The organism is Actinokineospora spheciospongiae, assembly GCF_003182415.1.
In the GTDB taxonomy this organism is placed as follows: Bacteria; Actinomycetota; Actinomycetes; order Mycobacteriales; family Pseudonocardiaceae; genus Actinokineospora; species Actinokineospora spheciospongiae.
Map to the genome: position 1 here is coordinate 458424 of NZ_QHCP01000005.1, position 55900 is coordinate 514323.

Annotated in this window: 58 protein-coding genes (2 of these 58 only partly in view); 40 read left to right on the forward strand and 18 right to left on the reverse strand. The window is 73.1% G+C overall.

All coding sequences use genetic code 11. From position 1 onward, the window contains the following. The 4 genes from hisD to DFQ13_RS33880 all read left to right on the forward strand — a co-directional run. Positions 1-207, forward strand: partial view of a histidinol dehydrogenase gene (gene hisD, locus DFQ13_RS16265; RefSeq protein WP_035286666.1) — the 3' portion only. The gene continues 1116 nt to the left of window position 1, outside the view; only the last 207 of its 1323 coding nucleotides appear in the window; its start codon lies off the left edge, out of view; it ends in the stop codon at positions 205-207. Then, entirely contained in the window at positions 204-1304 is a 1101-nt protein-coding gene (locus DFQ13_RS16270) for a histidinol-phosphate transaminase (RefSeq protein ID WP_110080385.1), read from the forward strand. The genes hisD and DFQ13_RS16270 overlap by 4 nt, the downstream gene beginning before the upstream one ends. Continuing rightward, positions 1304-1906: an imidazoleglycerol-phosphate dehydratase HisB gene (gene hisB / locus DFQ13_RS16275; RefSeq protein ID WP_110080386.1), complete on the forward strand. Its 603-nt coding sequence runs from the start codon at positions 1304-1306 to the stop codon at positions 1904-1906. The genes DFQ13_RS16270 and hisB overlap by 1 nt, the downstream gene beginning before the upstream one ends. A 571-nt stretch (positions 1907-2477) precedes the next feature. Next, positions 2478-2639 (forward strand): hypothetical protein, encoded by a 162-nt coding sequence (locus DFQ13_RS33880; RefSeq protein WP_181400002.1) that lies wholly within the window; start codon positions 2478-2480, stop codon positions 2637-2639. A gap of 10 nt (positions 2640-2649) precedes the next feature. Here DFQ13_RS33880 and soxR read toward each other — a convergent pair whose 3' ends face one another. Beyond that, a complete protein-coding gene (gene soxR / locus DFQ13_RS16280; RefSeq protein WP_035283411.1) occupies positions 2650-3114 on the reverse strand; it encodes a redox-sensitive transcriptional activator SoxR in 465 nt (154 codons plus the stop codon). A gap of 10 nt (positions 3115-3124) precedes the next feature. Beyond that, positions 3125-3667: an RNA 2'-phosphotransferase gene (locus DFQ13_RS16285; RefSeq protein ID WP_035283413.1), complete on the reverse strand. Its 543-nt coding sequence runs from the start codon at positions 3665-3667 to the stop codon at positions 3125-3127. 89 nt (positions 3668-3756) lie between these two features. Between DFQ13_RS16285 and DFQ13_RS16290 the strand changes: the two genes are divergently transcribed. Together DFQ13_RS16290 and DFQ13_RS16295 are read left to right on the forward strand one after the other, a co-directional pair. After that, a complete protein-coding gene (locus tag DFQ13_RS16290) occupies positions 3757-4416 on the forward strand; it encodes a thiamine pyrophosphate-dependent enzyme (RefSeq protein WP_035283415.1) in 660 nt (219 codons plus the stop codon). Between the two features lies 1 nt (position 4417). Continuing rightward, positions 4418-5356, forward strand: a complete 939-nt coding sequence (locus DFQ13_RS16295; RefSeq protein ID WP_219994473.1) for a transketolase family protein — start codon at positions 4418-4420, stop codon at positions 5354-5356. Here the strand turns inward: DFQ13_RS16295 and DFQ13_RS16300 are convergent. After that, the gene (locus tag DFQ13_RS16300) at positions 5353-5637 is read right to left on the reverse strand and encodes a hypothetical protein (protein WP_146241247.1); all 285 of its coding nucleotides are present in this window, start codon (positions 5635-5637) and stop codon (positions 5353-5355) included. The two genes, DFQ13_RS16295 and DFQ13_RS16300, sit on opposite strands and share 4 nt — an antisense overlap. 142 nt (positions 5638-5779) lie before the next feature. Here DFQ13_RS16300 and hisH point away from each other — a divergent pair, with 142 nt between their 5' ends. Together hisH and priA are read left to right on the forward strand one after the other, a co-directional pair. After that, entirely contained in the window at positions 5780-6412 is a 633-nt protein-coding gene (gene hisH, locus DFQ13_RS16305; RefSeq protein WP_035283418.1) for an imidazole glycerol phosphate synthase subunit HisH, read from the forward strand. Between the two features lie 44 nt (positions 6413-6456). Beyond that, positions 6457-7188 (forward strand): bifunctional 1-(5-phosphoribosyl)-5-((5-phosphoribosylamino)methylideneamino)imidazole-4-carboxamide isomerase/phosphoribosylanthranilate isomerase PriA, encoded by a 732-nt coding sequence (gene priA, locus DFQ13_RS16310; protein ID WP_110080387.1) that lies wholly within the window; start codon positions 6457-6459, stop codon positions 7186-7188. 13 nt (positions 7189-7201) lie between these two features. Here the strand turns inward: priA and DFQ13_RS16315 are convergent, their stop codons facing one another. Then, positions 7202-7579: a PPOX class F420-dependent oxidoreductase gene (locus tag DFQ13_RS16315; RefSeq protein ID WP_035283420.1), complete on the reverse strand. Its 378-nt coding sequence runs from the start codon at positions 7577-7579 to the stop codon at positions 7202-7204. A gap of 133 nt (positions 7580-7712) precedes the next feature. Here DFQ13_RS16315 and DFQ13_RS16320 point away from each other — a divergent pair, with 133 nt between their 5' ends. After that, a complete protein-coding gene (locus DFQ13_RS16320; RefSeq protein WP_181400003.1) occupies positions 7713-9353 on the forward strand; it encodes an alkaline phosphatase D family protein in 1641 nt (546 codons plus the stop codon). Positions 9354-9403: 50 nt separating this feature from the next. Here DFQ13_RS16320 and DFQ13_RS16325 read toward each other — a convergent pair whose 3' ends face one another. After that, positions 9404-9979: a S1 family peptidase gene (locus DFQ13_RS16325; protein ID WP_110080388.1), complete on the reverse strand. Its 576-nt coding sequence runs from the start codon at positions 9977-9979 to the stop codon at positions 9404-9406. A gap of 445 nt (positions 9980-10424) precedes the next feature. On the opposite strand from DFQ13_RS16325, the gene DFQ13_RS16330 reads away from it, so the two are divergent. The 4 genes from DFQ13_RS16330 to hisI all read left to right on the forward strand — a co-directional run bounded on the left by DFQ13_RS16330 (position 10425) and on the right by hisI (position 12541). Beyond that, entirely contained in the window at positions 10425-10955 is a 531-nt protein-coding gene (locus DFQ13_RS16330) for a hypothetical protein (RefSeq protein WP_110080389.1), read from the forward strand. A gap of 97 nt (positions 10956-11052) precedes the next feature. Further along, positions 11053-11826 carry an imidazole glycerol phosphate synthase subunit HisF gene (hisF, locus tag DFQ13_RS16335; RefSeq protein ID WP_035283423.1) on the forward strand — a complete coding sequence of 258 codons (774 nt, stop codon included), beginning with the start codon at positions 11053-11055 and terminating at the stop codon, positions 11824-11826. Continuing rightward, on the forward strand, positions 11823-12188 hold the full coding sequence (locus tag DFQ13_RS33135; RefSeq protein WP_146241248.1) for a hypothetical protein: 366 nt from the start codon (positions 11823-11825) through the stop codon (positions 12186-12188). Before hisF ends, DFQ13_RS33135 begins: the two co-directional genes overlap by 4 nt. Further along, positions 12185-12541: a phosphoribosyl-AMP cyclohydrolase gene (gene hisI, locus DFQ13_RS16340; RefSeq protein WP_035283425.1), complete on the forward strand. Its 357-nt coding sequence runs from the start codon at positions 12185-12187 to the stop codon at positions 12539-12541. The genes DFQ13_RS33135 and hisI overlap by 4 nt, the downstream gene beginning before the upstream one ends. A 548-nt stretch (positions 12542-13089) precedes the next feature. Here the strand turns inward: hisI and DFQ13_RS16345 are convergent. Next, positions 13090-13716, reverse strand: coding sequence for a TetR/AcrR family transcriptional regulator (locus DFQ13_RS16345; RefSeq protein ID WP_035278245.1), 627 nt, complete (start codon positions 13714-13716; stop codon positions 13090-13092). A gap of 95 nt (positions 13717-13811) precedes the next feature. On the opposite strand from DFQ13_RS16345, the gene DFQ13_RS16350 reads away from it, so the two are divergent. From DFQ13_RS16350 to lgt, 6 genes are all read left to right on the forward strand, one after another. Then, a complete protein-coding gene (locus DFQ13_RS16350) occupies positions 13812-15362 on the forward strand; it encodes an anthranilate synthase component I (protein ID WP_084175236.1) in 1551 nt (516 codons plus the stop codon). Then, a complete protein-coding gene (locus DFQ13_RS16355; protein WP_110080390.1) occupies positions 15359-15892 on the forward strand; it encodes a Trp biosynthesis-associated membrane protein in 534 nt (177 codons plus the stop codon). Before DFQ13_RS16350 ends, DFQ13_RS16355 begins: the two co-directional genes overlap by 4 nt. Before the next feature lie 115 nt (positions 15893-16007). Further along, complete coding sequence (gene trpC, locus DFQ13_RS16360; protein WP_035278247.1) at positions 16008-16817, forward strand: indole-3-glycerol phosphate synthase TrpC; 810 nt, start codon at positions 16008-16010, stop codon at positions 16815-16817. Between the two features lie 149 nt (positions 16818-16966). Then, a complete protein-coding gene (trpB, locus tag DFQ13_RS16365; protein WP_035278254.1) occupies positions 16967-18202 on the forward strand; it encodes a tryptophan synthase subunit beta in 1236 nt (411 codons plus the stop codon). Continuing rightward, entirely contained in the window at positions 18202-18996 is a 795-nt protein-coding gene (gene trpA / locus DFQ13_RS16370; protein ID WP_110080391.1) for a tryptophan synthase subunit alpha, read from the forward strand. Before trpB ends, trpA begins: the two co-directional genes overlap by 1 nt. Before the next feature lie 29 nt (positions 18997-19025). Continuing rightward, complete coding sequence (gene lgt, locus DFQ13_RS16375) at positions 19026-20135, forward strand: prolipoprotein diacylglyceryl transferase (RefSeq protein ID WP_110080392.1); 1110 nt, start codon at positions 19026-19028, stop codon at positions 20133-20135. Positions 20136-20311: 176 nt separating this feature from the next. Here the strand turns inward: lgt and DFQ13_RS16380 are convergent, their stop codons facing one another. From DFQ13_RS16380 to DFQ13_RS16410, 6 genes are all read right to left on the reverse strand, one after another. Then, positions 20312-20974 carry a DUF6801 domain-containing protein gene (locus DFQ13_RS16380; RefSeq protein WP_146241249.1) on the reverse strand — a complete coding sequence of 221 codons (663 nt, stop codon included), beginning with the start codon at positions 20972-20974 and terminating at the stop codon, positions 20312-20314. A gap of 133 nt (positions 20975-21107) precedes the next feature. Continuing rightward, on the reverse strand, positions 21108-22235 hold the full coding sequence (locus DFQ13_RS16385) for a hypothetical protein (protein ID WP_146241250.1): 1128 nt from the start codon (positions 22233-22235) through the stop codon (positions 21108-21110). Between the two features lie 29 nt (positions 22236-22264). Continuing rightward, entirely contained in the window at positions 22265-23401 is a 1137-nt protein-coding gene (locus tag DFQ13_RS16395) for a DUF6801 domain-containing protein (protein WP_110080396.1), read from the reverse strand. 154 nt (positions 23402-23555) lie between these two features. Next, positions 23556-24341 carry an ABC transporter ATP-binding protein gene (locus tag DFQ13_RS16400; RefSeq protein WP_110080397.1) on the reverse strand — a complete coding sequence of 262 codons (786 nt, stop codon included), beginning with the start codon at positions 24339-24341 and terminating at the stop codon, positions 23556-23558. Further along, a complete protein-coding gene (locus DFQ13_RS16405; protein WP_233438440.1) occupies positions 24338-25363 on the reverse strand; it encodes a FecCD family ABC transporter permease in 1026 nt (341 codons plus the stop codon). Before DFQ13_RS16405 ends, DFQ13_RS16400 begins: the two co-directional genes overlap by 4 nt. A gap of 4 nt (positions 25364-25367) precedes the next feature. Further along, a complete protein-coding gene (locus DFQ13_RS16410; protein ID WP_325050936.1) occupies positions 25368-26291 on the reverse strand; it encodes an ABC transporter substrate-binding protein in 924 nt (307 codons plus the stop codon). 302 nt (positions 26292-26593) lie between these two features. Between DFQ13_RS16410 and gltB the strand changes: the two genes are divergently transcribed. From gltB to tesB, 6 genes are all read left to right on the forward strand, one after another. Then, positions 26594-31168 (forward strand): glutamate synthase large subunit, encoded by a 4575-nt coding sequence (gltB, locus tag DFQ13_RS16415; protein ID WP_110080399.1) that lies wholly within the window; start codon positions 26594-26596, stop codon positions 31166-31168. A gap of 80 nt (positions 31169-31248) precedes the next feature. After that, on the forward strand, positions 31249-32769 hold the full coding sequence (locus DFQ13_RS16420) for a glutamate synthase subunit beta (RefSeq protein WP_110080400.1): 1521 nt from the start codon (positions 31249-31251) through the stop codon (positions 32767-32769). A gap of 69 nt (positions 32770-32838) precedes the next feature. Then, the gene (locus DFQ13_RS16425; RefSeq protein ID WP_110080401.1) at positions 32839-33621 is read left to right on the forward strand and encodes an aminotransferase class IV; all 783 of its coding nucleotides are present in this window, start codon (positions 32839-32841) and stop codon (positions 33619-33621) included. Beyond that, positions 33618-34286 (forward strand): DUF2461 domain-containing protein, encoded by a 669-nt coding sequence (locus DFQ13_RS16430; RefSeq protein ID WP_110080402.1) that lies wholly within the window; start codon positions 33618-33620, stop codon positions 34284-34286. The genes DFQ13_RS16425 and DFQ13_RS16430 overlap by 4 nt, the downstream gene beginning before the upstream one ends. Positions 34287-34407: 121 nt before the next feature. Beyond that, entirely contained in the window at positions 34408-35832 is a 1425-nt protein-coding gene (gene pyk, locus DFQ13_RS16435; RefSeq protein WP_035283362.1) for a pyruvate kinase, read from the forward strand. Between the two features lie 31 nt (positions 35833-35863). Next, entirely contained in the window at positions 35864-36799 is a 936-nt protein-coding gene (gene tesB, locus DFQ13_RS16440; protein WP_110080403.1) for an acyl-CoA thioesterase II, read from the forward strand. Positions 36800-37037: 238 nt separating this feature from the next. On the opposite strand, the gene DFQ13_RS16445 is transcribed toward tesB, so the two are convergent. Beyond that, positions 37038-37355 (reverse strand): hypothetical protein, encoded by a 318-nt coding sequence (locus DFQ13_RS16445; RefSeq protein WP_063935954.1) that lies wholly within the window; start codon positions 37353-37355, stop codon positions 37038-37040. A 312-nt stretch (positions 37356-37667) separates the two neighbouring features. Between DFQ13_RS16445 and DFQ13_RS16450 the strand changes: the two genes are divergently transcribed. Continuing rightward, on the forward strand, positions 37668-38525 hold the full coding sequence (locus DFQ13_RS16450) for a helix-turn-helix domain-containing protein (RefSeq protein ID WP_035283367.1): 858 nt from the start codon (positions 37668-37670) through the stop codon (positions 38523-38525). A 19-nt stretch (positions 38526-38544) separates the two neighbouring features. Continuing rightward, positions 38545-38751 carry a DUF397 domain-containing protein gene (locus DFQ13_RS16455; RefSeq protein ID WP_052021239.1) on the forward strand — a complete coding sequence of 69 codons (207 nt, stop codon included), beginning with the start codon at positions 38545-38547 and terminating at the stop codon, positions 38749-38751. A 296-nt stretch (positions 38752-39047) separates the two neighbouring features. Here DFQ13_RS16455 and DFQ13_RS16460 read toward each other — a convergent pair whose 3' ends face one another. Both DFQ13_RS16460 and DFQ13_RS16465 read right to left on the reverse strand, forming a co-directional pair. Continuing rightward, positions 39048-40631 carry a succinic semialdehyde dehydrogenase gene (locus DFQ13_RS16460; protein WP_035283358.1) on the reverse strand — a complete coding sequence of 528 codons (1584 nt, stop codon included), beginning with the start codon at positions 40629-40631 and terminating at the stop codon, positions 39048-39050. A gap of 136 nt (positions 40632-40767) precedes the next feature. After that, positions 40768-41853, reverse strand: a complete 1086-nt coding sequence (locus tag DFQ13_RS16465) for a GNAT family N-acetyltransferase (protein ID WP_110080404.1) — start codon at positions 41851-41853, stop codon at positions 40768-40770. A gap of 156 nt (positions 41854-42009) precedes the next feature. Between DFQ13_RS16465 and DFQ13_RS35625 the strand changes: the two genes are divergently transcribed. The 7 genes from DFQ13_RS35625 to DFQ13_RS16500 all read left to right on the forward strand — a co-directional run bounded on the left by DFQ13_RS35625 (position 42010) and on the right by DFQ13_RS16500 (position 46928). Beyond that, positions 42010-42138: a hypothetical protein gene (locus DFQ13_RS35625; RefSeq protein WP_267897660.1), complete on the forward strand. Its 129-nt coding sequence runs from the start codon at positions 42010-42012 to the stop codon at positions 42136-42138. Positions 42139-42220: 82 nt separating this feature from the next. After that, the gene (locus DFQ13_RS16475; RefSeq protein ID WP_110080405.1) at positions 42221-42520 is read left to right on the forward strand and encodes a hypothetical protein; all 300 of its coding nucleotides are present in this window, start codon (positions 42221-42223) and stop codon (positions 42518-42520) included. Continuing rightward, on the forward strand, positions 42517-43440 hold the full coding sequence (locus DFQ13_RS16480; RefSeq protein ID WP_110080406.1) for an FAD:protein FMN transferase: 924 nt from the start codon (positions 42517-42519) through the stop codon (positions 43438-43440). Before DFQ13_RS16475 ends, DFQ13_RS16480 begins: the two co-directional genes overlap by 4 nt. Before the next feature lie 145 nt (positions 43441-43585). After that, a complete protein-coding gene (locus tag DFQ13_RS16485; protein WP_110080407.1) occupies positions 43586-44131 on the forward strand; it encodes a ferric reductase-like transmembrane domain-containing protein in 546 nt (181 codons plus the stop codon). Next, positions 44128-45237, forward strand: a complete 1110-nt coding sequence (locus DFQ13_RS16490) for an NADH-ubiquinone oxidoreductase-F iron-sulfur binding region domain-containing protein (RefSeq protein WP_110080408.1) — start codon at positions 44128-44130, stop codon at positions 45235-45237. Before DFQ13_RS16485 ends, DFQ13_RS16490 begins: the two co-directional genes overlap by 4 nt. Beyond that, complete coding sequence (locus DFQ13_RS16495; protein WP_035286776.1) at positions 45234-45437, forward strand: ferredoxin; 204 nt, start codon at positions 45234-45236, stop codon at positions 45435-45437. Before DFQ13_RS16490 ends, DFQ13_RS16495 begins: the two co-directional genes overlap by 4 nt. Before the next feature lie 264 nt (positions 45438-45701). Next, positions 45702-46928 (forward strand): lipase family protein, encoded by a 1227-nt coding sequence (locus tag DFQ13_RS16500; RefSeq protein WP_110080409.1) that lies wholly within the window; start codon positions 45702-45704, stop codon positions 46926-46928. A gap of 61 nt (positions 46929-46989) precedes the next feature. On the opposite strand, the gene DFQ13_RS16505 is transcribed toward DFQ13_RS16500, so the two are convergent. From DFQ13_RS16505 to DFQ13_RS16515, 3 genes are all read right to left on the reverse strand, one after another. Beyond that, positions 46990-48438 (reverse strand): hypothetical protein, encoded by a 1449-nt coding sequence (locus DFQ13_RS16505; protein WP_110080410.1) that lies wholly within the window; start codon positions 48436-48438, stop codon positions 46990-46992. Positions 48439-48717: 279 nt separating this feature from the next. Further along, the gene (locus DFQ13_RS16510) at positions 48718-49608 is read right to left on the reverse strand and encodes a DMT family transporter (protein ID WP_035284463.1); all 891 of its coding nucleotides are present in this window, start codon (positions 49606-49608) and stop codon (positions 48718-48720) included. Positions 49609-50247: 639 nt separating this feature from the next. Next, entirely contained in the window at positions 50248-50856 is a 609-nt protein-coding gene (locus tag DFQ13_RS16515) for a TetR/AcrR family transcriptional regulator (protein WP_035288574.1), read from the reverse strand. Between the two features lie 149 nt (positions 50857-51005). On the opposite strand from DFQ13_RS16515, the gene DFQ13_RS16520 reads away from it, so the two are divergent. From DFQ13_RS16520 to DFQ13_RS16545, 6 genes are all read left to right on the forward strand, one after another. Further along, positions 51006-52127 (forward strand): acyl-CoA dehydrogenase family protein, encoded by a 1122-nt coding sequence (locus DFQ13_RS16520; protein WP_200873497.1) that lies wholly within the window; start codon positions 51006-51008, stop codon positions 52125-52127. Between the two features lie 43 nt (positions 52128-52170). Next, entirely contained in the window at positions 52171-53307 is a 1137-nt protein-coding gene (locus tag DFQ13_RS16525; protein WP_035288577.1) for a CaiB/BaiF CoA transferase family protein, read from the forward strand. 444 nt (positions 53308-53751) lie between these two features. Next, entirely contained in the window at positions 53752-53913 is a 162-nt protein-coding gene (locus DFQ13_RS16530; protein WP_181400006.1) for a hypothetical protein, read from the forward strand. 290 nt (positions 53914-54203) lie between these two features. Then, positions 54204-54695 (forward strand): hypothetical protein, encoded by a 492-nt coding sequence (locus tag DFQ13_RS16535; protein ID WP_035288579.1) that lies wholly within the window; start codon positions 54204-54206, stop codon positions 54693-54695. Positions 54696-54862: 167 nt separating this feature from the next. Continuing rightward, the gene (locus DFQ13_RS16540) at positions 54863-55741 is read left to right on the forward strand and encodes a lytic transglycosylase domain-containing protein (RefSeq protein WP_407643172.1); all 879 of its coding nucleotides are present in this window, start codon (positions 54863-54865) and stop codon (positions 55739-55741) included. Positions 55742-55785: 44 nt separating this feature from the next. After that, a protein-coding gene (locus tag DFQ13_RS16545) for a hypothetical protein (RefSeq protein ID WP_181400007.1) crosses the window boundary here: on the forward strand, positions 55786-55900 show its 5' end (the start). 230 nt of this gene lie beyond the right edge of the window; 115 of the gene's 345 nt are visible here — the first part of the coding sequence; its start codon is at positions 55786-55788; its stop codon lies beyond the right edge, outside the window.

Here is a 55900-nt window from a genome sequence, read left to right on the forward strand (position 1 = left end):
GGCTCCAACCACGTGCTGCCCACCGGCGGCTGCGCCCGGCACTCCTCGGGGCTGTCGGTGCAGACGTTCCTGCGCGGCATCCACGTCGTCGACTACAGCGAGGACGCGCTGCGCGAGGTGTCCGGGCACGTCGTCGCCCTCGCCGAGGCCGAGGACCTGCCCGCGCACGGCCAGGCCGTCACCGCCCGCTTCCGGGACGGGGCGTGACCGCCCCCGGCTCCCGCGCGGAGCTGTCCGACCTGCCGCTGCGCGCGGACCTGCGCGGCCGGTCCCCGTACGGGGCGCCGCAGCTCGACGTGCCGTACCAGCTCAACACCAACGAGAACCCGTACCCGCCGCCGCCGGAGCTGGTCGCCGACATCACCGCGGCCACCGCCGAGGTCGCCGCGACCCTGCACCGCTACCCGGACCGCGACGCGGTCGGCCTGCGCACCGACCTCGCCGCCTACCTGTCCTCGGCCACCGGGCTCGAGCTGTCCACGGCGAACCTGTGGGCCGCCAACGGGTCCAACGAAATCCTCCAGCAGGTACTCCAGGCCTTCGGCGGCCCGGGGCGCTCCGCGCTGGGCTTCGAGCCGTCGTACTCGATGCACCCGATCATCGCCGCGGGCACCCGCACCGAGTGGGCCCCCACCCCGCGCCGCGCCGACTTCTCCCTCGACGTGGCCGCCGCGGTGGCGGTGCTCGCCGAGCGCGCGCCGGACGTGGTCTTCGTGACCAGCCCGAACAACCCCACCGGCCAGTCCATCCCGCTGACAGACCTGCGCGCGCTGGTCGAGGCCGCCCCGGGCGTCGTCGTGGTCGACGAGGCGTACGCGGAGTTCTCCCCGCAAGACAGCGCGGTGCACCTGATCGAGGAATTCCCCACCCGGGTGATCGTCAGCCGCACCATGAGCAAGGCGTTCGCGTTCGCGGGCGGGCGGCTGGGCTACCTCGCCGCCGCCCCGGCCGTGGTCGACGCCCTGCTGCTGGTCCGCCTGCCCTACCACCTGTCGTCGCTGACGCAGGCCGCCGCCCGCGCGGCGCTGCGGCACGCCGAGGGCACGCTCGCCTCGGTGCACCGGCTCGCCGCCGAACGCGACCGCGTGGCGCACGCCCTGCGCGGCCTCGGCGCCCAGGTCGTCCCCAGCGACGCCAACTTCATCCTCTTCGGACACTTCGACGACCCGGCCGCCGCCTGGCAGTCCTACTTGGACCGGGGCGTCCTGGTCCGGGACGTCGGCATCCCCGGGCACCTGCGGGTCACCGTGGGCACCCCGGAGGAGAACGACGCCTTCCTGTCCGCCAGCAAGGAGATCGTGTGATGACCAACCGCATCGGCCGCGTCGAGCGCAGCACCCGCGAGTCCTCCGTGCTCGTCGAGATCGACCTCGACGGCTCGGGCAAGGTGGAGGTCAGCACCGGCGTCCCCTTCTTCGACCACATGCTCACCGCCTTCGGCACCCACGGCTCCTTCGACCTCACGGTCCGCGCCACCGGCGACATCGAGATCGACGCCCACCACACGGTCGAGGACACCGCCATCGTCCTGGGCCAAGCCCTCCGCGAGGCCCTGGACGACAAGAAGGGCATCCGCCGCTTCGGCGACTGCTGGATTCCGATGGACGAAACCCTCGCCCACGCCGCCGTCGACGTCTCCGGCAGGCCCTACTGCGTGCACACGGGCGAACCGGAGGTCATGGTCGGCTTCACGGTCGGCGGCAACTACCCCACGGTCCTCAACCGCCACGTCTTCGAGTCCATCGCCTTCCACGCCCAGGTCGCCCTGCACCTGCGCGTCGTGCACGGCCGGGACCCGCACCACATCACCGAGGCCGAGTACAAGGCCTTCGCCAGGGCCCTGCGCGCCGCCACCGAACCGGACCCCCGGGTCGGCGGCATCCCGTCGACCAAGGGCGTGCTCTAGGGCCTGTCCTGCCGAGCCCGGGACCTTGGTTGGGATGCCCGGGTGGTTGTGCTCTGTTTTCAAAGCCCGGGGTTTTGGTGGGTGTGCCTGGGTGGGTGCGCTCAGCTTTCGAGCGCCGGGTTTTTTTGCGGGTGTGCCCGGCTGGGTGGATGTGTTTGGCCGGGGCCCCTATGGCGATCATGTGCTCCAGTGTGACCGGGTGGGGCTGAGAAGATGCCCCACCGCCCAGGCAGGCTGTCACATGATCGCCACCCCCGGCCAAACACATCCACCCACCCGGGCAGTTGGCTCGCCGGGCCGGCGGTTTTCAGGGTGGTCGGCTGGGCCGCTGCGCCGGTGGGGTTCGCGGTGGCTGGTGGCCGGGTCGGCGATTGGCGGGGTGGTCGGCTGGGCAAGTACATCCACCCATTCGGGCCTTCGCGTAGCCGGGGTGCCGGTTCTCGGGGGGCTGGTATCCACCCACCCACCTGGGCAGTGGCTCGCCGGGCCGGGGGTTTGGGGTGGTCAGCCTGCTCTGAGGACATGCTCTAGGGTTCGACCCGCCACCCGGATCGAGAGCGGAGCGCGCACAGTGCCCAAGGAAGTCGTGGTCATCGCCCTGATCGCCCTCGCGGGCATCCTCGTCGGTGGTGTCTACTCCACGTACAAGACCGCCAAGGTCGCCGCCGTCGTCCTGGGCCTGCTCGCCCTGGTCGCGGCGGGCGGCGCCGTCGCCTGGTACGTCTCCGGCTGATCCGGGCGGGTCAGCCGATCCCGCCCTCGGTGCGCGCCTTCAACTTCGGTGCCCCGGGGCCGAACTGGGCCAGCCGGTCGTCGGTGTTCGCCAGCAGGCAGGACTTCAACGACAGGCACCCGCACCCGATGCAGGTGTCGAGGTTGTCGCGCAGTCGTTGCAGCGAGTCGATCCGGGCGTTCAGCTCGCCGCGCCAGGTCTTCGACAGCCGGTGCCAGTCCGACTTGGTCGGGGTGCGCTGGTCGGGGAGGGTGGCCAGGGCGTCGCGGATCTCCTCCAGGCTCAGGCCCACCCGCTGCGCCGTGCGGATGAACGCCAGCCGCCGCAGGACCGCCCGGGGGTAGCGCCGCTGGTTGCCCGCGGTGCGCACCGAGTGGATCAGCCTGCGTTCCTCGTAGAAGCGCAGCGCGGTGTGCGGCACGCCACTGCGGTCGGCGACCTCGCCGATGGTCAGCACGTCGGGGAGCTTGGACACCCTCCCGAGACTACCCGCGACCTCCAGGTAGGTCGAAGTACCGCGGCGGCACCCCGGCGGTGAGCCACACCCCGTTCTCGCTGCGGTGGAACACGTGCCCGTCGGCGGCCATCACCGCGGCGCGCACCACCAGCACCACCGGCCTGCCGCGCCGCGCCCCGACCGCCAGGGCCGTGTCCTCGGTCGCCGACAGGTGCACGTGCTGTCGGTTCATCGGCCGCAGCCCCTCGGCGGCGATCGCGCCCAGGGCCGCCGCGACCGTGCCGTGGTAGAGCACCGCGGGCGGGTCGAGCGGGGGCAGGCCGAGGTCGACCGGCACGCTGTGGCCCTGGCTGGCGCGGATGCGGGTGCCGGTCCCGTCGAAGGCGAAGCGGCGCTTGTTGTTGCGCGCCACCACCTCCTCCAGCTCCGCCCGGTCCAGGCCCAGCGCGGCCAGCACGTCGGCGACGGGGACCCAGCCCGCCCCGTCCAGGGTCAGCCCGGCGCTCGCCGGGTCGTGCCGGAGCACCTTCGACAGCCGCTTGGACCGCCGGATCATCTGCTTGTCGTCCATCTCGACACCGAGTGCACCACACCGGCGGCATTCCGCGCGACGGAGTTGACTGTTGACCTCCAGCGCACTGGAGGTCGCACAGTCGTCCCATGAACACCTACGCGGAACTGCCCGCCCTCTACGACCGCCTGATCGGCGACGAGAAGCACCACCTCGCCGCCACCTCGACCCTCGACGTGCTGTGGGTCCTGTACGACCGGGTCCTGCGCGTCGACCCGGCCCACCCCGACGCCCCCGACCGCGACCGCTTCCTGCTGTCCAAGGGGCACGGCCCGATGGCCTACTACGCCATCCTGGCGGCCAAGGGCTTCTTCGAGAAGTCCACACTGGACAACTGGCTCGACTTCGGCTCGATCCTGGGGTACCACCCCGACCGCACGCTGGTCCCGGGCGTGGAGATCGGCTCCGGTTCGCTCGGCCACGGCCTGCCGATCGCCCTGGGCCAGGCGATCGGGCTGTCCGGGCCGCGGGTGTTCGTGCTGCTCGGCGACGGTGAGCTGGACGAGGGCAGCAACCACGAGGCCATCGCGGTGGCGGGCCGCCGCGGGCAGGCGAACCTGACCGCGGTGGTGGTCGACAACGCCAGCGCCACCCACGGCTGGCCCGGCGGCATCGCCGCCCGCTTCGCCGTCGAGGGCTGGGTGACCGCCACCGCCGACGGCCGCGACCACGACGCGCTGGAGCGCGCCCTCACCACCGACCACCCCGACGCGCCGCTGGCCGTCGTCGCCGAGATCAGGGAGAACTGACATGACCACCCAGACCCACCAGACCACCCAGACCCAGCGGGCCACTGGGATGCGCGAAGCCTTCGTCCACACCCTCGCCGACGCCCTCGACCGGGACGACCGGGTGGCCCTGGTCCTCGCCGCCATCTCCGCCGACCGGTTCACCGACCAGTTGCGCCGCCACCCGGACCGGGTCGTCGACGTCGGCATCCGAGAACAGGCGATGATCGGCGTGGCGGCCGGGCTCGCCCTCACCGGCCACCGGACCGTGGTCCACTCCTACGCGCCGTTCCTCGTCGAGCGCCCCTACGAGCAGATCAAGCTCGGCCTCGGCCACCAGGGCGTCGGCGCCATCCTGGTCAGCATCGGCGCCTCCCACGACGACCCGGCCACCGGCCGCACCCACCAGGCCCCCGCCGACGTCACCCTGCTCGACGCCCTCCCCGGCTGGACCATCCACGTCCCCGGCCACGGCGACGAGGTCGCCCCGCTGCTGACCGCCGCCCTCGCCACCGACGACCGGGTCTACCTGCGCCTGTCGACCAGGCAGAACACCACCCCGATGCCAGCGGCACCGGGGTTCACCCCACTGCGCCACGGCGGCCTGGGCGTGGTCGTGGCGGTCGGCCCGGTCCTCGACCAGGTGCTCGCGGCCACCGAGGGCCTGGACGTGACGGTGCTCTACACCAACACGATCCGCCCCTTCGACCGCACCGGCCTGCGCGCAGCGGTGGACTCGTCGGCCCCCGCCGTGGTCGTGGTGGAGCCCTACCTGCGCGACACCTCCGCCGCCGAGGTCGCCACCACCCTGCGCGACCTGCCGCACCGCCAACTCAACCTCGGCACCCGCCGCGACAGTGAGTTGCGCGCCTACGGCACACCGGAACAACACGACGCGGTGCACGGCCTCGACGCGGCGGGCATCGCCGTGAGCGTGCGCGATTTCCTGCGGGTGGGTTAGACGTGCAGGACCCGGCGGCGGGCAGGCTCCTCGGCGGTGAGCGCCAGGGCCTCCCGCGCCGTGGTCGGCATCGGCTCCGGCTCGTCCACCGGCTCACCCCCGGCCCGCGCGGAAAGCACCGCCAGCGCCAACCCCACCCACAGCAGGGCGAGCGGAACAGGCCAGAACACGTCCTCGCTGGCCGCGAGGTACCCGTTGACCACCGCGGCCAGTGCGAGCGCCGCGGCGATGATCCAGCGGGAGGTCCCACCACCGTGGGTCCGGGTCAGCGAAGTCCGCACGTCTTCCTCCACCATCACACGACCAGCCCCGACAGCTTTCAGGTGAGTACCCAGGTCAGCGGCACTTTTATCGAGGCGGGCATCACAGTTCGATAACGGAGGGTTTGGCGCGCGCATCCGCGCGGGCGACTAGGCTGGAGGGGTGGCACGAGTCGTCGTACTGGACTACGGATCAGGCAACCTTCGCTCCGCCGAACGCGCCCTGCGCCGCGTCGGCGCCGACGTGGAGGTCACCGGTGACTTCACCGCGGCGGTCGAGTGCGACGCCCTGGTCGTCCCCGGCGTCGGCGCGTACGCCGCCTGCATGGAGGGCCTGCGCGCGGTCCGCGGCGACCGGATCATCGGCCGCAGGCTGGCCGGTGGGCGCCCGGTGCTGGGGATCTGCGTTGGCATGCAGGTCCTGTTCGACCGGGGCATCGAGCACGGCGTGGAGACCGACGGCTGCGCGGAGTGGCCGGGCACGGTGGACCGGTTGCGGGCGGAGGTCGTGCCGCACATGGGGTGGAACACCGTGCGGGCACCGGAGAAGTCGGTCCTGTTCGCGGGCCTCGACCCCGACGCCCGCTTCTACTTCGTGCACTCCTACGCAGCCCGCACCTGGGAGCTGAACCCCGAGCCCCCGATGATCCCGCCCCTGGTCACCTGGGCCGACCACGGCGGCCCGTTCGTGGCCGCCGCCGAGAACGGCCCCCTGGCGGCCACCCAGTTCCACCCGGAGAAGTCCGGCGACGCGGGCGCCCAACTGCTGGAGAACTGGCTCAGCGCCTCGGTGTGACCCGGGCGGGCGACCGAGTGGAGGTGGCCGGCTAGGCTGCCCGGGTGAGCTTCTACCTCCTCCCGGCCGTCGACGTCGTGGACGGCAAGGCCGTCCGCCTGACCCAGGGCGAGGCGGGCACCGAAACCGCCTACGGCACCCCGCGCGACGCCGCCCACGCCTGGCAGGCCGACGGCGCCGAGTGGATTCACCTCGTCGACCTCGACGCCGCCTTCGGCCGGGGCGACAACCGCGCCCTCACCGCCGAGGTCGTCGGCAGCCTCGACGTCAAGGTCGAACTCTCCGGCGGCATCCGCGACGACGCCACCCTGGCGGCGGCACTGGCCACCGGCTGCGCCCGGGTCAACCTCGGCACCGCCGCCCTGGAGAACCCCGAGTGGTGCGCCCGGGTCCTCGCCGAGCACGGCGACCGCATCGCCATCGGCCTCGACGTCCGCCTCACCGACGGCGAGTACCGCGTCGCCACCCGGGGCTGGACCACCGACGGCGGCTCCCTCTGGGACACCCTCGACCGCCTCGACCGCGACGGCTGCACCCGCTACGTCGTCACCGACGTCAGCAAGGACGGCACCCTCACCGGCCCCAACGTCACCCTCCTGCGCGAGTTCGCCGCCCGCACCGAGTCCCCGGTCGTCGCCTCCGGCGGCGTCTCCAGCCTCGACGACCTCCGCACCCTGTCCGCCCTCGCCGAGGAGGGCATCGAGGCCGCGATCGTGGGCAAGGCCCTCTACAACGGCAACTTCACCCTGCCCGAGGCCCTCGCCGCAGTCCGCTAGAACCTGCTGCGGCCTAATCCAAGGTCACGGCGATGGCGGCGGAGCCGTCGGCGCCGCGGCGCAGGCGGCTGCCGATCATGGTGATCCAGCCGACCAGGCCGTACTTCTTGCGGATCTTCGCCAGGCTGTCCCCGGCCTCACCCTTCGGCAGGATGCGGGCGGTTCCCGGGTACACGGGACCGGACGGGACGCCGCGGATGTCGCAGGCGGCGACCTCGACCCTGGGGTTGTTCCGGATTCGCTTCACCTTGCCCGCCACCGCGGCGGTCCAGAAGACCAGCCGGTCGCCGTCGCGGAGAATCCAGACGGGGGTGCCGACCGCGCTGCCGTCGCGCTTGAAGGTGCGGACGAGCAGGTACTTGCCGTCGCCGAGTTCGGACAGGGGCTCCATGGGGCGGACCCTAGAGCATGTTCCCGGAGCCCGCCCCCGCCGCGTGGCGGGACCGACCGGCCGGGAACGTTCACCGTGAATTCCGCCGAACAGGGGGTGTGACATCTTGCCTGGCGGTGTAACCCTGAGAGGCGTGACCACCACGCCGTTCGACCGCCGCGCGTTCCTCAAGTCCTCCGCCGTGGCCGGTGGGACGCTGCTCGTCCCGGCCGCGCTGGCCGGGGCGGCCACCGCCGCTGCCGCCGCCCCGCCGCAGTTCGCCCACGGCGTCGCCTCCGGTGACCCGCTCCCGGACGACGTCCTGATCTGGACCCGGGTCACCCCGACCCCTGAGGCGGCCCCCGGGTCCGGGGCGGGGCCCGAGGTGGACGTGCGCTGGGAGGTGGCCACCGACGCCGCGTTCGCGTCCGTGGTGCGCTCGGGCAGCGCGCGCACCGGGCCCGCCGCCGACCACACGGTCAAGGTCGCCGTCGGCGGGCTCAGCCCGGCGACCGCCTACTTCTACCGCTTCTCCCTCGACGGCACGACCTCCGAGGTGGGGCGCACCCGCACCGCCCCGGCGACCGACGCCGCCGTGTCGAAGCTGCGCCTGGGCCTGGTGTCGTGCTCCAACTGGCAGGCGGGCTACTTCTCCGCCTACCGCCACCTCGCCGCCCGCACCGACCTGGACGGCGTCCTGCACGCCGGTGACTACCTCTACGAGTACCGGGCGGGCAGCTACACCGCGCGCGGTGTGACCATCCGCCCGCACTCCCCGGCGAACGAGATCACCACCCTGGCCGACTACCGGCAGCGGCACGCCCAGTACAAGACCGACCCGGACCTTCGCGCGCTGCACCTGGCCCAGCCCTGGTTCATCACCTGGGACGACCACGAGTACGCCAACGACACCTGGTCCGGCGGCGCGGAGAACCACCAGCCGGAGGAGGGGGACTGGAACGCCCGCAAGGCCGCCGCCCGGCAGGCGTACTTCGAGTGGATGCCGGTCCGCCAGGGACCCGGCGGGGAGATCTACCGCCGCTTCCGCTGGGGCAGGCTGGCCGAGCTGTCCATGTTGGACCTGCGCAGCTACCGCTCGCAGCAGACCACCCCCTCCTCAGGTGACCCCGGGGCCCCCGACCGCACCATCACCGGCGACGCCCAGATGGCCTGGCTCAAGTCCGGGCTGTCGGGCACCGACGCCCAGTGGAAGCTGGTCGGCAACTCGGTGATGATCACCCCGATCTCGGTGGGCAACCTCGAAGCCCGCTTCCTGGAGGCGGTCGGCGAACTCATCGGCCTGCCCGTCGGCGGTGTGGCGGCCAACTCCGACGCCTGGGACGGCTACACCGCCGACCGGCAGGAACTGCTCGGCCACCTCAAGGACAACCGCGTCAAGAACACCGTCTTCCTCACCGGCGACATCCACTCCTCCTGGGGCGCGGACGTGCCGCTCGACCGGTCGAGCTACTGGTGGAACGGCAACAGCGCGGCCGTCGAGTTCGTCACGACCTCGGTCACCAGCGACAACATCGACGACATCCTCAAGGTCGACCCGCGCACGGTCTCCGTGCTCGCCGAATCCGCGTTACGCGTCGGGAACCCGCACCTGAAGTACGTCGAACTCGACAGCCACGGCTACTCGGTGGTCGACGTCGACCCGCAGCGCGTGCAGGTGGACTGGTTCCACCTCTCCGACCGCACCAGCCCGACCGCCACGGCGCGGCACGCCAAGTCCCTGGCCACGGTCAGCGGTTCGCAGAAGGTCACCTCGGCCTCCGGCCCGGTCGCCTAGCGCGGCGGCGGTCCCGGTCCGCGTGCCTGCGGGCCGGGGCGCCACCCGGGTCAGCCCACGTAGAGGGCCAGCCCGTTCTGCGACAGCACCTGGTTGATCGGCACGTAGTAGGAGGTCCCGCCGACGGTGCAGTTGCCCGAGCCCGCGAGCAGCACGCCCACCGCCTGCGTCCCGGCGAGCACCGGGCTGCCCGCGTCGCCGAACTCGAAGCAGGTGTTCGTGCGGGTGAGGCCGGTGATCGCGCCGCCGGGGAAGTTCACCGTCTGGTTGACCGCCTGCACGGTGCCGCAGCGGTAGCCGCTCGTGGGGCTGCTGGTGCACACCGACGAGCCGATGGCGGGCGACCGCGTGCCGGTGACCGTGACCAGGCGGGAGCCGACGCGCACCTGCGCGGTCGGGGTGGAGCCCGGCGGCGGGACCGCCGCCGTCACCGGCTGCGCGGACCCGGTGCAGGCGCCGAGCACGATGACGCGGTGCGCGTTCGCGGGGGTCTTGGCGTTGAACGCCACCCGGCAGGGCACGCCGTTCACCAGGACCGTGTCGCCGCCGACGATCGCGGCGGTGGGGGCCGCCGCCGCGACCGGGGCGCCCAGGACGACCATCAGCAGCGCGATGAGTACCCGCATGGGGTCCGCCTTCCCTTTCCGCTCAGGGTAAACGGACAAAAACCCCGGCGACAGCGGCTGATCGGGCGTCGGTCCGGCTGCCCGGCGGTGCGGCACCGGGGCACCTGCCATGTCCACACAGGATCGAGCGGGTCGCCGCGCCTGCTCGACGGCGACCGGGTCGGCGTGTTCCCCGGTCGCCGCACCCGCACTGACCTGCGCACCCGCGATCGCGCGGCCCCACCGCGGGCGCCCGGGCGGGAACCGATGGCCGATTCGCGCGGGATGACGAACGTCACGTCCCGCTGCCCGCGCCGACCCCGGGCACGATCCCCAGGCAGGCGACAACAGCAGCGGGATCGGCCAGGTGCCCGACCCCCCTACCGGTGAGTTTTCCCCCGTCGGGACCTGTCGGGCACCAACGCGGGTCGCTAGCGTGGCGGCGTCCGCAGAAGGTGGAGGTCCCATGCCGCCCGCTCAGCCGCTGTCCCGACTGCTCGCCGACCTGACCGGCGACCGCCAGGCGCTGCGCGGTGAGCGCGGACCGGTCCTGGTCGTCGGCACCCTCCGCCGCGGCGTCGCGCTGTGGGAGTCCGCCATCGCCGACTTCGACGCGGGCGCCGACGCCGCCGTGCTCATCGACTCCGTCGAGCGCGCGCTGACCCCGGACGGGGAACTCGCCGCCGAGATCGCCCGCTCCCGCGACGTGTTCGAGCACGGCGTCCCGCTGCCGGTGGACCGCTTCCTGCTCACCGTCGCCCCGGAACTCGACGCCCTCGTCGAGCGCAGCCGGACGGTGGTGGGGGCGCTGCGCAAGGCCGTCGCCCTGGAGCGCCGCTCGCGCAGCCGCTGGCGCGGCACCGGCAACCGGGCCACCGCCCTGGTGGACCGCGACCTGGTGATGGAGGACGTGCGGGTGCGGGTGCGCGGGCTGCTGGAGCAGACCACCGCGCTGATCGACGCCCTGGACCGCTTCCTGGCCCGCTCCAGCTTCTAGACCGGGTTCAGGAGGCCCGGGTTCGCGGTGCCCGCGCCACGCCCGTGGCCCGTGGTCGTCGGCGATCGGGTGACCCCGACCCCGTAGGCTCGCGGGCATGCCAGTAGCTGTCCGGGTCATCCCCTGCCTCGACGTCGACGCCGGTCGGGTGGTCAAGGGGGTCAACTTCACCGACCTGGTGGACGCGGGGGACCCGGTGGCGCTGGCCGCCGCCTACGACGCCGAGGGCGCCGACGAGCTGACCTTCCTCGACGTCACCGCCTCCTCCGGCGACCGCGAGACCACCTACGACGTGGTCCGCCGCACCGCCGAGCAGGTGTTCATCCCGCTCACCGTGGGCGGCGGCGTGCGCGAGGTCGCCGACATCGACCGGCTGCTGCGCGCCGGGGCGGACAAGGTGAGCATCAACACCGCCGCCATCGCCCGCCCCGACTTCCTCCGCGAGGCCTCGCACCGCTACGGCGCCCAGTGCATCGTGCTGTCCGTGGACGCCCGCCGCGTCCCCGGGGGCGCGGAGCCGACCGCCTCCGGCTTCGAGGTGACCACCCACGGCGGCAGGCGCGGCACCGGCATCGACGCGGTCGAGTGGGCCGAGCGCGGCCAGGAACTGGGTGTCGGCGAGATCCTGCTCAACTCCATGGACGCCGACGGCACCAAGGCCGGGTTCGACCTGCCGCTGATCGAAATGGTCCGGGCCAGGGTGGACGTCCCGCTCATCGCCAGCGGCGGCGCGGGCGCCCTGGAGCACTTCGCCCCGGCGGTCGAGCGCGGCGCCGACGCGGTGCTGGCCGCCAGCGTCTTCCACTTCGGCCAACTGCGCATCGGCGAGGTCAAGGACACCCTGCGCGGCGCGGGGGTCGTGGTCCGGTGACGACCGCCCGCCCGCTGGAGGTCAGGCTGGCACTGGGCATCCTCGCCGGGGCCGCCGCCCTGTTCGTCGCCATTGCCCTGGTCCGCCTCGGCGAGGACCCGGGGGCCGTGCGGTTCCCGATCGTCCTGGGCGTGCTCGGGCTCCTGGTCGTGGCCACGCTGTGGCTGCGGTGGCGGGCCGCCCGCGCCGTCGCCCTGGGCTACGCCACCGTCGCCGTCCTGGTGCACGTGCTGATCGCCCTCGGCGACCTGCCGGTGTGGGTGCGCGCCGCCTCCGGCGTGCTGGCCGCCGCGCACGCCTACGCCGTGGTCCTGCTGCTGACCCGCCCGTCGACCGAGCACTTCGCGAGGAGCACCCCGTGACCGAGCCCACCACCCTGGACCCGGCGATCGCCGCCCGGCTCAAGCGCAACGCCGACGGCCTGGTGTGCGCGGTGGCCCAGCAGTGGGACACCCGCGAGGTCCTGATGGTCGCCTGGATGGACGACGAGGCCCTGCACCGCACCCTCACCACCGGCCGCGCCACCTACTTCTCCCGCAGCCGCCAACAGCTCTGGGTCAAGGGCGACACCTCCGGCCACACCCAGAAGGTCCACGACGTCCGCCTCGACTGCGACGGCGACGCGGTGCTGGTCCTGGTCGAGCAGGAGGGCGCCGCCTGCCACACCGGCGACCCCACCTGCTTCGACGCCACGTCTCTGCTGCACCAGGACTGAGCGCAGACAGAGACGGGGCCGGAGCCAGGCCAGGGCTGGGCTGGGTTGGCCAGCCGCAGGTCACTCCGAACCCGATCGGGCACAGCAACAACAGCCGACCGCCCCGAGAACCGCCGGCCCGGCGAGCGAACTGCCCGGGTGGGTGGAAGTCCTGAACGCAGGCCGACCACCCCACCAACCGCCGGTCCGGCGAGCCAACTGCCCGGGTGGGTGGATGTCCTCAACGCAGGCTGGCGACCCCACCAACCGCCGGTCCGGCTACGCCCCTGCCCGGGTGGGTGGATGTGTTTGGCCGGGGGTGGCGATCATGTGACAGCCTGCCTGGGCGGTGGGGCATCTTTTCAGCCCCACCCGGTCACACTGGAGCACATGATCGCCATAGGGGCCCCGGCCAAACACATCCACCCAGCCGGGCACACCCACCGAAACCCGGGCTCGAAAGCTGAGCACATCCACCCAGCCGGGCACACCCACCAAAACCCCGGGCTCGAAAGCCGAGCACATCCACCAAAACGACCGGGCTTTGAACAAGAACCAGCCAGCCGAACCTAGTCCAACCGCCCAGTCAGATACCGCTGGATGTTCGGCCCCACAGCCGCCACCAACCCGTCCACCCCAGCGGAAGCCAGCGGCTCGAAGTGCACCACGTACCGCACCATCCCCAGCCCCATCACCTGCGACGCCACCAGCGTCGCCCGCAGCTCCCGCCCGTCCTCCGCAACAAGATCACTGATCCGCCCGAACAGGTTCTCCAGGAAGAAGTCGCGCAGTGAACTCCCCGCATCCGCGTGCGTGGCGACGCTGCGCACCAGAGCGGTGAACCGCGTACCGCCCTCGGCGTCCCAGCTCGTCAGGAACGCCCGCGCCATCCGTGCGCCCAACTGCCCGGCCGGTCCGCTGCGCAGGTGCGCGACCAGCGGCTCCACCTCGAACGGCAGCCGCAGCACGGCCTCGGCGAACAGCGTTTCCTTGCCGCCGAACCAGTGGTTGACCATGGCCGCGTCCACCCCGGCGCGGCGAGCGATGGCGCGCACCGTGGCCCCGCTGTAGCCCTGCTCGGCGAAGACCTCGCGGGCGGCGGCCAGCAGGGCGGCCCGGGTGTCGGCGCCACCGGGGCGCCTGCCCCGCCTGCGCCCGGTGCCTGGCCCGGGTGGCCCGGCGGTCGGTGTGCTCATCACCGGACATCATGCCCGAAACCGGGTCCGCGCAGGTCACCGATGCCCTCGACCCGGTGCCGGGGGTGGCGCCGGGGGCACGGCAGAATGACGTCATGGTCAGTGTGATCGGCGTCCCGTCCCGACCCGCGACGAACGCGGGGATGGGGGCCGTCAGCCCCGGTCGTGAGCAGTTCCACGCGCTGGCGGCCGATCGGCGGGTCATCCCGGTGGTGCGGCGGGTCCTCGCCGACGCGGAGACACCGGTGTCGGTGTACCGCAAGCTCGCGGGTGACCGGCCCGGCACGTTCCTGCTGGAGTCGGCGGAGAACGGCCGCTCCTGGTCGCGCTGGTCGTTCGTCGGGGTGCGCAGCCCGGCCGCGCTGACCGCCACCGGCGGTGAGGCGCACTGGACGGGCACCCCGCCGGTCGGCCTGCCCACCGGGGGCGACCCGCTGGCGGCGCTGCGCGAGACGGTGCGGCTGCTGCACACCGACCCGCTGCCGGACCTGCCGCCGCTGACCGGCGGCATGGTCGGCTACATCGGCTACGACGCGGTGCGCAGGCTGGAGAAGCTGCCCAGCCTCGCCGAGGACGACCTGGAGCTGCCCGAGCTGGTCATGCTGCTGGCCACCGACCTGGCCGCGGTGGACCACCACGAGGGCACCATCACCCTGATCGCCAACGCGGTGAACTGGGACGACTCGCCCGAGCGGGTCGACGCCGCCTACGACGACGCGGTGGCCAGGCTGGACGCGATGACCCGGGCGCTGCTGAGCCCGGCGCCGTCGACCGCCGCGGTGTTCGAGCGGCCCCGCCCGGACTACGCGCGCAGGCGCGAGCCCGCCGACTACCAGGCCGCGGTGCGCAAGGCCAAGGAGGCCATCCGCGCGGGCGAGGCGTTCCAGGTGGTGGTGTCGCAGCGGTTCGAGATGACCACCGACGCCGACCCGCTCGACGTCTACCGGATGCTGCGCACGTCCAACCCCAGCCCGTACATGTACCTGCTGCGGCTCGACGGGTTCAGCATCGTCGGTTCCAGCCCGGAGGCCCTGGTCACCGTGCGCGACGGCCGGGCGACCACGCACCCCATCGCGGGCACCCGCTGGCGCGGGGTGGACCCGGAGGAGGACATGGTCCTGGAGAAGGACCTGCTCGCCGACCGCAAGGAGCGCGCCGAGCACGTCATGCTGGTCGACCTGGGCCGCAACGACCTGGGCCGGGTGTGCGCGCCGGGCACCGTGCAGGTGGTCGACTTCTTCCGGGTGGAGCGCTACAGCCACGTCATGCACATCGTCTCCACGGTCACCGGTGAGCTGGCCGAGGGCAAGACCGCCTTCGACGCCGTCGCCGCCTGCTTCCCGGCGGGCACGTTGTCCGGGGCGCCGAAGCCGAGGGCGATGGAGCTGATCGAGGAGCTGGAGCCGACCCGGCGCGGCCTCTACGGCGGCGTCGTCGGCTACCTGGACTTCGCGGGCGACTGCGACACCGCGATCGCCATCCGCACCGCCCTGATCCGCGACGGCGTGGCCTACGTGCAGGCCGGGGCGGGTGTGGTGGCCGACTCCGACCCGGCCGCCGAGGACACCGAGTGCGTGAACAAGGCGGGTGCGGTGCTCGCCGCCATCGCCGCGGCGGAGACCGTGCGGGCCCCGGCGGACTCATGACCGAGCCGCAGGAGCCCCCGGGGCCGCCACCCCGCCGTCTGCTGTGGACGGTGGTGGGCCTGCTCGTGCTGTCCGCGGCCGGGTTGTGGGGTTCGTCGTACCTGACCTGGTCGACGAGCACCGGCACGGTCCCCGGCACCGGGGCGGCCACCAGCGCGGACGTGCCGGTGTCGGCGGCGCTGCCCTCGGTGGTGCCGCTGGCGGTGCTGGCGCTGGCCGGGGTCGCGGGCGTGCTCGCGCTGGGCCCGGTGCCGCGCCGGGTCGCGGGCGCGCTGCTGGCCGCGGCGGGCCTGGTGCCGGTGTGGCAGGCCGTCGCCGGAACCGGGGGAGCGGTCCCGGCGCGGCTGGCGGTGGCGGTGGCCGGGCTGGTCATGGCCGCGGCGGGGGGCGTCTTGCTCATCCGTGGCGCCCGGCTGCCCAGGATGGGGGCGCGGTACGCGGCACCCGGTGCGGCCAAGGAGTCCGCCCGCACCGACGACGACCTGTGGCAGGCACTCTCGGAGGGGGAGGACCCGACGGCGGGGCGGTGAGCGAGCGAGGACCCGGTGCCTCCTGCCCGCGAGGGCCGGAGTTAGCATCAATTCGGCGGGAAGGGGCAGTGCTTGTGAGGGACTACACCAGCGGAACGTCGATCGAGGGTGACCTGTGAACGTCCTCGAATCGATCGTCGAGGGGGTCCGGGAGGACCTCGCCGCGCGCGAGTCGGTCGTCTCCTTCGAGACCATCAAGGCGATGGCCGCCAAGGCCCCGCCGCCGCGGGACGCGTTCAACGCGCTGCGCGGCACCGACGTCGGGGTCATCGCGGAGGTCAAGCGGCGCAGCCCGTCCAAGGGCGACCTGGCCACCATCGCCGACCCCGCCGCCCTGGCCCGCGACTACGAGGCCGCGGGGGCGCGCGTGATCAGCGTGCTCACCGAGCAGCGCCGCTTCGGCGGTTCGCTGGCCGACTTCGACGCGGTCCGGGCCAAGGTCGACATCCCGTTGCTGCGCAAGGACTTCGTGGTCAGCCCGTACCAGGTGCACGAGGCGCGGGCGCACGGCGCGGACCTGGTGCTGCTGATCGTGGCCGCGCTGGAGCAGCCCGCGCTGGAGTCGCTGCTCGACCGGGTCGAGTCGCTGGGCATGACCGCCCTGGTCGAGGTGCACACCGCCGAGGAGGCCGACCGCGCGCTGGAGGCGGGCGCGAAGGTCATCGGCGTCAACGCCCGCGACCTGCGCAGCCTGGAGGTCGACCGGGACGTGTTCGGGCGGCTCGCGCCCGGTCTGCCCGCCGACGTGGTCAAGATCGCCGAGTCCGGCGTCCGGGGCCCCAGCGACCTGATGACCTACGCCGGGGCCGGTGCCGACGCGGTGCTGGTCGGCGAGGGCCTGGTGGCCACCGACGACCCCAAGGCCGCCCTGGTGCAGCTCGTCACGGCGGGGTCGCACCCGGCGTGCCCGAGGCCGAGCCGGTGAGCACCCCCGAGAACACCACCGACCGCGGTGTCACGCTGGAGAACAGCACCGCGGTGGACGATGCTGTGGAGAACGCCGTCGTGGAGAGCACCCCGGTGCAGGACAGCACCACACCGCAGGACGACACCACCGCGGCGCAGAACAGCGCCGTGCACGCCGTCGCGGAGCAGGACCCGCACGCCCCCGGCGCGCACGACCCGGACGCCCGCGGCCACTTCGGCCCCTACGGTGGCCGGTTCATGCCGGAGGCGCTGATCGGCGCGCTCGACGAGCTGTCGGCCGAGTACGACAAGGCCCGGCTGGACCCGGCGTTCACCGACGAGTTCACCCGGTTGCTGCGCGACTACGCGGGCAGGCCCTCGCTGCTCACCGAGGCGCCCCGCTTCGCCGAGCACGCGGGCGGCGCGCGGGTGTTCCTCAAGCGCGAGGACCTCAACCACACCGGCTCGCACAAGATCAACAATGTGCTGGGCCAGGCGTTGCTCACCAAGCGGATGGGCAAGAAGCGGGTCATCGCCGAGACCGGCGCGGGCCAGCACGGCGTCGCCACCGCCACCGCCTGCGCCCTGATGGGCCTGGACTGCGTGGTCTACATGGGCGAGGTCGACACCGAGCGGCAGGCGCTGAACGTGGCGCGGATGAAGCTGCTCGGCGCCGAGGTCGTCCCGGTGGCCTCGGGCTCGCGCACCCTCAAGGACGCCATCAACGAGGCGCTGCGCGACTGGGTGACCAATGTGGACACCACGCACTACCTGCTCGGCACGGCCGCCGGTGGGCACCCGTTCCCGCTGATGGTGCGCAACTTCCACCGGGTCATCGGCATCGAGGCCAGGGCGCAGGTGCTGGAGCAGCTCGGGCGGCTGCCGGACGTGGTCACCGCCTGCGTCGGCGGCGGCTCCAACGCCATCGGGATCTTCCACGGCTTCGTCGACGACGCCGACGTGCGGCTGGTCGGCATCGAACCCGCGGGCAAGGGCATCGAGACCGGCGAGCACGGCGCCACCCTGGGCCACGGCAGCCCCGGCATGCTGCACGGCGCCATGTCCTACCTGTTGCAGGACGAGGACGGCCAGACCACCGAGGCGTACTCGATCAGCGCGGGCCTGGACTACCCCGGTGTCGGCCCGGAGCACGCGTGGCTCAAGGACACCGGCCGCGCCGAATACCGTTCGGCCACCGACGCCGAGGCCATGCACGCGTTCCGGCTGCTCTCGCGCACCGAGGGCATCATCCCGGCCATCGAGTCCTCGCACGCCCTCGCGGGCGCGCTGGTCCTGGGCCGGGAACTCGGTCCCGAGGGCGTCATCCTGGTGAACCTCTCCGGTCGCGGTGACAAGGACATGGACACCGCCGCGAAGTACTTCGGCTTCTACGAGGAGTCCTGATGGGCACGCTCGACACCCTGTTCGCGGGCACCAGGGCCGAGGGGCGCGCGGCGCTGATCGGGTACCTGCCCGCCGGGTACCCCACGGTCGACGGCTCCATCGACACGCTCAAGTCCATGGTCGACTCCGGCTGCGACCTGCTGGAGGTCGGCGTGCCCTACTCCGACCCGGTCATGGACGGCCCGACCATCCAGGCCGCCGCGGACGAGGCGCTGCGCAGCGGCTTCCGGCTGCGCGACCTGTTCCGCACCGTCGAGGCCGTGTCGGCCGCGGGCGGCAAGGCCGTGGTGATGACCTACTTCAACCCGGTGCTGCGCTACGGCGTGGACGCGTTCTCCCGCGACCTCGCCGCCGCGGGCGGGCTCGGGATGATCACCCCGGACCTCATCCCGGACGAGGCGCAGCCGTGGCTGGAGGCCTCCGCCGCGCACGGCCTGGACCGGATCTTCCTGGTGGCGCCGTCGTCGTCGCCGGAGCGGATCGCGGCCACCACGGCGGCGTCCTCCGGCTTCGTCTACGCCACCGCGGTCATGGGCGTCACCGGGGCCCGCGACGCCGTGGGCGTCGAGGCAGAGGCCCTGGTCGCGCGCACCCGGGAGCACACCTCGCTGCCGGTCGGCGTGGGCCTGGGCGTGCGCTCGGGCGACCAGGCCGCGCAGGTGGCCGGGTTCGCCGACGCGGTCATCGTCGGGTCGGCCTTCGTGACCGCCGCGCGGACCGGCCCGGACGCGGTGCGCGCGCTCACCGAGGAGCTGGCCGAGGGTGTGCGCCGCACACCCGCCCCGATCGGCTGAGCCGTCCGGGCCCCCGTTACGGTGGGCCCGTGACGAGCGCCTCCTCGCTGTTCCTGGCGAACATCCCGAGTCCCGACCGCGGGGTCTGGGAGATCGATCTCGGTTTCTTGACCATCCCCATCCGCGCGTACGCGCTGTGCATCATCGCGGGCATCATCGTCGCGATCTGGTGGGGCGAGAAGCGGTTCCAGGCCCGCGGGGGCCAGCCGGGCGCTGTCATCGACATCGCGGTGTGGGCGGTGCCGTTCGGCCTGGTCGGCGGCAGGCTCTACCACGTCGCCACCGACTACTACCGCTACTTCGGTGAGGGCAAGAACCCGCTGAACGCGCTGCGCATCTGGGACGGCGGCCTGGGCATCTGGGGCGCCATCGCCCTCGGCGCGGTCGGCGCCTGGATCGGCTGCCGCCAGAAGGGCATCCCGCTGCCGGTGTTCGCCGACGCGATCGCCCCCGGCATCGTCACCGCCCAGGCCATCGGCCGGGTCGGCAACTACTTCAACCAGGAGCTCTACGGCGGGCCGACCAGCCTGCCGTGGGGCCTGGAGATCTACGAGCGCCTCAACGCCAACGGCATCACGGACCCGCTCAACGGCGTCGCCGTCGACCACACCCTGATCGACGGCAGCCCGGTGCACCCCACGTTCCTGTACGAGCTGATCTGGAACCTGCTCGTCGCCGCGCTGGTCGTGTTCCTCGACCGCAAGCTCCGGCTGGGCCACGGGCGCGCGTTCGCCGTGTACGTCGCCGGCTACACCCTGGGCCGCGGCCTGATCGAGCTGATGCGCACCGACCCGGCCACCCTGGTCCTGGGCGTGCGGATCAACGTCTGGGTCTCGCTGCTGGTGTTCATCGGCGCGGTCGTCTACTTCGTGCTCGCCGCCAAGCGCGGCCCCCGCGAACACCTCGGCGGCGGGGCGATCGCCGTCATCCCGGTGGACGAGGTGCCCTCCACCCACCGGGACGACGAGGACCCCGCCCCCGTTGTCGAGGACGACGCTGTCGACGACGACGAAGACCCGTTCGACGACACCGACGACCTCGACGAGGACCGTGCAGGCGACCTCGACGACGAGGGAGCCGAGAAGACCGGGTCAGCCGGTGGTGCTCAGCGCAAGCGTGTTGCCGACCCCGGCGAATAGCGCGTCGACCAGCCCGGTGTGGTTGCCGCAGCCGGTGAAGGCGGGCAGGTCGTAGGTCCCGGTGATCGGGCCGCCGCTCGCGGGGGTGAACCCGTCGCCCGAGGTCAGGGTCAGCGTGGTCGTGCTCCGGCAGTCGGGCTCGCCCTTGCCAGTGGCATCCCCAGCGCGGTGAGGTCCTAGGTGATGTGCCGGTCGGCGGGGGAGACCTCGACGCGGTGCGTGGCGTACGGGCCGGGCGGGTAGATGCAGTGCACGTCGAGCGTGCCCAGGGCGGTCGGGCCGCCGTCCGCGCCGCGCGGGGTGACCAGGACGTTGAAGCTCTGGTAGTACAGGGTCGGTTCGGTCCCGACCCGGTCGAACACCATCGGGGGCAGCTCACCGGAGGTGGACCACTCGGGCAGCGCGCTGTTCCCGGCGATCGGGACTCCGGTGACCGAGAAGTACGGCCGCGGGTTCTCCGTGTTCGGGAACTGCGGGCTGTGGTAGCGCAGGAACACCCGCGCGGTCGCGTCCAGCGTGACCGCGCCCGCGCCGTCGAGGGCTTGGCGCAGCGGCGTTCCTGGGGCGAAGTCGAGCCCCACCGACGCCGTCCCCCGGTAGGGCAGCGGCGCGGTCGGCACGCCCTGCCGGGCGGTGTCCGGCGCGTCCACCTCGATGTGGGCGGCGATGTCGGCGGTGACGGTGCCCACCCCCGGGACCGCAGTCGAGCACCCGCTCAGCGAATCCCCGATCCGCACGGTGACCGTCGCGGCGGAACCGGTGCCCGCCCCCGCGACGACGAGCCCGCCCACCAGCGCGGCCACCACCGCGATCGAACCGCTGGTTCTCCGAATTCCCATGTGCGGCACCACTTTCGCCGGATTGGTCAACCCTGTCCGGACTGGGATACCACCGCGCCGGGAGGCGGGGCCAGAGCCGAGCGTGAAGTGCTCACCCGGCGCGGTGGATTCCCGGAAAACCGTCACCCCGTGCCTAGTCCGTGGTGGTGGCGGTGATGGTGTTGCCGTTGCCGGAGAACAGCGAGGAGACCAGGCCGGTGTAGTAGCCGCAGCCGGTGAACGCGGGCAGGTCGTAGTTCCCGGTCAGGGAGCCGCTGTGGTTGATGGCGAGCCCGTCGCCCGCCGTGAGCGCGAGGGTTGTCGTGCTCTGGCAGGTGTTCTGGTCGCGCAGCAGCGGTATGCCGAGGATCGACAGGTCCGCCACGGTGACGGTCGCCGGGGCGGTGAAGCCGTCGGCGAAGCTGCCGGTGACCGGCCCCGGGGTCACCCGCACGCTCGCGGTCGCCGGGATGACGCCGAGCAGGCGCAGCGCGGCGGTTCCCGAGTCGGGCAGGTCGAGTGAGCCGGTCACGGACTTGTCGACCGCCTCGGTCAGCGCGAGCGACCCGGCGCCCAGGTCCACCTCCGTGCCCGCGACACCGGTGCGGGCGGTGACGGCGTAGTCCGCGCTGGTGGGCCCGGGGATTACGTCGATGGTGTGCCACGGCGCGAGCCACGGTGAGCCGATGCAGAGGAACGGGATGTTGCCGATCGACGTGGGAGACCCGTCCGCCTTGAGCGGGGTGACCGAGACCCCGGAACCCCTGTGGTAGAGCCCGATCTGTCCCGGGGCCACCGCGGTGGGGAGCACCGGCGGCAGCTCACCGGAGCCCTCAACCCAGGTTGACGTCGCGGGCAGCGGTGTGGTGGCGGCGAAGCTGAGTGACTGGTCTCCTCCGTTGCTCGCGCCAAGGTACAGCAGGCTGGCGCCCGCGGAGATGGACACCGAGGCCGCGCCGTTCGCCACCAGGTAGGCGGTGAGCGGGCTCTTCTCGGACAGGTCGAGGTCGACCGAGCCGTTGGCCCGCCACGGGATCGGCGCGGTCGGCTGGTTGGCCACCGCGGTGTCTGGCACGCTCATGGTGACCGTGACCCCCATGGACGTCTTGAACTTCGGCAGCCCAGGCATGTCGACCGAGCAGGACATGCTATTGCTCCGGGTGATCTCCACGGTCGCGGCGGACGCCGAGCCCGCGCCGAGCGCGGTTGCCACGCCCGCCGTGGTCGCGATCGCCGCGAGTGCGGCCACCAGTCTTCTTGTGCGCAAGGTCGTTCCCCTCATCGAAGTGGTGTGGGACGGAGGTCGTGCGCTCAGTTGGGCGAGGCGGTGATGGCGAGGGTGTTCGCCTTGCCGGAGAACAGGGAGCCGAGGAAACCGCCGTACGCGCCGCACCCGGTGAACGCGGGGGTCTCGAAGGTGCCGGTGAGCGCGCCGCCGGTGGCGGGGGTGAAGTCGGCGCCGGGGGTGAGGGTGAGCGGTCCGGTGCCCCGGCAGGTGGTCGACCCGCGCAGGACCGGGATGCCGAAGACGCTCAGGTCGGGGACCGCCACGGTGGCCCGGCCGCGCAGCGCGCCCGGGACCGCGCCGCTGAGCGGGTCGGTCGTCAGCCGGGCGGTCGCGGTCGCGGGGATGATGCCGAGGGCGCGGGTGCTGACCGTGGCGGCCGTGGGCAGGTCGAGCGCGCCGGTGACCGACCCGGTGGCGCTGTCGCCGGTCAGCGACAGCGAGCCGGTGCCGAAGTCGACCGGGGTGCGCCCCAGGCGGCCGGTGGCGGTGGCGGTGTGCGTGGCGGTCGTGGCCGAGGGCAGGACCGGCAGGTCGATCCAGGGGAAGAACGACGGCGGGATCAGGCACCCCGAGTCGAACGTGCCGTACTCGGTGGGGGAGCCGTCGGCCCGGCGGGGGGTGAGCAGGACGGAGTAGCCGCCCATCCACACCACGGTCGACCGGGCCGCGGGCTGGGTGAACTCCAGCGGCGGCAGCGTGCCGGAGCCCGCCATGGTGATCGCCCCGGCCGAGAGCGGCAGGTCGGAGCTGAACTCCACGGTGTGGTGCTCGCCCGGTCCGGAGAAGGTGTAGTAGAGCAGGCTGATCCGCATCGTGGCGGTCAGCGAGGTGGCCCCGGCGGCGGTGAGGGCGGTGCGCAGCACGCTGCCCTCGCTCAGGTCCAGGTCCGAGGACGCCTGCCCGCGCCAGGGGATCGGGGCGGTCGGTTGACCGACGACGGCGCTGGTGGGGACGTCGAGGTCGACGGAGAACCGCCCGGTCGCGTCCAGCGGCGCGGGGTGGTCGGGCAGCCGCAGCGGGCAGTTCGACCCGAAGGTCCGGGTGACGGTGGTGGTGTCTCCCGCGGCAGGAGCCCCCGTCGCCGCGCCGCCGACCGCGACGGCCGTTCCGACCGCCGCCGCTGCCGCCGCCAGGATTGCCAGTGATCTTCGAACCCGCATGGTCTCTCCGCTCCCGTGGGAAATGTGGCTGATGATCTGACCACGCGAAGAATCCGCAGCTCAAGGGCGTTTTTTCGGTATCGGGAAAGTGCTCATGCCGGTACGGGGACCGGGGCGCGAAACCGTCACACCGGACAGCGTGCGGCGTGCCGGATCAGCCCGCGCGGGGCGGGCGGGCCGGGACGACGGCGGGGTGCCCGGTCGAGGTGTGCACGACCTCCACCGCCGCGCCGTAGTGGCGGGCCACGGTCGCCGCGGTGAGCACCTGCGCCGGTGTGCCCTGCGCGACCGGTTCGCCGCGGTCCACCAGCAGCAGCCGCTCGGCGTACTGCGCGGCGAACACCAGGTCGTGCAGGGTGCTGACGACCGTGGTGCCGTCCTCGGCGCGCAGCCGGTCGACCAGCTCCAGCAGGGACTGGGCGTGCCCGATGTCCAGGCCGGTGGTCGGCTCGTCGAGCAGCAGCACCGGGGTCTGCTGGGCCAGCACCCGGCCCAGCACCGCGCGCTGGCGCTCACCGCCGGACAGGGTGCGCAGCTCCCGGCCCGCCAGGTGGCCCAGGTCGAGGCGGTCCAGCACATCCGCCACGACGGCCCGGTCCCGGGCGCCCTCGCGGGCCAGCGGGTCCAGGTGCGGGGTCCGGCCCAGCAGCACGTAGTCCGCCACCGCCATGCCGTCCGGCACGACGGCGACCTGCGGGGCGTAGCCGATCGCGCGGGCCCGCTCGCGGGCGGACATCCCGGCGGTGGCCCTGCCGCCCAGCTCCAGCACCCCGGTGTGCCGCACCAGCCCCGCCACGGCCTTCAGCAGCGTCGACTTGCCCGCGCCGTTCGGCCCCACCACCGCCAGCCAGCTCCCGGCGGGCACGTCCACCGTCACCCCGGCGACCACCGGGGCACCGCCGTACCCGGCCGCCACGTCCCGCAGCCGCAGCCCGGTCACCGCACCCGCCCCCGGTACCGGCGCAGCACCACGGCGAAGAACGGCGCCCCGGTGCACGCGGTGATCACACCCAGCGGCAGCTCCGCCGGGGCCACCACCGTCCGCGCCACCTGGTCGCACACGATCAGGAACACCGCCCCGCCCACCAGCGACAGCGGCACCACGACCCGGTGCCCGGTGCCCGCGAGCAGCCGCACCACGTGCGGCACCACGATCCCCACGAACCCGATCAGCCCGCTGACCGCGACCGCCGCCGCGGTGGCCAGGGAGGCGGCGAGCAGCACCACCAGCCGCACCCGCCCCGGCCGCACCCCCAGCGACGCCGCCTCCTCGTCGCCGAGGGCCAGCACGTCGAGCAGCCGCGCGCACAGGCACAGCACCACCGCGGCGACGGCCAGGTACGGCAGCGTCAGCAGCACCTCGTGCCAGCCGCTGGTGTTCAGCCCACCGAGCATCCAGGTGTAGACCTGCTTGATCGTGTCGGTGTCCAACTGCTGCGCGAAGGTCTGCACCGCGGTGAGGAACGCCGCCACCGCCACCCCCGACAACAGCAGCACCGCCGTCCCGCCGCCCGCGGACCGGCCCAGCGCCCAGGTGAGCCCGACCCCGCCCAGCGCGCCCGCGAACGCCGCCAGCGGCAGCGGGCCGACGACCCAGCCGGTGACCCCGGGGGCGGCGATCACCACCAGCGTCGCCGCCAGGCCCGCGCCCGCGGCGGCGCCGAGCAGGTACGGGTCGGCCAGCGGGTTGCGGAACACGCCCTGGAACGCCGCGCCGGACACCGCCAGCGCCGCCCCGACCAGCCCGGCCAGCAGCACCCTCGGCACCCGGACCTGCCACACGATCGCCGCCTCGCGCTCCGACAGCGGCGACACGCCGCCGGTCAACTGCGCCCACACCTCGCCGACGACCCGGTCCCAGCCCAGTTCGGCGGCGCCGAGCAGGGTCGCCACGCACACCACCGCCACCAGCGCGGCCACGGCGACGACCAGGACGCCGGGGGTGAGCCGGGATCGGGACAAGGGGTCAGGCCTTCGCCACCGCGTCGGCGACGACCCGCACCAGGTCGACCACCCGCGGCCCCCAGCGGGAGGCGATGTCGTCGTCGAGGACGACGACGCGCCCGGCGCGCACCGCGTCCACGGTGGACCAGCCCGGCCGGGCGGCCACGGTCTGCGCGCTCTGCCCGCAGCACTGCCCGTCGGCCAGGAACACCAGCGCCGGGTTCGCCTTGATCACGTACTCGGCGGAGAGCTGCGGGTAGCCGCTGCCGGTCGCGTCGGCGGCGTCGGCGATGTTGGTCAGTCCGAAGAGGCCGTAGACCTGCCCGACGAAGGTCTTCGACGTCACGGAGTACAGCTCGGTGTCCAGCTCGTGGTAGTAGGCGACCGTCTTCTTCGGCGTGTCGCGGACAACCTTGTCGATGTCGGCGCGCATCCGGGCCACCAGGTCGTCGGCGGGGTGCCCGGTTGCCTTGCCCAGGACGTCCAGTTGGGCGTAGACGTCGTCGAGGGTGGTGGCGGCGCTGAGCACCAGCACGGGGACCTCGACCTTCGCCAGCCCGGCGACCAGGCCGCCCGGGTCGCCGGAGGCCACCACCAGGTCCGGGGTCTTCGCCGCGATGGCCTCGACGTTCGGGGTCAGTCCGGACAGGTCGGTCCGCGGCGCCTCGGCCGGGAAGTCCGACTGGTCGTCCACGGCGACCACCTGCGGCCCGGCCCCCAGCGCGAACAGGCCCTCGGTGGCCGTGGACGACAGCGACACGATCCGCTCCGGGCGCTCATCGAGGGTCAGCGGCGCGCCGCCCGGCGGGGTCACCGTGACCGGGAAGGCGGCGGCCGGGGCGGAAGTCGGGGCGGGCTCGGGTTCCCGGGTCGCGCAGCCCGCCGTCGCCAGGGTCGTGCAGAGCGCGGACAGCAGGAGCGCGACACCCGCGCGTCGAATGGTCACGATCGCTGGACGCTAGCAGCCGCAAGCGCTTCGCGTGCGGAGGCCGCCGTCGGCCCCCTGGGTTATGCTCACCGAGGTGCGGTCGTCCGCGTGCGGGGGCCGTGACCAGTCGCGTCTTCCCCACGCGGCCATCCGGGTGTGACGACGGTTTCTTGTTCGTTTCAGGACTGTTAAGCTCGGACCATCCCCCGCGGGCCGCCGCCGTCCCGTGCCCAGACCCCTGGCACCGCCGCCGAGGCATCACCCCCCGCCCCTGGCACCGCCCGACCTGAGCGCGTGACGTCGAAGGAGGACCCCCGCACATGATCTTCTCCGCCCTGCCGCGCCCCCGAGGCCTGTACGACCCGGCCGCGGAGCACGACGCCTGCGGTGTCGCCATGGTGGCCGACATCCTGGGCAGGCGTTCGCACGGGATCGTCACCGACGCGCTCACCGCGCTGGCCAACCTGGAGCACCGCGGCGCCGCGGGCTCGGAGCCGACCAGCGGTGACGGCGCGGGCATCCTGGTGCAACTGCCGGACGCGCTGCTGCGCGCCGAGGTCGGCTTCGCCCTGCCCGAGCCGGGCCCCGACGGGGACCTCGGCTACGCCACCGGCCTGGCCTTCCTGCCCACCGACCCCGACGAGCGCGCCAAGGCCGTCGCGCTCCTCGAGCGGATCGCCGCCGAGGAGGGGCTGGCGGTGCTGGGCTGGCGCGAGGTGCCGACCACGCCCGACGCCGCGGGCATCGGGCCGACCGCGCGCGGGGTCATGCCGCACTTCGCCATGCCGTTCCTGACCGCCCGCCGCGACGACCCGACCGACGGGTCCGCCGTGACCGGGGTGGCGCTGGACCGGTTGGCGTTCTGCCTGCGCAAGCGGGTGGAGCGCGAGAGCGTGGCCGAGGGCTGCGGCACCTACTTCCCCTCGCTGTCCTCGCGCACGATGGTCTACAAGGGAATGCTGACCACCGCCCAGGTCCCGGCCTTCTTCACCGACCTGACCGACGAGCGGCTGGTCTCCGCCATCGCCCTGGTGCACTCCCGCTTCTCCACCAACACCTTCCCGTCGTGGCCGCTGGCGCACCCGTTCCGCTACGTCGCGCACAACGGCGAGATCAACACCGTCCGCGGCAACCGCAACCGGATGCGCGCCCGCGAGGCGCTGCTGGCCTCGGACCTGATCGGCGGCGACCTCAACCGGCTCTACCCGGTCGTCGACCCGTCCGGTTCGGACTCCGCGTCCTTCGACGAGGTGCTGGAGCTGCTGCACCTGGGCGGGCGCAGCCTGCCGCACGCGGTGCTGATGATGATCCCGGAGGCCTGGGAGAACCACCGCACGATGGACCCGGCCCGGCGGGCCTTCTACCAGTTCCACTCGGGGCTGATGGAGACCTGGGACGGCCCGGCGTGCGTCACCTTCACCGACGGCACCCTGGTCGGTGCCGTGCTCGACCGCAACGGGCTGCGCCCGGCGCGCTGGTGGCGGCTGGCCGACGACCGGGTGGTGCTGGCCAGCGAGACCGGTGTCCTCGACGTGCCCCCGGACCGGGTGATCGCCAAGGGCCGGTTGCGGCCGGGCCGGATGTTCCTGGTGGACACGAAGGCCGGTCGGCTCGTCGACGACGACGAGGTCAAGTCCGCGCTGGCCGCCGAGAAGCCCTACGGGGAGTGGCTGCACGCCGGGCTGCTCAAGCTCGCCGACCTGCCCGGCCGCGAGCACGTCGTGCAGACGCACGAGTCGGTGCTGCGCCGCCAGCTCACCTTCGGCTACACCGAGGAGGAGTTGAAGGTCCTGCTGACGCCGATGGCGGTCACCGGCGCCGAGCCGATCGGCTCGATGGGCACCGACACCCCGCCCGCGGTGCTCTCGCAGCGCTCGCGGCTGTTCTACGAGTACTTCAAGCAGAACTTCGCCCAGGTCACCAACCCGCCGCTGGACGCGATCCGCGAGGAGATCATCACCTCGGTGCAGCGGATCATGGGCCCGGAGCAGAACCTGCTCGACCCCGGCCCGGCGTCCTGCCGCCACATCCAGCTCCCGTACCCGGTCATCGACAACGACGAGCTGGCCAAGCTCATCCACGTCAACGACGACGGCGACCTGCCCGGCTTCGCCTGCACCGTCCTCAGCGGACTCTACGAGGTCACCGGCGGCGGCCCGGCGCTCGCCGCCGCGGTCGAGCGGGTGCGCCGCGAGGCGTCGGAGGCGATCGCGGCGGGCGCGCGCACGCTGGTGCTGTCCGACCGCGACTCCGACCACCGGATGGCGCCCATCCCGTCGCTGCTGCTGGTCTCGGCCGTGCACCACCACCTGGTGCGCACCAAGGAGCGGCTGCGGGTCGCACTGGTCGTGGAGTCCGGCGACGCCCGCGAGGTGCACCACGTGGCGCTGCTGCTGGGCTACGGCGCGGCGGCGGTCAACCCGTACCTGGCGTTCGAGACCATCGAGGACCTGATCGCCCAGGGCTCGATCACCGGTGTCGAGCGGCCCCGGGCGGTGCGCAACTACGTGCAGGCCCTGGTCAAGGGCGTGCTCAAGATCATGTCCAAGATGGGCATCTCCACCGTCGGCGCCTACACCGGTGCCCAGGTCTTCGAATCCCTCGGCCTGGCCGGGGACCTGCTCGACGAGTACTTCACCGGCACCGGCTCCAAGCTCGGCGGCGTCGGCCTCGACGTCGTCGCCACCGAGGTCGCCGCCCGCCACCGCCGCGCGCACCCGGAGAACCCCACCGAGCGCGTGCACCGCCGCCTGGAGGTGGGCGGCGAGTACGCCTACCGGCGCGAGGGCGAGCTGCACCTGTTCGACCCGGATACGGTCTTCCTGCTCCAGCACGCCACCCGCACGGGCCGCGAGGACGTCTACCGCTCCTACACCGCCGAGGTCGAACGGCTCAACCGCGAGGGCGGCGCGCTGCGCGGGATGTTCGCCCTGCGCACCGGGGCCCGCCCGCCGGTCCCGGTGGAGGAGGTCGAGCCGGTCGAGGACATCCTCACGCGGTTCAACACCGGGGCGATGTCCTACGGCTCCATCTCCGCCGAGGCGCACGAGACGCTGGCCATCGCGATGAACATGATCGGCGGCCGGTCCAACACCGGCGAGGGCGGCGAGGACCCCGAGCGCCTCTACGACCCGCGCCGCCGCTCGGCGATCAAGCAGGTGGCCTCCGGCCGCTTCGGCGTCACCAGCGAGTACCTGGTCAACGCCGACGACATCCAGATCAAGATGGCCCAGGGCGCCAAGCCCGGCGAGGGCGGGCAGCTCCCGCCGAACAAGGTCTACCCGTGGATCGCGCGCACCCGGCACTCCACCGCCGGGGTGGGGCTGATCTCCCCGCCGCCGCACCACGACATCTACTCGATCGAGGACCTGGCCCAGCTCATCCACGACCTCAAGAACGCCAACGAGCACGCCCGCGTGCACGTGAAGCTGGTCAGCGAACTGGGTGTGGGCACGGTCGCGGCCGGGGTGTCCAAGGCCCACGCCGACGTGGTGCTCATCTCCGGGCACGACGGCGGCACCGGCGCCTCCCCGATGAACTCGCTCAAGCACGCGGGCACCCCGTGGGAGATCGGCCTGGCCGAGACCCAGCAGACGCTCGTGCTCAACGGCCTGCGCGACCGGATCACCGTGCAGGTCGACGGCGCGATGAAGACCGGCCGCGACGTGGTGGTGGCCGCGCTGTTGGGCGCCGAGGAGTACGGCTTCGCCACCGCGCCGCTGATCGTCGCAGGCTGCGTGATGATGCGGGTGTGCCACCTCGACACCTGCCCGGTGGGCGTGGCCACGCAGAACCCGTTGCTGCGGCAGCGGTTCACCGGCCAGGCCGAGCACATCGTCAACTACTTCCGGTTCGTGGCCCAGGAGGTGCGCGAACACCTGGCCGCGCTGGGCTTCCGCACCCTCGACGACGCCATCGGCCACGCCGAACTGCTCGACACCGACGACGCGGTGACGCACTGGAAGGCCCAGGGCCTGGACCTGACCCCGGTGTTCGCGGTCCCGGAATCGCCCTACGGCACCGCCCGGCGGCGCGTCCGCGCCCAGGACCACGGCCTGGCCGAGGCCCTGGACCGCACCATGGTCCAGCTCGCCGAGGCGGCGCTGGAGGACGCGCACCCGGTGCGGCTGGAACTGCCCGTCCGCAACGTCAACCGCACCGTCGGCACGCTGCTCGGCTCGGAGGTCACCCGCCGCTACGGCGGCGACGGGCTGCCGCCCGACACCATCCGGGTCACCCTCACCGGGTCGGCGGGCCAGTCGCTCGGCGCGTTCCTGCCCAAGGGCGTCACCATCGACATGGTCGGCGACGCCAACGACTACGTCGGCAAGGGCCTCTCCGGAGGGCGCATCGTGGTGCGCCCGCACCCGGAGGCCACCTTCGCCGCGGAGGAGCAGGTCATCGCGGGCAACGTCATCGCCTACGGCGCCACCGGCGGCGAGGTGTACCTGCGCGGCTTGGTGGGGGAGCGGTTCGGGGTCCGCAACTCCGGCGCGGTCGTCGTCGCCGAGGGGGTGGGCGACCACGCCTTCGAGTACATGACCGGCGGGCGCGCGGTGGTGCTCGGCCCGACCGGGCGCAACCTGGCCGCGGGCATGTCCGGCGGCATCGCCTACGTCCTCGACCTCGACCCCAAGCGGGTCAACCGGGACATGGTGGAGATCCAGCGCCCCACCGAAGACGACCTCAAGTGGCTGCGCGAGACCGTGCAGGCCCACCACGACCTCACCGGTTCCCCGGTCGCGGCCTCGCTGCTGGGCGACTGGACCCGGCGCGCGGCGGCCTTCGCCAAGGTCATGCCGCGCGACTACCAGCGCGTGCTGGAGGCGATGCGGCTCGCCCGCGCCGAGGGCCGCGACGTCGACGCCGCGATCATGGAGGCTTCCCGTGGCTGAGTCGAACGGGTCCCGGTGGCACGGTCTCGAAATCGCGAGTGTCGAGCAGGCAGTGGTCGAGCAGGCAGTGGAGGTGTCCCGTGGCTGACCCCAATGGCTTCCTCAAGGTCGCCCGCGCCGACGCGGTCAAGCGGCCGGTCGACGAGCGGATCGGTGACTGGAACGAGGTCTACCGCGACCTCGACGCCGAGGTCCGCGACGGGCAGGTGCGCGAGCAGGCCACCCGGTGCATGGACTGCGGCATCCCGTTCTGCCACAGCGGGTCCGCGGGTTGCCCGCTGGGCAACCTGATCCCCGAGTGGAACGACCTGGTCCGCCGCGGTGACTGGTCGCTGGCCGCCGACCGGCTGCACGCCACCAACAACTTCCCGGAGTTCACCGGTCGGCTGTGCCCGGCGCCGTGCGAGGCCGCCTGCGTGCTGGCCATCTCCCCGGAGGCGGGCGGCGCGGTCACCATCAAGCGCGTCGAGAACACCATCGCCGACGTGTCCTGGGAGCGCGGCTACAACCAGGCGGTCAGCCCCGGGGTGTCGACCGGCAGGCGGGTCGCCGTGGTGGGGTCCGGCCCGGCCGGGCTCGCCGCCGCCCAGCAGCTCACCCGGGCCGGGCACGAGGTCACCGTGTTCGAGCGCGACGACCGGCTCGGCGGCCTGCTGCGCTACGGCATCCCCGAGTTCAAGATGGAGAAGAAGGTCCTCGACCGGCGGCTCGCGCAGCTACGCGCCGAGGGCACCCGGTTCGTCACCGGCTGCGAGGTCGGCGGCACCGGGCCCGGCTCGGTGTCGGTGGAGACCCTGCGCGCCGACCACGACGCGGTCGTGCTCGCCGTGGGCGCCCTGCGCGGTCGCGACGCCCCGGACGTGCCCGGCCGGGAGCTCAAGGGCGTGCACCTGGCGATGGAGCACCTGGTGCCCGCCAACCGCGAGTGCGAGGGCGACGGCCCCACCACGATCGACGCGCGGGGCAAGCACGTCATCGTCATCGGCGGCGGCGACACCGGCGCCGACTGCTACGGCACCGCCGTCCGCCAGGGCGCCGCCTCGGTCATCCAGCTCGACCAGTACCCCAAGCCCCCGGGGGCCCGCGACTCCGAGCGCTCCCCGTGGCCGGTCTGGCCGGTCATCCTGCGCACCTACCCGGCCCACGAGGAAGCGGGCGACCGCAAGTTCGCCGTCGCCGTCGAACGCTTCGTCGGCGACGCGGACGGCAACCTCACCTCGGTCCAGCTCCGCGAGGTGAAGGTCCGCCGCGACCCGGGAACCGGCCTGCGCGAGGTGGTCCCGGTCGGCGACGACGTCGAGGTCGTCCCGGCCGACCTGGTGCTGCTGGCCATCGGCTTCGAGGGCGTGGAGCACATGCCGCTGCTCGACGGCCTCGGCCTGTCCCTCACCCCCCGGGGCACCCTGTCCTGCGGCCCGGACTGGCAGACGCGGAGCCCCGGCGTCTTCGTCTGCGGCGACGCCCACCGGGGCGCGTCCCTGCTGGTCTGGGCGATCGCCGAGGGCCGGTCGGTGGCGCACGCGGTGGACGTGTTCCTGATGGGCGCCTCGCAGTTGCCCTCGCCGGTGCACCCGACCGCGCTCCCGCTGGCGGTGCGGTAGTCGGAGGGCGGCGGGGCGGGCTCAGTGCCGGTCCCCGCCCCCACCCGGTGACGTGCGAAACTGCCCCCGATGAGCACGGAACTCACCACCCCGGAAACAGTGCCGCTGACCAAGCTCGGCTACGGGCACTACACGTCCATGCTGGTCGCCGCGGGCCGGGTGCGCGGCCTGGCCCGGCACCTGGAACGGCTCGACCGCGACTGCTGGGTGGTGTTCGGCCGGGGCCTGCCCGAGGACACCGTCCGCGCCGCCGTCCGCGCCGCGCTGGAGGGTGTGGACGAGCCCTCCGCGGTCCGGGTGACGGTGGTCGCCCCCGACCTGGACCCGCGCGCCCCCGAGGCGCCGGTGGAGCCCAGGGTGATCGTCTCCGCGTCCCCGGTGCCCGCCGGGGCGGACGGGCCGCTGCGGGTGCGCACCGCCGGCTACCAGCGGGACCTGCCGCAGGTGAAGCACGTCGGCACGTTCGGCCTGTTCTACCAGCGCAGGCTGGCCAGGATGGCCGGGTTCGACGACGTGCTGTTCGTCAACCGCGACGGGCAGATCAGCGAGGGGTCCACCTGGAACGTCGGCTTCGTGACCGCCGGGGGCACCGTGGTGTGGCCGAGCGCCCCGGTGCTGCCGGGTGTCTCGATGGGCCTGATCCAGAGTGGTCTCGCCCGCGCCGGTCGGCCGTCGGAGGTGCGCCCGGTGCGCGCCGAGGAGCTGCCCGACTTCGCCGCGGCCTTCGCCACCAACTCCATCACCCCGGTCCGGCTCATCGGGACCGTCGACGAGGTCACCTACGACCCAGACCCCGACCTGGCCGCGGAACTGCTGCGCAGGCACGACCTCACCGCCGCGGAGCGGGTGTGAGCGAGCGGTTCACCGGGTTCGGCGAGTACGCGATCGACTTCTTCGACGGCCTGGTCGCCGACAACTCCAAGACCTACTGGGACGCGAACCGGTCCACCTACGACACCGACGTGCGCGCGCCCATGGTGGCCCTCGTCGGCGAGCTGGAGAAGGAGTTCGCCGACGGCGGCACCCCCAAGGTGTTCCGCCCGTACCGCGACGTCCGCTTCGCCAAGGACAAGCGGCCGTACAAGGGCCACTGCGGCGCGGTGATGGAGCACGGCCGCGGCGCGGGCGCCTACTACGTCGAGGTCGGCCCGGCGGGCCTGTACGTCGGCGGCGGCTGCTACCACCTGCAATCCGACCAGTTGGCCCGCTTCCGCGCCGCGGTCACCGAGGACATCCACGGCGAGGTGCTGGTGGGCGTCCTGGCCGAATTGGAGCGCGCGGGCTGGTCCACCCGCGGCGACCGGCTCAAGACCAACCCGCGCGGCGTCGACCGGGACCACCCCCGCATCGACCTGCTGCGGCACCGGTCGCTGTTCGTCGCGAAGGTCTGGGAACCCGACGACGTGCTGCACGAGCCCGGCTGCCTGGACCGGGTCCGCACGGCCTGGCGCGAGCTGCGCCCGTTCAACCAGTGGGCCCGCGACCACGTCGGCGTCAGCGAGAAGCCCCGCCGCTGAGGCCCGGCACGACCGCCCCCACCCCCGCGGGTAGCGGTTCGGGCAACTTCTGGTGTCCGGTCGGCGGTTACCTGCCAGTACTTCGGGATCGGTCAAGGGGACGGGGTTACCCTGTCTCGATGTGAGCCGACGAGCGAAGATCGTGTGCACCATGGGCCCAGCCACCGCGACCCCGGAGCGGGTGCGCGACCTGGTGGCAGCGGGCATGGACGTGGCCAGGATGAACTTCAGCCACGGCGCCCACAGCGACCACAAGCAGGTCTACGACCTGATTCGCCAGGCCAGTGACAGCTCCGGTCGCGCGGTGGGCATCCTGGCCGACCTGCAGGGCCCCAAGATCCGGCTGGGCACCTTCGCCGGTGGCCCGGTGGAGTGGCGCGACGGCGACGTCGTGCGCATCACCGTCGAGGACGTCGCGGGCACCCACGACCGGGTGTCGACCACCTACAAGGGACTGGCCAACGACGCCAAGCCGGGCGACCGGCTGCTGATCGACGACGGCAAGGTGGGCCTGGTGGTCACCGCCGTCGAGGGCCAGGACGTGGTCTGCGAGGTCACCGAGGGCGGCCCGGTCTCCAACAACAAGGGCCTGTCGCTGCCGGGCATGGACGTCTCGGTGCCCGCGCTGTCGGAGAAGGACATCGAGGACCTGGAGTTCGCCCTGCAACTGGGCGTCGACTTCATCGCCCTGTCGTTCGTGCGCTCCCCGGCCGACATCGACCTGGTGCACCAGGTGATGGACCGGGTGGGCCCGCGCAGGCTGCCGGTCATCGCCAAGCTGGAGAAGCCCGAGGCCGTGGACAACCTGGAGGCCATCGTGCTGGCCTTCGACGGGGTCATGGTCGCCCGCGGCGACCTGGGCGTGGAACTGCCGCTGGAGCAGGTGCCGCTGGTGCAGAAGCGGGCCATCCAGATCGCCAGGGAGAACGCCAAGCCGGTCATCGTGGCCACCCAGATGCTCGACTCGATGATCAACAACTCCCGGCCCACCCGGGCCGAGGCCTCCGACGTGGCCAACGCCGTGCTCGACGGCGCCGACGCGCTGATGCTCTCCGGGGAGACCAGCGTCGGCCGCTACGCCATCGAGTCCGTGCAGACCATGGGCCGCATCATCGAGGCGGTCGAGACCGACATGCCGACGGTGCCGCCGCTGACCCACGTCCCGCGCACCAAGCGCGGCGTGCTGTCCTACGCCGCCCGCGACATCGGCGAGCGCCTCAACGCCAAGGCCCTGGTCGCCTTCACCCAGTCCGGCGACACCATCAAGCGGCTGGCCCGGCTGCACACGCACCTGCCGCTGCTGGCCTTCACCCCGGAGCCGGAGGTGCGCAGCCAGCTCGCGCTGACCTGGGGCACCGAGACCTTCCTGGTGCACGAGGTCGACTCCACCGACCGGATGGTCCGGCTGGTCGACCACTCGATGCTGTCCATCGGCCGCTACCAGCCGGGTGACCTGGTGGTCATCGTCGCGGGCTCCCCGCCCGGCACCATCGGCTCGACTAACCTCATCCGCGTTCACCGGTTGGGCGAAGAGGACCACGCGTAGCGGCCTCCGCCGGTTCCCGCAGGAGGTTCGGATGACCGAGGCAGCCAGGATCGCCGCCACCGCGGGCATCTCCGTCGAGGCGCCGCGCGCCGCCGACGGGGTGCCGCACGGGCAGCCGGTGCTGGACCGGCTGGTGGCACTGCTCGACCTGGAGAAGATCGAGGAGGACATCTTCCGCGGGGTCAGCCCCAAGCAGTCCTCGCTGCGCGTCTTCGGCGGCCAGGTGGCCGGGCAGGCGCTGGTGGCCGCGGGCCGCACGGTGCCGCCGGAGCGCGGGGTGCACTCGCTGCACGCCTACTTCATCCGCCCCGGCGACCCGAGCGTGCCGATCGTCTACGAGGTCGACCGCATCCGCGACGGCCGCTCGTTCACCACCCGGCGGGTGGTCGCGGTGCAGCACGGCAAGCCGATCTTCGCGCTGTCGGCGTCGTTCCAACTGGTGGAGGCGGGGGTCGAGCACGCGGAGGAGATGCCGGTCGTGCCCGCCCCGGAGGACCTGCCGACGCAGGGCGAGCTGGTGACCGAGGAGCTGAGGGCCAAGTTCGCCAACATCACCACCCGGCCCCGGCCCATCGACGTCCGCTACGTCACCGAACCCGCCTGGGTCTCCCGGGAGACCGGCCCCCGGGACGCCCGCAACCAGGTCTGGATGCGGGCCGACGGGAAGCTGCCAGACGACCCGCTGCTGCACGTCTGCGTCCTGGCCTACGCCTCGGACATGACCCTGCTGGACTCGATCCTGGCCCGGCACGGCGTCTACTGGGGCACCGACAACGTCCTCGGCGCCAGCCTGGACCACGCCATGTGGTTCCACCGCCCCTTCCGCGCCGACGAGTGGGTCCTCTACGACTGCGCCTCGCCCAGCGCCTCCGGTGGCCGCGGCCTGGCCACCGGCCGCTTCTTCACCCAGGACGGCACCCTCGTCGCCACGGTTGTGCAGGAGGGTCTGCTCCGCATCCTCGACTAGCGGTCCCGGTTCGGCCGGTGCTGCCGGGAAGTGGTGGGGCGGTGGGGGTCGTGGCACGGTCGGAAGTCGTGGGGCGGCGGGGCCGAACCCACGGGGAGGTTCGGCCCCGCCGCCTGACCGGCTGTCCCGTTCGCGGCGGGACACCGGCGCCGCCGGAGCGCGGGGGAGGGGTGGGGGTGGCCTCGCGCCCCGGGGTCTGGGGGGTGTGAGTGTGAGCGGTCGTCGGCTGGTCGGGTCGTCAGGTGATCAGGTGGCGGGCGTAGGCGGTGTGCACGACGTCCACGGGCTCCTCCTCCACCGCCAGCAGGCACAGGTGCGTGGTCAGGTAGGCGCGGCAGGGGGCGGGTGCCCGGGTGAACAGCCGGGTGCGGCAGGTGGGGCAGCGGCCGTCGACGTCCGGCTGGTGGTCGGCCAGCAGGGCGCGCAGGGCGGACACGAGCCGGGGCAGTTCCAGCCGGGCCAGGTCGGTCACGCCGCGGCCGGTCTCGGCGCGGCTGCTGATCTCCGCCAGGTAGCCCCGGAGGGAGGCCTCCAGGTGCCCGAACGTCGACTCCATCAGCGGCCGCCTCCCGGTTGGTGTGCCCCAGGGCTCAAGTGCTCGACGGGGCCGGCCGATGTCTTCGGATAACGGTGTTCGAGGGCCGGGGAAACCGTCGTGGATATGCAGCTTGCTGTCTGGAACAGGCATTTTGCAAGTTGCAACACACGATCGGGTGATAGGCGGGGTGGTCACAGTTGGCCACTAACATGCTCAAGCTCTGACGCGGTGGAAGTCGCCTTGTGCTTCTCCGCGATCAGCACTGACACTGGCCCAGGACCGCAGCCGCCGACGGGTGTTCGGCGGCGCGGGCAGAGAGAGGTGGACGAGGTGGTTCGAGGGCACAGCCCGACGGTCCGCCGCCGCAGGCTCGCCAGCGAGTTGCGCCGGTTCCGCGAGGCGGCCGAGCTGACCATCGACGAGGTCGGCGAGAAGCTCGAGTGCTCGGCGTCGAAGATCAGCCGCATCGAGACCGGCACGGTCGGGGTCACCCCGCGCGACGTGCGGGACATGCTCGAGCTGTACGGCATCGAGGAGGACCGGCGCGAGGCCCTGGTCCAACTGGCCAGGGAGGCCAGGCAGAAGGGCTGGTGGCACGCCTACAACGAGGTGTTCACCGGCTCGTTCGTCGGCCTGGAGGCGGAGGCGGCTTCCCTGCACACCCACCAGGCGCTGCTCGTCCCCGGGCTGCTGCAGACCGAGGACTACACCAGAGCCGTCATCCGGGCCGTGCGCCCGGGTGTCGAAACGGCCGAGATCGAGAGGCGGGTGCAGGGCAGGATGGCGCGTCAGCGCCTGCTGACCGAATCCCAGCCGCCCGAGTACTGGGCGGTCCTCGACGAGGCCGTGCTTCACCGCGTGACAGGTGGGCCCGAGGTCATGCACGCGCAGCTGACCCGGCTCGTCGAAGCGGCGGCCATGCCCAACGTGACGCTGCAGGTGGTCCCCTTCGGGGCCGGGGCGCACGCGGGCATGGAGGCTCCGTTCCTCATTCTGGGTTTCCCGGAACAGGCGGACCCCGACGTCGTCTACGTCGAGAACTCCATGTCTGGCGTCTATCTCGAAGAGGCGTCCGACGTCCACCGGTACACGTTGATCTTCGACCATTTGCGCGCGGCGGCGTTGGACCCCGAGAACACCGTCGACATGGTCTCGCGGATGGCCGATCGGCTCGTCCGTGGTTCGTGAATGACGAGAGGAGTGGGGCGTGACCGTTTCTGACCTGGCAGGCGCCGAATGGCGCAAGAGCAGCCACAGCGGTGGAGGTAATGACTGCGTGGAGCTCGCGGTCGGCAGAAGCGGCGCAGCGGTGCGGGACTCGAAGAACACCGAGTCCGGTCACCTGGCGTTCGCGGACATCGAGTGGGCCGAGTTCCTCGGTCTGGTGAAGGGCGGCGCGCTCAGGACCCGCTGAGGCGGGCTGCGCACCACCCGACCGGGGTGATCGACAGCACCCCGGTCCCGGCCTGATCCGATGGCGGGGCCACGGTCGCGGCCGTGGCCCCGTACCCCCGCAACCACCCCACGACGCCCTCCCCGGCGGCCGGCGCCCCGGCCCCGGGGACGGGACGTCCGTCGACGACCCCGGGCGTCAGCCCGGCGCCGGAACCGCCACCCCGGATCGTTCCGCGCCCCGACCCGGGACGCCCACGGGAGCGCCACCGGCGGGCGACCCCGGGGCCGGGAACCGCTTCCCGGCCCCCGAGGGCGTCAGCGGGGCAGGCGCTTGAGCGCGCGCAGGCCCACGGTGAGCCCGGCGGTCCAGGCCCGCGACGGGATGGCCCGACCCGGGCGCAGCGGGATGCCGCGCTGGGTGGCGATGGTCTGCGCCTCGGTGTACTTGAGCAGGCCCTCGACACCGTTGCGCCTGCCCACGCCGGACTCGCCCATGCCGCCCATCGGGGCGTCGACCGAGGCGAACGCGGCGCCGAAGCCGTCGTTGACGTTGACCGTGCCCGCGTGGATGCGCGCGGCCACCCGCTCACCTGCCGAGGTGTCGCGGGTCCACACGCTGGCGTTGAGGCCGTAGCGGGTGTCGTTGGCCCGGACGACGGCCTCGTCGGTGTCGGTGTAGCCGTATACGGCCACGACCGGGCCGAAGGTCTCCTCGCGGAACAGCAGCATGTCCTCGGTGACGTCGGTGAGGACGGTCGGCTCGTAGAACATCGGCCCCAGGTCCGGGCGGGCCTTGCCGCCCGCGAGCACGGTCGCGCCCTTGCCCACGGCGTCGTCGACGTGCTTGGAGATCGTCGCCAACTGCTCGGTGGACGTCAGCGAGCCCATGTCGACGTTGTAGCCCAGCTCGGTGCCCAGCCGCATGGCCCTGGTGCGGTTGACGAACGCCTGGGTGAACGACTCGCGGATGCTCTCGTGCACGTAGATGCGCTCCACGGACACGCACAGCTGCCCGGCGGAGGAGAAGCACGCGGTGGTCGCGCCCGCGGCGGCCTTGTCGATGTCGGCGTCGGGCAGCACGATCATCGGGTTCTTGCCGCCCAGCTCCATCGAGTAGCTGGTCAGCAGCGCCGCCGCGCGCGCGGCCAGGCCCTTGCCGGTGTCGGTCGAGCCGGTGAAGGCCAGGTAGTCGGCCTCCTCCAGCAGCGCGTTGCCGATCTTGGACCCGCGCCCGAGCACGATCTGCCACACGCCCTCGGGCAGACCGGCCTTCCCGGCCAGCTCCTGAATCCACAGCGCGGTCAGCGCGGTCTGGTTGTCCGGCTTCTGCACCAGCGCGTTCCCCGCGATCAGCGCCGGGATGGCGTCGAGGCCGGTCAGCGCCAGCGGGTAGTTCCACGGTGAGATCATCGACACCACGCCCTTGGGGTGGCGCACCTCGGTGGTCCTGGTCAGCACCGGCAGCGCCCCCGCCTTGCGCTTGGGCGCGAGCAGCTTCGCCGCCTTGCGGCCGTAGTAGGCCGCGGCCATGGCGGTCACGGCGATCTCGTCGTAGGCGTCGAGCCGGGACTTGCCGGTCTCCACCTGCATCAGGTCCAGCGCCTCGTCCTGGTTGGCCAGGATCAGGTCGTGCAGCCGCAGGAACACCTTCGCCCGCTCGGCCACCGGGGTGGCCGCCCACCGCGCCTGCGCCTCCCGCGCCCGCGCGAACGCCTGCCGCACGTCGGCGTCGCCGATCTGCGGCAGGCTGGTGATGGGTTCCCCGGTGAACGGCGCCACCATCTGCACCGTCGTCGGTTCGGCACCCGGCACCGCCCGCGCGGTCAGCTCGGCAGCCCTGGCCGAGGCCGGAGCCCCCCGGACGGCACCGATGGTGGTGGCTGGCGCGACGACGGACATGGAACGCTCCTCGGTTCGACGGAGCACCCATGTTACTTCGGAGTAGATAGCAGCGACAGGGTCAACTTACCCGGAGTCAGTTCCCGGTGTTCACCTCAGCCCGCCGCCGACGACGAAATCCCGGCCCGGGCGGGGCTCAACGGCCCACGCGGGCTTCCCGCACGCGGTCCGCCCCCACCGCCAGCGCCACCCGGACCATGTCGTCCTCCCGCCGCACCGACACCGGCAACCCCGACGACATCGCCGCCCGCTCGAACCCCACCTCGGACGGCAGGCACCACGCGATCATCCGCCGGTGACCCGCACCCCTGGCCACCGCACCGAGCCTGCCGATCATCGCCGAGCCCAGGCCGGTGCGCTGCCAGCCGTCCTCCACCAGCACCGAGATCTCCGCCTCGGCCGGGTCGTTGGTGCGGATGAGCTGCGCCATGCCGATCACCCGGGTGCCGCACAGCGCCAGCAGCGTCGTCCCGCGCGGCGGTTGCAGCAACCGGTGCAACCAGCGGCGGGGGAGCGTGCGCAGGCCAGCGTGGTAGCGGGCGAACAGCGTCTGCGCCGAGCAGCGGGCGTGCAGGGCCGCGACCGCCTCGGCGTCCTCCGGCGTCCCCGTGCGCAGCACGACACCCGCACCGGTGCTGGTGATGACCGCCGACGGCGACCCGGCGGCCACCTCACCCGCGGTCAACACCTCGCCGAGCGCGGCGGCCCTGGCCAGTTCCACCTCGGTGAACGGCGCCCAGCCGCGGCGCGCCACCAGGATGGTCCCGTCACCGAGGCGCAGCACCGCGCGGTGCCCGCCCTCATCGGTGCCCTCGTCGGTGTCGGCGACGGTGACCGAGTCGGCGCCGAGCAGCGCGCGCACGGATTCCGGGGTGCTCGACGGGTCGCGCAGCGCGGTGCCCGCCGCGCGCAGCGCCGCCGTGGTGCGGTCCACCACCTGGTGCATGTCGGCCCGGGTGATCCCGACGCAGCGACCGCCCTCGGCCCGGATCTCGTCGATCAGCCGGGAGGGGGCGGTGCCCGGTGGGGTGCTCACCACGATCTCGTCGACGACGCCGCCGGGGACCGGCAGCACCGACAGGCCCAGGACGTTGCAGTCGCGGGCGGCGAGCCGGGTCGTCATCCGGGCCAGCGCGCCCGGTCGGTCGTCGAGCCGGACCCGCAGCCGCCACGTCGTGGGCGTGCCGGGACGGGTCGCTCCGGGGGAGGCGGTGGTGTCCATGCGCCCATGGTCGGCGGGCAACGTTGCCGAGTGGGGGCCCGTGTGTTTCGGGTCTGTGAGCATCCGCCGAGCGGTGCCCGCTCCCGCGTGCGCCGGTGGCCGAGCCGTGCGCGGTTTCCACCACCTGCCTGCCACGCCCGGCAGCATAATCGCGCCATGGGGAAAACCCACGAGCGCATCGACGGCAGGCTCCGCGACGCCTACTGCGCGGGCAAGCCGCACGTCCCGACCAGCCTCGACGGCCTGCCCGCCCTGCCGGTCCCGCTGCCCCCGCGCCCCGCCTAGGCGGTTCCGGGCCCGCTCACAGGTTCGTCAAAGATTCAACAGGCATCGTCGTCGTCAGGACCACGGAGAGGACGACGACGAGATGGACGAGACCAGGCGCGGGCGGGCCGCGTGGCGCGACCGCGCGGCCAACCGGGTGGCGGCGGTCACCGCGGGGGTGGCCGTCGGGGCCGCGGCACTGGCCGGGGTGCTCGGGGTGGCCCTGACCGGCACGGCCAACGCCGACAGCTCCACCACCACCGACAGCAGCACCATCACCACCGATTCGGGCAGCACCACCGATAGCCCCACCGACAGCACTATCGACGACGGGTTGTCGTCGTCGGACAGCGGGGTTTCCCAGGGCACGGGCAGCCCGCACGCCGGGTCCGGTGGGTCGTGACCGCGCGCGCCGAGTTCCCGGTGTGGGGCACGACCGCCGTGCTGGTGGTCACCGATCCCACCCGGCTGCGCACCGCCACCGCGCTGCTGCGCGCCCACCTCGCCGAGGTCGACCTGGCGTGCAGCCGGTTCCGGTCGGACTCCGAGGTCTCCCGGCTGCACACCACCCCCGGTCGCTCCGTGGCGGTCAGCCCGCTGCTGGCCGAGGCGCTCGGCGTCGCGCTGCGGGCGGCCCGGCTGACCGGCGGTCTGGTCGACCCGACCGTCGGCACGGCGCTGCGCGCGCACGGCTACGACCGCGACTTCGCCGCCGTCGCCGCCGACGACCCGAGGCCGATCGGGGTCCGCCGCGTCCCCGGCTGGCACCGCCTGCACCTCGACGAGGGGCGCCGCGAGGTGCTGCTGCCCCGCGGGGTGCACCTCGACCTGGGCGCCACCGCCAAGGCCCTCGCCGCCGACCGCGCCGCCGCGGCCGTCGCGGCCCGGACCGGGTGCGGGGTGCTGGTCGCCCTCGGCGGTGACCTCGCCACCGCGGGCCGCGCCCCGGTCGGCGGCTGGCAGGTCGCCGTGGGCGACGACCACCGCACCGCCGCGCGCGCCCCCCGGTCGCGGATCGCCCTCGGCGGTGGGGCGGTGGCCACCTCCAGCACCACCCGGCGCGCCTGGCGGCGGGCCGGGAGGCCGGTGCACCACGTGATCGACCCGCGCACCGGTCGCAGCGCCGACGTGGTGTGGTGCACCGCCTCGGTGGTCGCCCAGTCCTGCGTGGACGCCAACACCGCCGCCACCGCCGCGATCGTGCTCGGCGCCGACGCCCCCGCCTGGCTGGCCGACCGCGGCCTGCCCGCCCTGCTCGTGGCCGGTGACGGCACGGCGCTGCCCGTCGGCGGCTGGCCCGCCGCCGAGTCGGTGGTGGCCTGATGGGCGCGCCAACTTCCCGGTGCGCCCGCGACGGGGCGGTGGCGTGGTGGAACACCCGGGTCCTTTGGTGCCCCAGCCGCCGAGCCGGTGGTGGGCTGATGGGCGCGCGGCCTCCCCGGTGCGACCGCGACGGGGCGGTGGCGTGATGGACACCCAGGTCCTCTGGTACCTCAGCCGCGCGAGCGGGCTGGTGTCGCTGGCGCTGTTCACCGCCACCGTGGTGCTCGGGCTGCTGACCGCGGGCCGCCTCGGCACCGCGCGGTTCCCCCGGTTCGCCGTCCAGTCGTTGCACCGCAACCTGTCGGTGCTCAGCCTGGTCTTCCTGGCCGTGCACATCGCCAGTGCCGTCCTCGACGGGTACGTGGAGATCCGGTGGGTCGACGCGCTCGTGCCCTTCGCCTCCGCCTACGACCCGTTCTGGCTCGGCCTCGGCGCGCTCTCGCTCGACCTGGTGCTCGCGGTCGTCATCACCAGCCTGCTGCGCACCCGGCTCTCCCCGAAGGTCTGGCGCGGTGTGCACCTGGCGTCCTACGCGGCCTGGCCGGTCGCGGTGGTGCACGGGTTCGCCATGTCCGGCCCCGACACCGCCTGGGTGCTGGGCTTCGACGTGGCCTGCGTCGCCGCCGCGGCGACCGCCCTGCACTGGCGCACCACCCGCGTCCACCCCGACACGACGGTGAGGGTTCCATGATCACCACGACCCGGCGGCTGCTCGCCGCCCCCACCCCCGACCTGGCCGCGCACACCGCCGTGCACGGCGCGCTGCCCCGCCCGCACCCGGCCGAACTGCTCGACCTGGTCGACCGGTCCGGCCTGCGCGGTCGCGGCGGCGGCGGGTTCCCCACCGGGCGCAAGCTGCGCGCGGTCGCGGCGGGCCGCGCACCGGTGGTCGTCGCCAACGGGTGCGAGGGGGACCCGGCCAGCGCCAAGGACAAGGCGCTGCTCGCCATCGCCCCGCACCTGGTCCTCGACGGTGTCGAACTGGCCGCGCACGCCGTCGGCGCCGCAGAGGCGATCCTCTGCGCGCACGACGGGACGGCACTGCGCGCGGCGGTCGCGGCGCGCTCCTGGTCCATCGACGTGTCTGTTGTGGACATACCGGGGCGCTACGTCTCCAGCGAGGAGTCCGCACTGGTCAACTTCCTCACCACCGGTGACGCCCGGCCCACGGTGAAGGTGTTCCGCCCGGCCGAGCGCGGTGTGCGCGGCAGGCCCACGCTGGTCGACAACGTCGAAACCCTCGCGCAGCTCGCGCTCGTCGCCCGGCGCGGCCCGGACGCGTTCCGCCGCGACGAGACCCGCCTGGTGACCGTCGGCGGCGCCGCACCGCACGGCGGCGTGTTCGAGACCCCGGTCGACCTGGGGTTGGGGGAGGTGCTGCGGCTGGCCGGAACCGACCCCGACGCGACCGTGCTCGCGGGCGGCCTCGGCGGCGAGTGGCTGACCCGCGCCGGGCACCACCGGGCGTCCTCGATCCCCGGCGTGGCCGCGTTCCACGTGCTCGGCGGCTGCGGCCTGCGGGAGACCTCGGAGGTCCTGGCCCACCTGGCCGCCGAGTCGGCGCGGCAGTGCGGGCCCTGCATGTTCGGCCTGCCCGCGATCGCCGCCGACTTCGCCGCGCTGGCCGCGGGCGCCGCCCCCGCCGACACCGCCGCCCGGCTGCGCCGCCGCCTCGGGGTCGTTCCCGGCCGCGGTGCCTGCGCCCACCCCGACGGCGCGGTCCGGCTCGCCGCGAGCGCGCTGCGGGTCTTCGCCGACGACGTCACCGCCCACGCGCACGGGGGGTGCCTGGCATGAGCGGTCAGACCCGGACCCTGCGGCTGGACCCCATCGGCTGCCGCGCGCACGGCTTGTGCGCGGAACTCCTCCCGGAGCTGGTCGACCTCGACGAGTGGGGCTACCCGGTCGTCGACGGCGACCCCGTGCCGCCTGCACTGGTGAACCGGGCGAAGCGCGCCGCGGCCGCCTGCCCGGCGCTGGCACTGCGGCTGCGCTGACCGGAATGCGCCCGGTGTCCGGTCAGGACATTCGCGTCGCGGGGCGCGCCCTGGTCCGGTAGTGCGCGATCCATTTGGTACGAGGATGTTTCCAAGACCAACCCGCGCACTCCCGACGAAGTCGATTGTGGGTGATTGTCACACCGCCAAGAATTATCGGTTTCCTGTTGACCTGTCCGACGGCCTGTGGGGAGGGTGCTTTTGTCACCGCTTCCCGCAAACCCACGGAGGTCACTGTTGACCAGGACGAAACGGCGCGTCGCCGTGGCTGTCGCCGCCGCCCTCGCGGGCGCGACCGCCACGCTCGCCGTCACCGGGGCGGTCCAGTCGCCCGCGAGCGCCGCGCCGCTCAGCGCTGGATCGATCGGCGCTTCGGCCGCTGAGCCCGGTCCGCTCGACGACAGCTTCTACGTGCCGCCGAGCCCGCTGCCCGCCGGTGAGCCCGGCGACGTGATCCGCTGGCGCCCCACCATCCCGCCGCTGAACGCGGGCAACGCCGACGCCTGGCAGGTCATGTACCTGTCGACGAACGCCCTGGGCGAACGCAACGCGGTCACCGGCACCATCTTCACGCCCAAGGGCGTCGACCCCGCCAAGGCGCCGATCGTGGGTTACTCGGTGGGCACGCAGGGCCCCGCGTTCAAGTGCACACCGTCCAAGGCCATCGAACGCGGCACTCTCTACGACCAGCCCGCCATCAACGACTCCATCAGCGCCGGCTACGCGGTGGCGGTCACCGACTACGAGGGCTACGGGCCCGGCGAGGCGAACCGGCCGACCTACATCGTGGGCCAGTCCATGGGCCCGGCTGTCATCGACTCGGTGCGCGCGGCGCAGCGCCTGCCGCAGACCAAGCTCAGCGCCGATGCCAAGGTTGTTTTCCAGGGCTACTCCCAAGGCGGTGGCGGTGCGCTGTGGGCGGCGGAGAAGCAACCCTCTTACGCCCCTGACCTGAACCTGGTGGGTGTGGCCGCAGGCGGTGTCCCCGCCGACCTGACCGAGGTCGCCAAGGGCCTCGACGGGTACCTGGGCTTCGGGTTCCTCGCCTTCGCCGCGGTCGGCCTGGACAACGCCTACCCGGAGTTGCAGCTCGACTCCTACCTCAACGACACCGGCCGCAAGGACCTCGCCGACGCCAAGCAGAACGCCTGCGTGGTGGAGTTGCTGGCCAACTACCCCTTCAAGACCATCGCCGGCTACACCACCACCAACCCCCTGACCGACCCGAAGTGGCAAGCACGGTTGGCGCAGAACAAGTTGGGGCAGAACCCGCCGCGAGTGCCGGTGTTGCAGTACCACGCCTCCACCGACGAGATCGTCAACACCCCCCAGGGCGACGCGCTGCACAAGTCCTACTGCGCCGCCGGGGTCACCGAGCAGTGGAACACCTACATCTCCGACCACCTGACCGGCATCTTCGCGGGCAACGCCGACGCCGGAAAATGGATCAAGGACCGATTCGCGGGCAAGACAGCACCCAGCAACTGCTGAGTGTCCGCACACGACAGTGCCCCGGCGGGAATCCCGCCGGGGCACTGTTCTCGTGACCGTGTCAGTCGGTCTTCGGCTTCGGGATCTCGGTGGTGTGATCCACAGTGGATGCTCCCGGCGCATTCGCCGCTGACCCGTCGGTCGGCGCATCGGCCCGCTGCGGCTCGGGTGCGGTCTCCGCGTCCGTAGCCGGTTCGGTGGCGGGCGGTTCGGACACGATCACGGGGGTGGACTCGACCCAGTGCACGCCTGAGGTGGAGTCGGCCGCCGTCGTGGGGAGCCCCGATTCCGCCGGGGCCTCGGGGAGCCCCGTCCCGGGCTCTGCCGGGGAGGGCGCGGCAGGCGATTCCGAGACGGGGACTTCCGCGGACGACTCGGGTGCCGCGGCCGGTTCGGCCTCGGGGAGTTCCGCCTGCGGGCCGGGCTCGGCGGGCGCCGCCGGTTCCGGCTCGGGAAGGTCTGCCGGGGGTTCGGCGGCGGGGGGTTCCGCCTGCGACTCGGCTCCGGCGCCCGCGGGGGTTGGTTCCGGGCGGGGGAGTTGCGTCGTGGGCCGGTTGTCGGTGGGCTCGGCCGTCGGGGCGGGTTCGGCGGGCCGGTCGTCTTCGGCGGGGGACGGCGCGGTGGGGGACGGCGCGGCGGCTTCGGTCGGGCGCGCGGGCGTGGCCACGGTCTCGGTCGTCGCCCCGGTGCTCGGCGCCTGCGCGCCGCCCGCCTGGGCCTTGGCCACGACCTGGGTCACCTCGGCGTCGTCGCCCGAACCGCCCGCCGACGGCCACGCCCCGGCGATCGTCGCGGTGGTCGCGGCCGACGCGGCGTGGTGCGGTGTGCCGCTCTGGGCGGCGGTCTGCCCACCGGGCGCGGCGTGCTGGGGCGCACCGGGCAGCGCGGGCCGCTGACCGGTCTGCGGCTGACCGTGGTTCCGGCCCGGAGCCGGGTACTGCCCGTACCCGACCGGCGCCCGGAACCCCATCGACGGCGTGACCGGCTCCACCCGCGACCGCGCCCCCTCGCGCCGGATGAGCGCGGGGACCAGCGCGAGCAACCCCACCCCGGCGGCGACGAGCAGCAGCACCAGCGCCGTGTCGGTGTTGATGTCGACCCGGCTGCCCTCGGACGGCTCCTGCGCCAGGGTCCGCTCGACGAGCTGGCCGACGATCAGCGCGATCAGCGCCACCGCGCCCGCCAGCACCCCCGCACCGATCCCGCCGAGCACGCGCACCGCGGTCACCAGCCCCCGCTTCGGCCGCACCCCCGCCACCCCCGCCACCACCGCGGCGACGGCGAGCAGCCCACCACCCACCACCACCGGCAGCCCTGCCAGGTCCGGCAGCGGTCCGCTGCCGGACACCGCACCGGACCTCGTTGTCCCCCACAGGGTCTGGCTCAGCGCGCCCTCACTGGTGGTCTCCTGCCCCAACCGCACCCGTAACTCGAACAGGGTCTGGAAACTCGCGACGACCGCCAGCACCGCCGCCGCGGCGAAACCGAGGGCCGCCACCAGTCCCGACACCCACACCCCACCGCGGGACCGGACTGGCTCGGGGCCGGGGGGTGGCCCGTACTGCTGCGCTGGCGGGTGCGGGGCGGTGCCGGGAGGACCGGGCGCGTAGGGCGGAGTCACGCGGGAATCTTGACAGCTCCCGAGGACCCGATGTGGGACGCCGTGGTATTCGCGGAAGCGAACGTCACGTTCTCCCGTCGCCCCCCTCTTCTCTGGTTAGCAGCGGCCGACCCGAGCGAGGGCCGGGTCGGCCGCTGCGATTCCCCGCCGCGATCCGACCCCCCGGCATCACCCCTGGTGCGCCTCACCGACCGCTGCGCGGTGTGGCTCCGCCGCGGTGAGCCCGACCAGGAGCCCGACCAGGACCACCACCGCCCCGATGAGGTGACCCCAGGTGGGGGAGCCGGTGCCGAGGAGAGCCGTGGCCGCCACGGCGCTGATGGGAACCAGGCTGGTGAACAGCCCCGCCCGTTCCGGGCCGATGGCACCCACCGCGCTGAACCACAGGACGTAGGCGCAGGCGGTGACCACAACCCCCAACCACAGCAGGGCGAGCAACTGGCCGGTGTCCGGCAGCCGGAACCCACCGGTGACCGCGATCCCCGGCACGCACAGGACGGCTGCGCCCGCGCAGGCGTAGGCGGACACCCGCAGCGCTCCCAGCGCGCTCAGGACGGGGGCGGCCACCAAGGCGAACGCGACCTCACCCGCCAGCGCGCAGCCCGAGAAGAACAGGCCCACCACACTGCCCACCGACCCGAGCCCCTGGGCGACGGCCGCCCCCACGGCCACGACGAGGCCCGCCAGGACGATCCGTCGGTTCGGGGCGGTCCGGTTCACCAGCGGGGTCACCAGGGCGATCACGACCGGCGCGCAGCCGATGATCACCCCGACCAGGGCCGGATCGGTGTCCCGCTCCGCCGCGACAACCGCGACGTTGAAGCCGACCATGCCCAGAGCGGCGAGAACGCCGATGCGGACCCACTGGCGGGAGCTGACCGCGCCCCTGGGCGGCGACGCCGACCGCAGGCGCAGGACACCGAGCAGCAGGACCGCCGCCAGGGCGAACCGGAAACCCTGACCCGCGAAGACCGGGAAGTCGCGCAGGGCACCCATCACCGCGACCGAACTGCCCACCGCGGCCATCGCCAGGACGGCGCAGACGCTGCCCCTCACCATGATCGGAACCGTACGCCGCCCGGTGGCCCCCACCCAGGGCCGAACCGCCACCACGGGCAGTTCCGAACAAAGGGCGGGATCGGGGGGCTCCGGCTCGCGGGCACGCCACGAGAGCTGACGCAGCGCCCCAGGGCCTGTCCTCGAAGCCCAACCCCCGGACCGGCGGCCTGGCGGCTGGCCATGCCGAACCCCTCCGGCGCAGCCGCCAACCCCCGGACCGGCGGCCTGGCGGCCGGCCATCCGAACTCCATTGGCGCAGCCGCTAACCACCCACACACCGCTGGCCCGGCGAGCAACTACCCGGCGGGTGGATGTCCTGAACGCAGGCCGGCCACCCCGAGAACCGTCGGCCCGGCGAGCGAATGCCCGGGTGGGTGGATGTGTTTGGCCGGGGGTGGCGATCATGTGACAGCCTGCCTGGGCGGTGGGGCATCTTTTCAGCCCCACCTGACGCACTGGAGCACATGATCGCCATAGGGGCCCCGGCCAAACACATCCACCCAGCCGGGCACCACCCACCAAACAACCGGGCTCGCGAAGGCACGGCCGAGCACATCCACCCACCCGGGCACACCCACCAAACCCACAGCAGCCAAAGGCCACAGCCAGGGCTGCGTGGACCTGCCGAGCCGGCGCGGCTCAGCCCCGGCGCAGCCGGTCCAGCATCGTCGACTTCCACTCGTCCAGCAGCCGGGTGCGCCGTTCCGCACCGCCGCCCATCATCGCGTCCAGGGCCAGGCCGCGGACCAGGTTCACGCTCAGCAGCATCAGCGTCTCCACCTCCGCTTCCGGCAGGTCGGCGCCCGTGGCCTGCCGGTAGAGCTGGAGGGTGGCGTGGCCCAGTGCCCGGTCCACCGGGCGCAGGGTTTCCCGCAGCTCCGCGTCGGTCCTGGCCGCCACCCACAGTTCCACCGCCGCCGTCGACAGGGTGCCGGAGTAGGCCTCCCAGAGCAGGTCGATGCCCTTGGCCACCCGCTCCGGGCCCGGGGGCAGCGTTTCCGCGGCGCTGGTCATCCCGCCGATGAGGCGGGCGAACAGGTGCTCCAGGGCGGCGGTCATCAGCTCGGCCTTGGTGGTGAAGTGGTGCTGCTGCGCGCCCCGCGACACCCCGGCCCGGGCCGCGATCTCCTGCACGGTCGTGCGGGCGTAGCCGAGTTCGACCAGGCACGCGACGGTGGCGTCGAGCAGGGCTTCGCGGGTCTGTTCGCTGCGCTCCTGCTGGGTGCGGTGGGTGCGCGTGGTCGTCACCTCGGCTGGCCTCCTCGGGTCCGCTCCCGGGTCACTTTACGGGCGGTCCGGTCAGCATGTACCTTCACGTCAGAACTTACATGCACCGCTGATTGTTTTATCATCGGTCCGCAACCCGGAGGTCTGTCGTGCCCGAGCGCTCCCCCTGGATGGACGAGGACCTGGACGCCTTCCGCGACCTGGCCCGCACCTTCTGCGAGAAGGAACTCACCCCGAACGTCGAGCGCTGGATCGAGAACAAGCAGGTCGACCGGGAGCTGTGGACCAAGGCGGGCGAGGTCGGGCTGCTGTGCCTGTCCATCCCCGAGGAGTACGGCGGCGGGGGCGGCACCTTCGCCCACGAGGCGGTGCTGCTGGAGGAGCAGGCGCGCGCCGGGGACAGCGGCTGGGGCGTCTCCCTGCACAACGGGATCGTCGCGCACTACGTGCTGGCCTACGGCACCGAGGAGCAGAAGCACGCCTGGCTGCCCAAGCTCGCCTCCGGCGAGTGGGTCGGCGCCATCGCGATGACCGAACCGGGCACCGGCTCGGACCTGCAGAACGTCAAGACCAGGGCGATCCGCGACGGCGACGACTACGTGGTCAACGGCGCCAAGACCTTCATCACCAACGGCAGCCAGGCCGACTTCGTCATCGTCGTGGCCAAGACCGACGCGAGCGAGGGCGCCAAGGGCATCTCGCTGATCGGGATCGAGACCGCCCGCGAGGGCTTCCGCCGGGGCCGGGTGCTGGACAAGATCGGCCTCAAGGCCCAGGACACGGCCGAGCTGTTCTTCGACGACCTGCGGGTCCCGGTGACCAACCTGCTCGGCAGCGAGGAGGGGCAGGGCTTCGTGCAGCTCATGCAGCAGTTGCCGCAGGAGCGCCTGATCATCGGCGTCTCCTCGGTCGTCTGCCTGGAGCTGGCCCTCCAGGAGACCCTGCGCTACACCAAGGACCGGCAGGCGTTCGGGCGGCCGGTGTTCAACTTCCAGAACACCAAGTTCGTCCTCGCCGAGGTCGCCACCGAGGCCAGGGTGTGCCGGGTGTTCCTCGACGACTGCATCGCCAAGCACCTGCGGGGCGAGTTGGACATCCCGACCGTGGCGATGCTCAAGTGGTGGACCAGCGACCGGGCGATGAAGGCCGTCGACGAGTGCCTGCAACTGCACGGTGGCTACGGCTACATGAGCGAGTACCCCATCGCGCGGATGTACACCGACCTGCGCGTGCAGCGGATCTACGGTGGCACCAACGAGATCATGAAGGAGATCATCTCCCGCACGCTCTGAGGTCCACCGGCACATGGATTGGTCTACGAAAGGGAACGAGAGCATGGGACCGCTCACCGGGATTCGGGTCGTCGAGCTGGCGGGGCTCGCGCCCGCGCCGTTCGCCTGCACCGTGCTGGCCGACCTGGGCGCCGAGGTGGTGCGGGTGGACCGGGCCCGGCCGGGCGCGGACGTGCTCTCGTTCCCCGACGACCCGCTGACCCGCAGCAGGCGGTGGATCGGCGTCGACGTCAAGGCGCCCGAGGGGCTGGAGCTGGTGCTGCGGCTGGTGGACCGGGCCGACGTGCTGGTGGAGGGCTTCCGGCCGGGGGTGGCCGAGCGGATGGGGCTCGGCCCGGACGCGCTGCTGGCCCGCAACCCCGGCCTGGTCTACGGGCGCGTCACCGGGTGGGGCCAGGACGGCCCGCTCGCGCCCACCGCCGGGCACGACATCAACTACATCGCCCTCGCGGGCGCCCTCGACCCGATCGGGGAGGCCGGGCGCAAGCCGGTGCCGCCGGTCAACATCCTGGGCGACTTCGCGGGTGGCGGGCTCGTGCTGGCCATGGGCGTGCTCGCCGCCCTGGTCGAGCGGCAGACCTCCGGGAAGGGCCAGGTCGTCGACACCTCCATGGTCGAGGGCGCCGCGTTCCTCACCACCCACCTGCACGGGCTGCGCAACATCGGGATGTGGCCCAACGGCCGCGGCGAGAACCTGCTCGACGGCGGTGCCCCGTTCTACGACACCTACGAGACCGCCGACGGCAAGTACGTGGCCATCGGCGCGATCGAGGCGCGGTTCTGGGCGGCGCTCGTCGGCGTCCTGGGCTGGGACCCGGACGGGGTGCCCGCGCACGTCGACCCGGCGAACTGGCCCGAGCTGCGCACCCGCCTGGCCGAGACGCTGCGCACCCGCACCCGCGACGAGTGGGCCGAGCTGGCCGGGGGCACCGACGCCTGCCTGAGCCCGGTGCTGACCCCGCAGGAGGCGACGACGCACCCGCACAACGTGGCCAGGGGGACGTTCGTCCAGGTGGCGGGCACCGCGCAGCCCGCGCCAACGCCGAAGTTCAGCCGCACCGCGCCCGCCGCGCCGACCGCGCCGAGCGACGCCCGCGCCGACACCGACGACGTGCTGGCCGGGCTGGGCGTGCCCGCCGACGACCTGGCGCGGCTCAGGGCCGCGGGGGTCATCGCCTGAGGCCGCGAGCGGGTCGGAACAACGAATGGCTGTGAGGACGCTTGTGGCATCCTCACAGCCTCGGTGTTGTGCTCGCGCGCCTGCTGGGCGCGCGGACTGGCCACGGGGGCCAGCGGCCCGCGGAGATCACTCCCCGGACGTGGACATTCTTATAACCGTTCCACAGTCCGTGGTGTCCACGGTCAGACAGTTGCGCAAAAGTGACACCGTTTCTGGGATCGGCGAGCGGCCGTTCACCGGGTCGAGCGCGCAGCGGCATGTCCCCCTGTGTGATCGGGTGGCTACTTCCGTAGAGTGATCCCGAAGCAACGCGAGTGGCATCCAGGCGAAATTCTCACGCTGGGTGTCGCCGCTTGGGGAAATACGGCCTGACAGCCACCACTGTGGTGGATCATGGGCGGGGGGTTCCGGGCCGGGCCCGGGCCGGAGCGGACGGAGTTGCCGATGAATGTCAAGAAGGTGGCGATCCTCGTGGTGGTCGCCCTGCTGCTCTTCTACGTCATCACCCAGCCGACCCAGGCCGCGGGCATGTTCCAGGGAATCCTGTCCTGGCTGCGCGACGGTGCCGAGGCGATCATCACCTTCCTGAAGAACCTCTTCGCCTGACGCGTGGGAAACCCCACATGTGAACTACCGGTCAGTTCTACTGACCGGTAGTTCACACTGCCCGCCAACGGAATCCCGGCGCGACCGTCCGCGTGGCACGGAGCCGCCCAACTCGGTCACCGTCTGTGATGATCTTCCTCGATCCGAAGATCCACACTGGACCGTCCGGGTGGATCTGGGGGTCAACGGCCCCAATCCCACAAATGGGTCGGCCTGGGGTCTGGTGAATTGTCGGTCCCTGGCCCTACGGTTTCAGCCATCGAGTGATCATGAGACCTCCAGGAGGCAGAATGCTCGACGATCCCGGGGTCGACGCCCTGGTCCGCCAGTGGACCGCCGAGCGAGCACAGGACGCGGAGGCCGTCGAGGCGAGCCGCATCGCGTCCGAGTGGCTCGCCGACGCGCCGGTCGTCACCACGCCCGGCATCCCCGGCCAGCGCGCCCGCGGCGGTTCGTCGCGGTGGGCGTCGGTCGAGGCCGCCGACCCGCGCTACCTCTCGGCCATGCGCGACCGCCTGCCCGACGTGCCGCACGAGCTGCTGGCCGCCGCCGCGGGCTGGTGGCAGATGGTCGGCGGGGTGGCGGAGGCCGAGGAGTGGTGGGACGCGGGCATGAGCCCGCTGGACCAGCGCGCCCTCGACTACCGCGCCGCGGGCCTGGCACCGTCGGACCTGTCGCGTCGGCTCGGACCGCTGACCGTGCTGGAGCACCTCCGCCGCGGCAGCGCCCCGGCCTGGTGCGTGGCCCGGTTGCAGCGCCAGCGCCGCGACGGCGCCGCCTGAGGTCCACCACCGCGACCGGTCGCCGCCCGGTGGGTGTTCCACCACCCGGGACGGGACCGACCCGGCGTGACAGCGCGTCCCGCGTAACGCCATGGTGTTCCTGTCGTTGATGCTGTGCGTCACCGGGTCCGTCCCGGCGACCGGAGCGGAACCAGGGCTGGAGCACGGTGGCGGACACGAAGACCCCGATCGCGGACCCGGCGGTGCGAACCCCGGGCGGGCTCCGGCGGTTCCGGTTCCCCCGGTTCCGCCCCGGCGGGGTCGCGGGCAGGCTGGCGGTGGTGGTCTTCGTGCTGGCCGTCGCGGCGGGCTCGGTGCTGGTGGTGCGGTCGGCGCTCACCCCGCCGCCCGGTCCACCCGCGCCCGAGATCCCGGCCGAGCAGGTCACCGCGGCTGCGGTCGAGCCCAACTCCGTCGTGCCCGCGCAGGGCGCCGACACCGCGGCGGCCCCCCGGCCGCAGGCGGTGCAGTCCGGCGCCGACCCGCTGCGGGTGTGGGCGGGGAAGCTCGCCGGTCCCACCGGTGTGCCCGCGCGCGCCCTGATGGCCTACGGCAACGCCGAGCTGGTCGTCCGGTCGAGCACCCCCGGCTGCCACCTGTCCTGGGCGACCCTCGCTGGCATCGGCCGCGTGGAGTCCGACCACGGCCGATACGCCGGGGCGGCCCTGGGCGATGACGGCCTGCCCTCCGAGCCGATCATCGGCGTGCCCCTCGACGGCTCCACGGGCGTCCGGGCCATCGCCGACACCGACGGCGGCCGCTACGACGGCGACCCGTCGCTCGACCGCGCCGTCGGCCCGATGCAGTTCATCCCCGCCACCTGGCGCGCCTGGTCCTCCGACGCCAACCTCGACGGCCGCGGCGACCCCCAGCAGATCGACGACGCCGCGCTCGCCGCGGGCCGCTACCTGTGCGCGGGCGGCCGCGACCTGGGCACCCCCACCGGCTGGTGGGCCGGGGTGTTCTCCTACAACAACTCGGTGCCCTACGGGCAGAAGGTCTTCGGCCTCGCCGACGGCTACGCCCGCGCGGGCGCCTCGGCCTGAGCCCTCCGGCCCGGCTCTCAGCCGCCCCGGGTTAGCATCGGTGCGTGCCCGGCCCGCGGAAGTTCGTCGTCGTCGCGGTCAGTGTGCTGTCGCTGGTCGCCTGCTGCGGCCTCGCCTACTGGCAGTGGCAGCGCTTCGAGTCGGCCAACGGCACCTTCC

Coding starts and splice junctions, on each gene's coding strand:
- DFQ13_RS16535 (WP_035288579.1), top strand. CDS start 54,204: ATGCTCGACGATCCCGGGGTCGACGCCCTGGTCCGCCAGTGGACCGCC.
- hisF (WP_035283423.1), top strand. CDS start 11,053: ATGCCAGTAGCTGTCCGGGTCATCCCCTGCCTCGACGTCGACGCCGGT.
- trpA (WP_110080391.1), top strand. CDS start 18,202: ATGGGCACGCTCGACACCCTGTTCGCGGGCACCAGGGCCGAGGGGCGC.
- DFQ13_RS16495 (WP_035286776.1), top strand. CDS start 45,234: ATGAGCGGTCAGACCCGGACCCTGCGGCTGGACCCCATCGGCTGCCGC.
- DFQ13_RS16525 (WP_035288577.1), top strand. CDS start 52,171: ATGGGACCGCTCACCGGGATTCGGGTCGTCGAGCTGGCGGGGCTCGCG.
- DFQ13_RS16385 (WP_146241250.1), bottom strand. CDS start 22,235: ATGAGGGGAACGACCTTGCGCACAAGAAGACTGGTGGCCGCACTCGCG.
- DFQ13_RS16380 (WP_146241249.1), bottom strand. CDS start 20,974: ATGGGAATTCGGAGAACCAGCGGTTCGATCGCGGTGGTGGCCGCGCTG.
- DFQ13_RS16460 (WP_035283358.1), bottom strand. CDS start 40,631: ATGTCCGTCGTCGCGCCAGCCACCACCATCGGTGCCGTCCGGGGGGCT.
- DFQ13_RS16315 (WP_035283420.1), bottom strand. CDS start 7,579: ATGGAGCCCCTGTCCGAACTCGGCGACGGCAAGTACCTGCTCGTCCGC.
- DFQ13_RS16330 (WP_110080389.1), top strand. CDS start 10,425: ATGCCGCCCGCTCAGCCGCTGTCCCGACTGCTCGCCGACCTGACCGGC.
- DFQ13_RS16350 (WP_084175236.1), top strand. CDS start 13,812: ATGGTCAGTGTGATCGGCGTCCCGTCCCGACCCGCGACGAACGCGGGG.
- DFQ13_RS16345 (WP_035278245.1), bottom strand. CDS start 13,716: ATGAGCACACCGACCGCCGGGCCACCCGGGCCAGGCACCGGGCGCAGG.
- DFQ13_RS16325 (WP_110080388.1), bottom strand. CDS start 9,979: ATGCGGGTACTCATCGCGCTGCTGATGGTCGTCCTGGGCGCCCCGGTC.
- DFQ13_RS16485 (WP_110080407.1), top strand. CDS start 43,586: ATGGACACCCAGGTCCTCTGGTACCTCAGCCGCGCGAGCGGGCTGGTG.
- DFQ13_RS16520 (WP_200873497.1), top strand. CDS start 51,006: ATGGACGAGGACCTGGACGCCTTCCGCGACCTGGCCCGCACCTTCTGC.
- tesB (WP_110080403.1), top strand. CDS start 35,864: ATGACCGAGGCAGCCAGGATCGCCGCCACCGCGGGCATCTCCGTCGAG.
- DFQ13_RS16290 (WP_035283415.1), top strand. CDS start 3,757: ATGAACACCTACGCGGAACTGCCCGCCCTCTACGACCGCCTGATCGGC.
- DFQ13_RS16490 (WP_110080408.1), top strand. CDS start 44,128: ATGATCACCACGACCCGGCGGCTGCTCGCCGCCCCCACCCCCGACCTG.
- DFQ13_RS16465 (WP_110080404.1), bottom strand. CDS start 41,853: ATGGACACCACCGCCTCCCCCGGAGCGACCCGTCCCGGCACGCCCACG.
- hisB (WP_110080386.1), top strand. CDS start 1,304: ATGACCAACCGCATCGGCCGCGTCGAGCGCAGCACCCGCGAGTCCTCC.
- gltB (WP_110080399.1), top strand. CDS start 26,594: ATGATCTTCTCCGCCCTGCCGCGCCCCCGAGGCCTGTACGACCCGGCC.
- DFQ13_RS16295 (WP_219994473.1), top strand. CDS start 4,418: ATGACCACCCAGACCCACCAGACCACCCAGACCCAGCGGGCCACTGGG.
- DFQ13_RS35625 (WP_267897660.1), top strand. CDS start 42,010: ATGGGGAAAACCCACGAGCGCATCGACGGCAGGCTCCGCGACGCCTAC.
- DFQ13_RS16510 (WP_035284463.1), bottom strand. CDS start 49,608: ATGGTGAGGGGCAGCGTCTGCGCCGTCCTGGCGATGGCCGCGGTGGGC.
- DFQ13_RS16445 (WP_063935954.1), bottom strand. CDS start 37,355: ATGGAGTCGACGTTCGGGCACCTGGAGGCCTCCCTCCGGGGCTACCTG.
- DFQ13_RS16425 (WP_110080401.1), top strand. CDS start 32,839: ATGAGCACGGAACTCACCACCCCGGAAACAGTGCCGCTGACCAAGCTC.
- DFQ13_RS16395 (WP_110080396.1), bottom strand. CDS start 23,401: ATGCGGGTTCGAAGATCACTGGCAATCCTGGCGGCGGCAGCGGCGGCG.
- DFQ13_RS16355 (WP_110080390.1), top strand. CDS start 15,359: ATGACCGAGCCGCAGGAGCCCCCGGGGCCGCCACCCCGCCGTCTGCTG.
- DFQ13_RS16285 (WP_035283413.1), bottom strand. CDS start 3,667: ATGGACGACAAGCAGATGATCCGGCGGTCCAAGCGGCTGTCGAAGGTG.
- DFQ13_RS16530 (WP_181400006.1), top strand. CDS start 53,752: ATGAATGTCAAGAAGGTGGCGATCCTCGTGGTGGTCGCCCTGCTGCTC.
- DFQ13_RS16475 (WP_110080405.1), top strand. CDS start 42,221: ATGGACGAGACCAGGCGCGGGCGGGCCGCGTGGCGCGACCGCGCGGCC.